Origin of the sequence: Sinorhizobium psoraleae (genome assembly GCF_013283645.1) — a bacterium.
GTDB lineage: Bacteria > Pseudomonadota > Alphaproteobacteria > Rhizobiales > Rhizobiaceae > Sinorhizobium > Sinorhizobium psoraleae.
On record NZ_JABEKV010000003.1, the window covers coordinates 55,951 to 111,535 of the forward strand.

49 protein-coding genes and 2 pseudogenes (2 of these 51 running past the window's edge) are annotated in these 55,585 nt (G+C 62.0%); 24 read left to right on the forward strand and 27 right to left on the reverse strand.

Annotation, left to right across the window (positions count from 1 at the left end):
- From ILFOPFJJ_RS16130 to ILFOPFJJ_RS16145, 4 genes are all read left to right on the forward strand, one after another.
- Positions 1–383, forward strand: partial view of a Bug family tripartite tricarboxylate transporter substrate binding protein gene (locus tag ILFOPFJJ_RS16130; RefSeq protein ID WP_173511589.1) — the 3' portion only. 562 nt of this gene lie to the left of the window's left edge; only the last 383 of its 945 coding nucleotides appear in the window; the start codon falls outside the window, past its left edge; the stop codon is at positions 381–383.
- On the forward strand, positions 380–874 hold the full coding sequence (locus ILFOPFJJ_RS16135; RefSeq protein WP_173511590.1) for a tripartite tricarboxylate transporter TctB family protein: 495 nt from the start codon (positions 380–382) through the stop codon (positions 872–874). Before ILFOPFJJ_RS16130 ends, ILFOPFJJ_RS16135 begins: the two co-directional genes overlap by 4 nt.
- 14 nt (positions 875–888) lie before the next feature.
- On the forward strand, positions 889–2,406 hold the full coding sequence (locus tag ILFOPFJJ_RS16140) for a tripartite tricarboxylate transporter permease (RefSeq protein ID WP_173511591.1): 1,518 nt from the start codon (positions 889–891) through the stop codon (positions 2,404–2,406).
- A gap of 317 nt (positions 2,407–2,723) precedes the next feature.
- Positions 2,724–2,894, forward strand: a complete 171-nt coding sequence (locus ILFOPFJJ_RS16145; RefSeq protein ID WP_173511592.1) for a hypothetical protein — start codon at positions 2,724–2,726, stop codon at positions 2,892–2,894.
- 183 nt (positions 2,895–3,077) lie between these two features.
- Here the strand turns inward: ILFOPFJJ_RS16145 and ILFOPFJJ_RS16150 are convergent, their stop codons facing one another.
- Positions 3,078–6,701, reverse strand: coding sequence for a FecR domain-containing protein (locus ILFOPFJJ_RS16150; protein WP_173511593.1), 3,624 nt, complete (start codon positions 6,699–6,701; stop codon positions 3,078–3,080).
- Positions 6,702–6,936: 235 nt separating this feature from the next.
- Here ILFOPFJJ_RS16150 and ILFOPFJJ_RS16155 point away from each other — a divergent pair, with 235 nt between their 5' ends.
- Complete coding sequence (locus ILFOPFJJ_RS16155; RefSeq protein ID WP_173511594.1) at positions 6,937–7,710, forward strand: TIGR01458 family HAD-type hydrolase; 774 nt, start codon at positions 6,937–6,939, stop codon at positions 7,708–7,710.
- Positions 7,711–7,873: 163 nt separating this feature from the next.
- Here ILFOPFJJ_RS16155 and ILFOPFJJ_RS16160 read toward each other — a convergent pair whose 3' ends face one another.
- Positions 7,874–8,914 (reverse strand): glutamine synthetase beta-grasp domain-containing protein, encoded by a 1,041-nt coding sequence (locus ILFOPFJJ_RS16160; protein WP_173511595.1) that lies wholly within the window; start codon positions 8,912–8,914, stop codon positions 7,874–7,876.
- A gap of 310 nt (positions 8,915–9,224) precedes the next feature.
- Between ILFOPFJJ_RS16160 and ILFOPFJJ_RS36480 the strand changes: the two genes are divergently transcribed.
- Positions 9,225–9,632 (forward strand): DUF2735 domain-containing protein, encoded by a 408-nt coding sequence (locus ILFOPFJJ_RS36480; protein ID WP_246299669.1) that lies wholly within the window; start codon positions 9,225–9,227, stop codon positions 9,630–9,632.
- A 136-nt stretch (positions 9,633–9,768) separates the two neighbouring features.
- Here the strand turns inward: ILFOPFJJ_RS36480 and ILFOPFJJ_RS16170 are convergent, their stop codons facing one another.
- From ILFOPFJJ_RS16170 to ILFOPFJJ_RS16200, 7 genes are all read right to left on the reverse strand, one after another.
- Positions 9,769–10,647, reverse strand: coding sequence for a carbohydrate ABC transporter permease (locus ILFOPFJJ_RS16170; RefSeq protein WP_376741425.1), 879 nt, complete (start codon positions 10,645–10,647; stop codon positions 9,769–9,771).
- Positions 10,648–10,652: 5 nt separating this feature from the next.
- A complete protein-coding gene (locus tag ILFOPFJJ_RS16175; protein ID WP_173511597.1) occupies positions 10,653–11,546 on the reverse strand; it encodes an ABC transporter permease subunit in 894 nt (297 codons plus the stop codon).
- Positions 11,543–12,652, reverse strand: coding sequence for an ABC transporter ATP-binding protein (locus ILFOPFJJ_RS16180; RefSeq protein ID WP_173511598.1), 1,110 nt, complete (start codon positions 12,650–12,652; stop codon positions 11,543–11,545). Before ILFOPFJJ_RS16180 ends, ILFOPFJJ_RS16175 begins: the two co-directional genes overlap by 4 nt.
- Positions 12,653–12,663: 11 nt before the next feature.
- Positions 12,664–13,449 carry a 6-phosphogluconolactonase gene (locus ILFOPFJJ_RS16185; RefSeq protein ID WP_173511599.1) on the reverse strand — a complete coding sequence of 262 codons (786 nt, stop codon included), beginning with the start codon at positions 13,447–13,449 and terminating at the stop codon, positions 12,664–12,666.
- Positions 13,450–13,519: 70 nt separating this feature from the next.
- The gene (locus ILFOPFJJ_RS16190) at positions 13,520–14,785 is read right to left on the reverse strand and encodes an ABC transporter substrate-binding protein (RefSeq protein ID WP_173511600.1); all 1,266 of its coding nucleotides are present in this window, start codon (positions 14,783–14,785) and stop codon (positions 13,520–13,522) included.
- A gap of 33 nt (positions 14,786–14,818) precedes the next feature.
- Positions 14,819–15,751, reverse strand: a complete 933-nt coding sequence (locus ILFOPFJJ_RS16195; protein WP_173512465.1) for a carbohydrate kinase family protein — start codon at positions 15,749–15,751, stop codon at positions 14,819–14,821.
- Positions 15,742–17,127 carry a family 4 glycosyl hydrolase gene (locus ILFOPFJJ_RS16200; protein WP_173511601.1) on the reverse strand — a complete coding sequence of 462 codons (1,386 nt, stop codon included), beginning with the start codon at positions 17,125–17,127 and terminating at the stop codon, positions 15,742–15,744. The genes ILFOPFJJ_RS16195 and ILFOPFJJ_RS16200 overlap by 10 nt, the downstream gene beginning before the upstream one ends.
- Positions 17,128–17,347: 220 nt before the next feature.
- Here ILFOPFJJ_RS16200 and ILFOPFJJ_RS16205 point away from each other — a divergent pair, with 220 nt between their 5' ends.
- Together ILFOPFJJ_RS16205 and ILFOPFJJ_RS16210 are read left to right on the forward strand one after the other, a co-directional pair.
- Positions 17,348–18,121 carry a GntR family transcriptional regulator gene (locus ILFOPFJJ_RS16205; RefSeq protein WP_173511602.1) on the forward strand — a complete coding sequence of 258 codons (774 nt, stop codon included), beginning with the start codon at positions 17,348–17,350 and terminating at the stop codon, positions 18,119–18,121.
- 380 nt (positions 18,122–18,501) lie between these two features.
- Complete coding sequence (locus ILFOPFJJ_RS16210; RefSeq protein WP_173511603.1) at positions 18,502–21,528, forward strand: calcium-binding protein; 3,027 nt, start codon at positions 18,502–18,504, stop codon at positions 21,526–21,528.
- Positions 21,529–21,645: 117 nt separating this feature from the next.
- On the opposite strand, the gene ILFOPFJJ_RS16215 is transcribed toward ILFOPFJJ_RS16210, so the two are convergent.
- Positions 21,646–22,620 carry a LysR family transcriptional regulator gene (locus ILFOPFJJ_RS16215; protein ID WP_173511604.1) on the reverse strand — a complete coding sequence of 325 codons (975 nt, stop codon included), beginning with the start codon at positions 22,618–22,620 and terminating at the stop codon, positions 21,646–21,648.
- 93 nt (positions 22,621–22,713) lie between these two features.
- Here ILFOPFJJ_RS16215 and ILFOPFJJ_RS16220 point away from each other — a divergent pair, with 93 nt between their 5' ends.
- The gene (locus tag ILFOPFJJ_RS16220; RefSeq protein WP_173511605.1) at positions 22,714–23,595 is read left to right on the forward strand and encodes an NAD(P)H-dependent oxidoreductase; all 882 of its coding nucleotides are present in this window, start codon (positions 22,714–22,716) and stop codon (positions 23,593–23,595) included.
- Here ILFOPFJJ_RS16220 and ILFOPFJJ_RS16225 read toward each other — a convergent pair.
- Both ILFOPFJJ_RS16225 and ILFOPFJJ_RS16230 read right to left on the reverse strand, forming a co-directional pair.
- Positions 23,513–24,829: an HlyD family type I secretion periplasmic adaptor subunit gene (locus tag ILFOPFJJ_RS16225; protein ID WP_173511606.1), complete on the reverse strand. Its 1,317-nt coding sequence runs from the start codon at positions 24,827–24,829 to the stop codon at positions 23,513–23,515. The two genes, ILFOPFJJ_RS16220 and ILFOPFJJ_RS16225, sit on opposite strands and share 83 nt — an antisense overlap.
- Complete coding sequence (locus ILFOPFJJ_RS16230; RefSeq protein ID WP_173511607.1) at positions 24,826–26,613, reverse strand: type I secretion system permease/ATPase; 1,788 nt, start codon at positions 26,611–26,613, stop codon at positions 24,826–24,828. The genes ILFOPFJJ_RS16225 and ILFOPFJJ_RS16230 overlap by 4 nt, the downstream gene beginning before the upstream one ends.
- Before the next feature lie 442 nt (positions 26,614–27,055).
- Between ILFOPFJJ_RS16230 and ILFOPFJJ_RS16235 the strand changes: the two are divergent.
- A pseudogene (locus ILFOPFJJ_RS16235) lies at positions 27,056–27,787 on the forward strand (YoaK family protein); the annotation flags it as partial.
- A gap of 35 nt (positions 27,788–27,822) precedes the next feature.
- Here ILFOPFJJ_RS16235 and ILFOPFJJ_RS16240 read toward each other — a convergent pair.
- The 3 genes from ILFOPFJJ_RS16240 to ILFOPFJJ_RS16250 form a co-directional block, all read right to left on the reverse strand.
- A complete protein-coding gene (locus ILFOPFJJ_RS16240; RefSeq protein ID WP_173512466.1) occupies positions 27,823–28,158 on the reverse strand; it encodes a hypothetical protein in 336 nt (111 codons plus the stop codon).
- Between the two features lie 291 nt (positions 28,159–28,449).
- Positions 28,450–28,893 carry a universal stress protein gene (locus tag ILFOPFJJ_RS16245; RefSeq protein WP_173511609.1) on the reverse strand — a complete coding sequence of 148 codons (444 nt, stop codon included), beginning with the start codon at positions 28,891–28,893 and terminating at the stop codon, positions 28,450–28,452.
- 175 nt (positions 28,894–29,068) lie between these two features.
- Entirely contained in the window at positions 29,069–30,160 is a 1,092-nt protein-coding gene (locus tag ILFOPFJJ_RS16250; RefSeq protein WP_173511610.1) for a DUF475 domain-containing protein, read from the reverse strand.
- Between the two features lie 423 nt (positions 30,161–30,583).
- On the opposite strand from ILFOPFJJ_RS16250, the gene ILFOPFJJ_RS16255 reads away from it, so the two are divergent.
- The 3 genes from ILFOPFJJ_RS16255 to ILFOPFJJ_RS16265 all read left to right on the forward strand — a co-directional run bounded on the left by ILFOPFJJ_RS16255 (position 30,584) and on the right by ILFOPFJJ_RS16265 (position 31,593).
- On the forward strand, positions 30,584–30,835 hold the full coding sequence (locus tag ILFOPFJJ_RS16255) for a DUF982 domain-containing protein (protein ID WP_173511611.1): 252 nt from the start codon (positions 30,584–30,586) through the stop codon (positions 30,833–30,835).
- Between the two features lie 241 nt (positions 30,836–31,076).
- Entirely contained in the window at positions 31,077–31,367 is a 291-nt protein-coding gene (locus ILFOPFJJ_RS16260) for a DUF982 domain-containing protein (protein ID WP_173511612.1), read from the forward strand.
- Positions 31,345–31,593: a DUF982 domain-containing protein gene (locus ILFOPFJJ_RS16265; RefSeq protein ID WP_173511613.1), complete on the forward strand. Its 249-nt coding sequence runs from the start codon at positions 31,345–31,347 to the stop codon at positions 31,591–31,593. Before ILFOPFJJ_RS16260 ends, ILFOPFJJ_RS16265 begins: the two co-directional genes overlap by 23 nt.
- Positions 31,594–31,624: 31 nt before the next feature.
- Here ILFOPFJJ_RS16265 and ILFOPFJJ_RS16270 read toward each other — a convergent pair whose 3' ends face one another.
- From ILFOPFJJ_RS16270 to ILFOPFJJ_RS16280, 3 genes are read right to left on the reverse strand one after another with little or no spacing between them, the layout of a single operon-like run.
- Positions 31,625–32,404 (reverse strand): SDR family oxidoreductase, encoded by a 780-nt coding sequence (locus ILFOPFJJ_RS16270; RefSeq protein ID WP_173511614.1) that lies wholly within the window; start codon positions 32,402–32,404, stop codon positions 31,625–31,627.
- A 23-nt stretch (positions 32,405–32,427) separates the two neighbouring features.
- The gene (gene dgoD / locus ILFOPFJJ_RS16275; RefSeq protein WP_173511615.1) at positions 32,428–33,576 is read right to left on the reverse strand and encodes a galactonate dehydratase; all 1,149 of its coding nucleotides are present in this window, start codon (positions 33,574–33,576) and stop codon (positions 32,428–32,430) included.
- A gap of 45 nt (positions 33,577–33,621) precedes the next feature.
- Positions 33,622–34,407, reverse strand: coding sequence for a FadR/GntR family transcriptional regulator (locus ILFOPFJJ_RS16280; RefSeq protein WP_173512467.1), 786 nt, complete (start codon positions 34,405–34,407; stop codon positions 33,622–33,624).
- 184 nt (positions 34,408–34,591) lie between these two features.
- Here ILFOPFJJ_RS16280 and ILFOPFJJ_RS16285 point away from each other — a divergent pair, with 184 nt between their 5' ends.
- The 4 genes from ILFOPFJJ_RS16285 (at position 34,592) to ILFOPFJJ_RS16300 (ending at position 39,017) form a co-directional block, all read left to right on the forward strand.
- Positions 34,592–35,575, forward strand: a complete 984-nt coding sequence (locus ILFOPFJJ_RS16285) for an arabinose ABC transporter substrate-binding protein (protein ID WP_173511616.1) — start codon at positions 34,592–34,594, stop codon at positions 35,573–35,575.
- Positions 35,576–35,645: 70 nt separating this feature from the next.
- The gene (gene araG, locus ILFOPFJJ_RS16290) at positions 35,646–37,172 is read left to right on the forward strand and encodes an L-arabinose ABC transporter ATP-binding protein AraG (protein ID WP_173511617.1); all 1,527 of its coding nucleotides are present in this window, start codon (positions 35,646–35,648) and stop codon (positions 37,170–37,172) included.
- Between the two features lie 2 nt (positions 37,173–37,174).
- Entirely contained in the window at positions 37,175–38,125 is a 951-nt protein-coding gene (gene araH / locus ILFOPFJJ_RS16295; RefSeq protein WP_173511618.1) for an L-arabinose ABC transporter permease AraH, read from the forward strand.
- A gap of 7 nt (positions 38,126–38,132) precedes the next feature.
- Positions 38,133–39,017, forward strand: coding sequence for an aldose 1-epimerase (locus tag ILFOPFJJ_RS16300; protein WP_173511619.1), 885 nt, complete (start codon positions 38,133–38,135; stop codon positions 39,015–39,017).
- A 91-nt stretch (positions 39,018–39,108) separates the two neighbouring features.
- Here ILFOPFJJ_RS16300 and ILFOPFJJ_RS16305 read toward each other — a convergent pair whose 3' ends face one another.
- The 7 genes from ILFOPFJJ_RS16305 to ILFOPFJJ_RS16335 all read right to left on the reverse strand — a co-directional run bounded on the left by ILFOPFJJ_RS16305 (position 39,109) and on the right by ILFOPFJJ_RS16335 (position 46,368).
- Complete coding sequence (locus ILFOPFJJ_RS16305; protein ID WP_173511620.1) at positions 39,109–39,255, reverse strand: DUF1127 domain-containing protein; 147 nt, start codon at positions 39,253–39,255, stop codon at positions 39,109–39,111.
- Between the two features lie 227 nt (positions 39,256–39,482).
- Complete coding sequence (locus ILFOPFJJ_RS16310; protein ID WP_173511621.1) at positions 39,483–40,790, reverse strand: Gfo/Idh/MocA family protein; 1,308 nt, start codon at positions 40,788–40,790, stop codon at positions 39,483–39,485.
- Positions 40,791–40,957: 167 nt separating this feature from the next.
- Positions 40,958–41,782, reverse strand: coding sequence for a sugar phosphate isomerase/epimerase family protein (locus ILFOPFJJ_RS16315; protein WP_173511622.1), 825 nt, complete (start codon positions 41,780–41,782; stop codon positions 40,958–40,960).
- A gap of 44 nt (positions 41,783–41,826) precedes the next feature.
- Positions 41,827–43,245 (reverse strand): enolase C-terminal domain-like protein, encoded by a 1,419-nt coding sequence (locus ILFOPFJJ_RS16320; protein ID WP_173511623.1) that lies wholly within the window; start codon positions 43,243–43,245, stop codon positions 41,827–41,829.
- 7 nt (positions 43,246–43,252) lie between these two features.
- Positions 43,253–44,416 (reverse strand): dihydrodipicolinate synthase family protein, encoded by a 1,164-nt coding sequence (locus ILFOPFJJ_RS16325; protein ID WP_173511624.1) that lies wholly within the window; start codon positions 44,414–44,416, stop codon positions 43,253–43,255.
- Positions 44,417–44,419: 3 nt separating this feature from the next.
- Positions 44,420–45,568 (reverse strand): Gfo/Idh/MocA family protein, encoded by a 1,149-nt coding sequence (locus tag ILFOPFJJ_RS16330; RefSeq protein WP_173511625.1) that lies wholly within the window; start codon positions 45,566–45,568, stop codon positions 44,420–44,422.
- Between the two features lie 122 nt (positions 45,569–45,690).
- Positions 45,691–46,368, reverse strand: a complete 678-nt coding sequence (locus ILFOPFJJ_RS16335) for a TetR/AcrR family transcriptional regulator (RefSeq protein WP_173511626.1) — start codon at positions 46,366–46,368, stop codon at positions 45,691–45,693.
- Positions 46,369–46,580: 212 nt separating this feature from the next.
- Between ILFOPFJJ_RS16335 and ILFOPFJJ_RS16340 the strand changes: the two genes are divergently transcribed.
- The 6 genes from ILFOPFJJ_RS16340 to ILFOPFJJ_RS16365 are packed head-to-tail and all read left to right on the forward strand — an operon-like array spanning position 46,581 to position 52,929.
- Complete coding sequence (locus tag ILFOPFJJ_RS16340; protein ID WP_173511627.1) at positions 46,581–47,867, forward strand: ABC transporter substrate-binding protein; 1,287 nt, start codon at positions 46,581–46,583, stop codon at positions 47,865–47,867.
- A gap of 4 nt (positions 47,868–47,871) precedes the next feature.
- Positions 47,872–48,828, forward strand: a complete 957-nt coding sequence (locus ILFOPFJJ_RS16345) for a carbohydrate ABC transporter permease (RefSeq protein WP_173511628.1) — start codon at positions 47,872–47,874, stop codon at positions 48,826–48,828.
- Positions 48,821–49,708 carry a carbohydrate ABC transporter permease gene (locus ILFOPFJJ_RS16350; protein WP_173511629.1) on the forward strand — a complete coding sequence of 296 codons (888 nt, stop codon included), beginning with the start codon at positions 48,821–48,823 and terminating at the stop codon, positions 49,706–49,708. Before ILFOPFJJ_RS16345 ends, ILFOPFJJ_RS16350 begins: the two co-directional genes overlap by 8 nt.
- 22 nt (positions 49,709–49,730) lie before the next feature.
- Positions 49,731–50,747 (forward strand): Gfo/Idh/MocA family protein, encoded by a 1,017-nt coding sequence (locus ILFOPFJJ_RS16355; RefSeq protein WP_173511630.1) that lies wholly within the window; start codon positions 49,731–49,733, stop codon positions 50,745–50,747.
- 1 nt (position 50,748) lies between these two features.
- Positions 50,749–51,822: a Gfo/Idh/MocA family protein gene (locus tag ILFOPFJJ_RS16360; RefSeq protein WP_173511631.1), complete on the forward strand. Its 1,074-nt coding sequence runs from the start codon at positions 50,749–50,751 to the stop codon at positions 51,820–51,822.
- A gap of 27 nt (positions 51,823–51,849) precedes the next feature.
- Positions 51,850–52,929 carry an ABC transporter ATP-binding protein gene (locus ILFOPFJJ_RS16365; protein ID WP_173511632.1) on the forward strand — a complete coding sequence of 360 codons (1,080 nt, stop codon included), beginning with the start codon at positions 51,850–51,852 and terminating at the stop codon, positions 52,927–52,929.
- Between the two features lie 65 nt (positions 52,930–52,994).
- On the opposite strand, the gene ILFOPFJJ_RS16370 is transcribed toward ILFOPFJJ_RS16365, so the two are convergent.
- Entirely contained in the window at positions 52,995–54,245 is a 1,251-nt protein-coding gene (locus ILFOPFJJ_RS16370; RefSeq protein ID WP_173511633.1) for a cation:proton antiporter, read from the reverse strand.
- Positions 54,246–54,460: 215 nt separating this feature from the next.
- Positions 54,461–55,343: pseudogene (locus ILFOPFJJ_RS16375) on the reverse strand (SMP-30/gluconolactonase/LRE family protein).
- A gap of 153 nt (positions 55,344–55,496) precedes the next feature.
- On the opposite strand from ILFOPFJJ_RS16375, the gene ILFOPFJJ_RS16380 reads away from it, so the two are divergent.
- A protein-coding gene (locus ILFOPFJJ_RS16380; RefSeq protein ID WP_173511634.1) for a dihydrodipicolinate synthase family protein crosses the window boundary here: on the forward strand, positions 55,497–55,585 show its 5' end (the start). The gene runs 868 nt beyond the window's last position; the window shows 89 of its 957 coding nt (coding positions 1–89); the start codon lies at positions 55,497–55,499; the stop codon falls past the right edge of the window.

A 55,585-nucleotide genomic window follows, 5' to 3' on the forward strand; every position in this document is an offset into this window, starting at 1 on the left:
TTCTCGGCAGCCAGGTGACGGCTGGCATTTCCGGCTACGGCGAATTCGAATCGCAAGTGAAAGCCGGCACACTCCGACTGATCGCCGTTTCGAGTGCCGAGCGTCTCCCAGGCATTGATGCGCCGACTCTGAAGGAGTCGGGCGTCGACGTCGTGGTCGAAAACTGGCGCATGGTCGCGGCTGCCCCTGGCCTTACCGACGAGCAGAAGGCAGCCGTTTCCGCCGACATCGAAAAGCTCGCCAAGTCCCCGGGCTGGCAGGAAGTGTTGAAGACGAAGGGCTGGCAGGACACCTATCTCGCCGGCGACGCCTTCAACGAGCAGCTCGCGAAGGACATTTCCGCAACCGAAACCGTCCTCAAGGACATCGGGCTGGTCAAATGAACAAGGGGAATCACCCTTCCGTCGAAACGCGCCGCCCCGACAGGGCGGCGCTCATTATCGCCGCGGTTCTGGCTGCCATCGGCGGCCTGATCTTCTGGGATGTTTCGCGCCTTAGCGGGCTTGCCGGCTATTCGCAGGTCGGCCCCACCACGGTTCCCTATGCGATCGCCTGCTGTCTCGTCGGGCTCGCCGTCTGGACCGCTGTCGAAGCTGTGAGAGGCGACTTCGGTCATGAGCGGGAGAAACAGGAGTTCGGCCCGGTTTTCTGGATCGTCGGCGGCCTTGCCGCCCAGATGCTGCTGCTCAACACGCTCGGCTTTTCGATCGCAACCGGCATTCTCTTTGCGATGACGGCGCGCGGTTTCGGCAAGCGCATGCTCTGGCTGACCGTGCCGGTCGGCATCGTCTTCAGCTTCATCGTCTGGGTGATCTTCGCCAAGCTCCTGCAATTGTCGCTGCCCGCAGGGCCGCTTGAACGCCTGTTCTTCTGAGGGGGCCGCCGACCATGGGTACTTTTGACTTCCTGCTGCAGGGCCTGCTGGTTGCCGTCCAGCCGATGAACCTCGTCTATGCGCTGATCGGTGTGACGCTCGGCACCGCCGTCGGCGTCCTCCCCGGCATCGGTCCGGCCTTGACCGTGGCTCTGCTGCTGCCCGTCACCTACAAGCTCGATCCGGCCGGCTCGCTCATCATGTTTGCCGGCATCTACTACGGCGGCATGTATGGCGGATCGACCACTTCGATCCTGCTTAACACCCCCGGTGAAAGCTCGTCGATCGTCACTGCGCTCGAGGGCAACAAGATGGCGCGCGCCGGACGCGGCGGCCCGGCATTGGCGACCGCTGCGATCGGCTCCTTCGTCGCCGGCCTCATCGCGACGCTCGCGCTCGCCTTCATTGCGCCCTATATCGTCAAGCTCGCACTTGTCTTCGGCCCACGCGAATATTTCGCGCTGATGGTACTTGCCTTCGTCACGGTTTCCTCAGCCTTCGGAGACTCGACGCTTCGCGGCCTCACCTCCCTCTTCGTCGGCCTGACACTCGCCTGCATCGGCATCGACCAGTTGACCGGCCAGACGCGCCTTTCCTTTGGGGTACCCGACCTCCTCGACGGCATCGAGGTAACCACGCTCGCCGTCGCCATGTTCGCAATCGGCGAGACGCTTTATATCGCAGCGCAGGGCGATCGTGGCCCGGACAAGGTCGAGGCCGTCAAGGGCTCGGTCTGGATGAGCGCGATGGACTGGGCGCGCTCATGGAAGCCCTGGCTTCGCGGCACCGCAATCGGCTTTCCGATCGGCGCAATGCCGGCCGGCGGCGCCGAAATCGGCACCTTTCTCTCCTATGCCACCGAGAAACGCCTGACCAAGCATCCCGAAGAGTTCGGCAATGGCGCGATCGAAGGCGTCGCCGGACCGGAAGCGGCCAACAATGCTTCCGCCGCCGGTACCCTGGTGCCGTTGCTCACCCTCGGCCTGCCGACGACGGCGACGGCGGCGATCATGCTGGCGGGCTTCCAGCAATACGGCCTTCAGCCCGGACCGCTGCTGTTTGCCACCAACCCGCAACTCGTCTGGGGTCTGATCGCGAGCCTTCTCATTGCCAACTTCATGCTGCTCGTCCTGAACCTGCCGCTGATCGGCCTCTGGGTGAGACTCCTGACCATCCCAAAGCCGTGGCTTTATGCCGGCATCCTGCTGTTTGCGACGCTTGGCACGATCGGCGCCAACCCGTCGGTATTCGAACTCGGTATGCTGCTCGCCTTCGGCCTGCTCGGCTACGTTATGCGCGTCTTCGGCTATCCGATCGCCCCGGTCGTCGTCGGCCTCATCCTCGGGCCGCTCGCCGAGCAGCAACTGCGCCGGGCGCTTTCGATCAGCCAGGGCGACGTGACCGTGCTCTTCACCTCGCCGATCGCGGCAGTGCTTCTGGTCATCGCCGCCCTCGCCCTCATCGTCCCCCTCATTCTGAGGGCGCGCGGGCGCGGCCAGATGCTTGCGCAACTCGCCGCCAGCGAGGACTGACCCCATTCGCCTCCTACAGCGCCGTGCGCCTTTTCAGACGCACGGCGCTGTAGCACTTTGAACCACTGCATGTTTGTGTCCTTAAATGGCTCCGATTTAAGGACGCATGCAGTCGACGATTCATGGGGCGCGAAGAGGGAGGGCAGCCCCTTCCCGCTCCAATTTTCTTCCTGTTGCAATCCCTAAGTCCGGCTGGTCGGGGGAAGCCTGGGCTTGCTTGTGTTGCATGGCTGGGGTGAGGTTTTGTGCATTGCAAAAACACCCGCCCAAGCCCATCTTTTGCTTATCGAATAGAAAACGAAAAAGCGAGCAAAGAGATGATTGCCACCAGCAAGAACCGCATGGGTTTCATTGGCCGCGCCTTCGCCGTCCTGAGCGCTGCGAACGCTGCTGCCGCCGCCGTCGAAGGCCACCGCCGTCCGAATGCGCGCGACCTGCGCACCCTCGGCATCGATCCGGCAAACTTCCCGGACATCCGTCGCGGCTAACGACACTCGCCGGCAGACCGTGGTTATCCAGCCGAGCACTATCGCTGGATAGCCGGCCGAGGCGGCAGTCGGCCCGTTATTCTGCCTTGAGCGTCGCTTCGTCCCTGGCTCGGCCAAAGACCTTGAAGCGAGCTTCGCTTCTACACTTCTACTACGCCTCGATCCTATCAAATCCACCAGTTCTTAGAACCGAGCCCTTGCGGTAGCGCGGATGGTGCGGCCGGGGGCGGGCAGCCCGTCCGCCATATCAATCTCCGCATCGAAGATATCCAACAGTTGCAGCCCCAGTTCCAGGTGCCCGCCCTCCGATTTCCAGGTGACGGCGGCGTCTGTTGTCCTGTAGGGCTCAAGCTCAGGAGCGACGGGCTCCCCATTCTGATCGTAGTACTGTGAGCCCACCCGGTCGCCGACGAAGGATTGTGCGATCGTCGCCGTCACGCGCGACGGATGCACATATGTCAGACCAAGCTGAGCGACATAATCCGGGACGAGCGGCACGCGATAGTCAGGGTTCCAGAACAGGCTGGTGTCCTTGCTTTCGTTCCAAGTGAATGACGCAAAGGCACCGAGGCCCCCACCTATCCAATAATTGGCACTGAGATGCACGCGGTCGATCTCGCCGTCGCTTGTCAGGAACGTGGTCAGCAGGTCCTCGGGCGCCAGCGTGAGACCGTTGAACCGCTGATGCTGATATTCGATCGCGGTGAAGAGGCGTTCGCTCCACTCCGCGTCCCACCGCATTGCTGCTGTTCGCGTTTGCCCGCTCCAGTAGAGCGGCAGTTCAAGCGGGGCAAGACCGACGGTCGTGATTGGCGATAAAGTATGGTTTGTGACGAACTGCGTGTCCTGCCGGTAATAGGCCCGCAACCAGTGACCTGCGATCGGCGACCATGCCACACCGATACGCGGATCGACCGGTCCCCATAGTCCGGTATCGCCGTCGAACCTGGTGACGTATGCGCCACCCTGAAACTGGAGGTCTTGGGACACGTCCAGCACGGCGTCGATATAGGTGCGGGTAGCGGAGCTATCCCCGGAAAACGCACCGAGATCATCGACAATGCCGGTGCCCAAGTCAGTGGCCGTCTGCGAAATCCGGTATTGGTTCTCGGCAGCCTCGGCGCCATAGCGGACTGTCAGAGGACCGATCCCGAAAAGGTGACTCGCGCCAAAAGTGACGTAGTCATCCCTCGAACTCTCATCGATACGATAGATTATCGGCGGGTCAACGGTGAAATCCGTAGCGCGAAACCGTCGTCGCGTGTCGATATCGCTCGACACGACAAAGGCCTGGACGACATTGCGGTCAGAGATGGTATGACTCCAGGCACCACCGATCGTATTATCGCGCGTTTCGACAGCGGTAAACGGCGCCGGGTTCCAGATTTGTCCGGGATAGCCGATGTCCTGCTGCGCAGTATTGCCGAACAGCAACACGCTGTCGGCGAGGCTCGGGCGCAAGCCAAGCTGGAAACGCGCGCCCTCGAAATCGTTCGCATCGTTGTCCCGCTGGCTCTCCGGTCGCGATACCTCACCTTGGATGTAATAGCTGAGAGGAATTCCGGCGTAGCTGGTACCCTGCAAGAGTATATCGCTCGTCCAGCCGGCTCGCGCGCCTTCATCCAACAACCCCGCCCCAAGCGCCGCCTCGAAGAAACTGCGTCGTTCCAATGAATTGCGCTTGGCTTCCGATGCAACCGCTAAGGGATCGAAGAGAAGGCCCTGCATCTCCAAGGAGGGCGAGGAAGAGCCAAAGGGGAAGCGATCGAGGCCGGAGAGCGGCTCTCCGACAAAGGGACTGAATCGCCCGCTCGCGGCTTGGTCAATATAGCTCGTCGACTTAAACGGATCGTAGGCGCGATCCGCATAGTATTGACCCCACTCGTTCAATCCGAGGTTCTCGAGAGTGACCCCGAGGAAGGAGGAGGCCTGTCGGTTCGCGTCGTAGCCGGAATAAAATCCGCCTCTCGCCTGTCTGCGCCGCAACGCCTCCCGAGCCTCCAGGATCGCCTCGTCGGCCCGGAATTCATCCAGGGCTATACCGGAGCGGATCAGGGGAATCGAGGCATTGTCGGGATCGAACCTGTCCGCATTGTCGAGCGCCTGGGCTGCCTCCTCTTCCGCGCCTAGCTGGTAGCTGCCGATCGCCAGGCCTATGAGGCTGTCGCCGTAGGTCGGGTTGACAGCGGAGGCTTCCAGAAGCGTCTTCTCGCCTTCCTCGGTCTTGCCGATCCGCAAGAGATAACGGCCCTTGGCGGCCAGAACCGCATAGGAACGAGGATCCAGCGCTTCCGCCTTATCGATCTCGGCCTTGGCCGCCGCGATCTGGTCGTTATCCATCAGGAAGCGCGCGTAGTTTGCGTGGAGCGCCGCATTTTCCGGGTTCAGCTCGATCGCGCGGCGATGGGCGGCATCCGCCTCGACGACCGCGTTGCGGTCGCTTTGCACGATGCCAAGCTCGTTCCAGGCGGCATCGTCGCCGGGTGCAAGCTCTGTCGCGCGCTTCAGGTCCGCGAGGGCCCCATCGAGATCGCTGGAAACGGTCGCGCGGAAGCGTGCGTTTACAAGGAGATAGGCTGGCTCCTCCGGATCGATCGTTTTGGCGCGGGCAAGAGCCTCCCTCACCTCGTCGCGACGGTCGAGCTGAAAAGCAAGATCGGCCCGCATCGCCGGCAGCCGCGCATCGTTCGGGAAGCGCTCTTCGGCCGCCTTCAGGATGTTGATCGCTTCCGCCTGTCCAAGCACGTGGGCAGTGGCGGTGGCCCGTGCCATCGCCGCGACCGGATCATCGGCATAGGCGTTTTCTGCCGGTGGGGGCGGCGTCTCCCGATCCGGATGGGCCAAGGCGTTTGCGAACCATCGACCGAAAACGGCCGCCGCCCGGCGATCGCGCGGCAGATGCGGCAGAGCGGCAGCAAACAAGCGGCTTGCCTCGGTGTAACGCAGCTCCTGTCCCGCGATCATCGCTTCGACAAGCTTCGCCCGCGCCTCCAAGCCAGCCGGCAGTGGCCGGCGGAGATGCGCAAGCGCATCCTTTGCGGCCGCGCGCCCGTCGCTCGAAAGCGATGCTTCAGCAAGCGCAACCCAATCTTCGTTGCTTCGCCCTGCGGGTGCGATAGCCAGAATGGCATCACGCCTGGCGCGCGTCTCGCGACCCCCGATCCCGGTTACGGGCAAATTGGCAAAGGCTCCGCGCAGTTCGGTGTAGAGGAGAACCTGCTCGCGCTCCTCCAGATTGACGAGGATGTATTTGCGCGGCGCCTGCCCAATTGCCGCAAACGCGCCCTCGCCCTGATTGACCGTCACTGATCCTTGGGCGTTCTTGAGCTCCACGCTGCCTTCGAGCACGGAGAGAGTCGTGTCGCCATTGCCGGTTACCCGGAGCGTCCAGTCCGTGCCGCGAATGGCTGCCGCCGCTGCGGGCGTCTCGATGGTCAGACCGCTGCCACCGCGCTTGGCCCGGGCCCAGATGACGCCGGATTGAAGGCTGAGCTGGCTGTCGGAGTCCTGGCCTATCTTCTTGACGAGCAGCACTGTGTTGCGGCCCATGCGCATCTGCGTGTCATCGGCGAACAGAAGCGCAAGGCTACCGGTTGCATTGGTGCGCAGGACATCGCCGGCCAGCAGGTCCTGGCTGACCTCGACCGTGCGCCAGGCATCTATTTCGATGAAGCGGATCTCCTCGCCGGATTTGCGCGCAATGACCGAGCCTTCCGGTGACGATGCGCGCGGAAAGACCTCGGCTGCCGACGGCAGCACGCTTCCCAGCACCGCGAATGCGGCAACGGCGAATTTTAGCTTGCGCATGATGACTTTGTCTGCTGATCCCCGCGCGCAATATGCGTGCAAACAGCAACCGAAGTCAATTTCTGGTGGGCTGCAATGCCACAAGAAAATACCGATCGAGAAAACGGGCGGATAGCGGTCGTAATCTTCGAATTTTCCGCTGCTGCACGACAATGCGCAGGCCCGTCCCTGCCCGGCGGGCGACAGCGCAACTTGCAGAACTTGACCAGCAACGCCTCCGTGTCATGCTGCTGCGATGATCAGCGGTGTGCTCTTGGATCTTGCCGGCGTCATTTATGACGGCGAGAAGGCCGTGCCTGGCGCAACGGAGGCAGTTCTGCGTCTGCGCGATGTCGGCCTTCCCATCCGCTTCGTCAGCAACACCACCCGCTCGACCAAGCCAGCCGTCATTAAACGCCTTGCGGGGTTGGGACTTGTTGTGACGGCAGATGAAGTCTTCACGCCGGCTGAGGCGGCTCGTCGATGGCTTGCCCGCCACGGCCGATCGCCGCATCTACTGGTCCATCCCAATCTCGTGCCGGAATTCGACGATCTGGCAGACGATCTGCCCAAAGCCGTCGTCGTCGGCGATGCGGGCGAAGCTTTCGATTATCGAACACTGAACGCGGCGTTTCGACAGTTGGTCGCCGGCGCGGAATTGCTGGCGCTGGCGCCGAACCGGACGTTCAAAGATTCGGATGGAAAACTCAGCCTTGATGCTGGAGCATTCGTGACCGCGCTGGAATTCGCCAGCCAGAAAAGCGCAATTGTCCTCGGGAAGCCATCGCCGTCGTTCTTCCGCGCTGCGCTCGCGACAATCGATTGTCCGGATGCGCAAGCCGTAATGGTGGGCGATGACGCCGAAACAGATGTCGCTGGGGCGCTGCAGGCGGGCTTGGCGCACGCCTTGCTGGTGCGCACCGGCAAGTTCCGCGAAGGCGACGAGAAGCGGTTCGAGCCGGCGCCTACCGCGACGGTCCACGACATTTCAGCCGCCGTCGACTGGATCATTTCCGCAAGTGCGGGGTAAAAGCGCGCCGTCCCCGGTCCGCGCCGCGCGGTCAAGTTCCTGCTTTCAATCGGAAGGAGAAAGGCGGCAAGACTCGTGCACCCATTTGGTGCAGGGAAGTCGATCGACCGCGGATCAAGGTCACGGCGCCGACATTCGCGTCGGCGCCGCGGGGAGTATTTACTTACGCTACTTTCGCGACGCTGCCTTCGGTCGGAACGGTCGAGATCGTCTTCAGCACCTGCGAAGCGATCTGGTAGGGGCAGCCCTGGGAGTTCGGGCGGCGGTCTTCGAGATAGCCACGATAGCCGTTGTTGACGAAGCTGTGCGGCACGCGGATGGATGCACCGCGGTCGGCAACGCCGTAGCTGAACTTGTTCCACGGTGCCGTTTCATGCTTGCCGGTCAGGCGCATGTGGTTGTCGGGACCGTAAACAGCGATGTGCTCGTGCAGGTTCTTGTCGAAGGCAGCCATCAGCGCTTCGAAATAGTCCTTGCCGCCGACTTCGCGCATATAGGCGGTCGAGAAGTTGCAGTGCATGCCCGAGCCGTTCCAGTCGGTGTCGCCGAGCGGCTTGCAGTGCCACTCGATATCGATGCCGTATTTTTCCGTCAGGCGCTGCAGCAGGTAACGAGCCAGCCACACTTCGTCGGCAGCCTTCTTGGAGCCCTTGCCGAAGATCTGGAATTCCCACTGACCCTTGGCGACTTCGGCATTGATGCCTTCATGGTTGATGCCGGCAGCCAGGCAGATGTCGAGGTGCTCTTCGACGATCTGGCGTGCGATGTCGCCGACGTTCTTGTAGCCGACGCCGGTGTAGTACGGGCCCTGCGGCGCCGGATAACCGGACTCTGGGAAGCCGAGCGGGCGGCCGTTCTTGTAGAAGAAGTATTCCTGCTCGAAACCAAACCAGGCGCCCTCGTCGTCGAGGATCGTGGCGCGGCTGTTCGACGGATGCGGGGTCTTGCCGTCCGGCATCATGACTTCGCACATGACCAGTACGCCGTTGGTGCGAACCGGGTCGGGATAGACCGCAACCGGTTTCAGCACGCAGTCGGAGCTGCGGCCTTCGGCCTGCATCGTCGAGCTACCATCGAAACCCCAGAGCGGGAGTTGCTCAAGCGTCGGGAACGCATCGAATTCCTTGATCTGCGTTTTTCCGCGCAGGTTCGGTACCGGGGTGTAGCCGTCGAGCCAGATATACTCGAGCTTATACTTTGTCATTGCGAATCTCTCATAACGTGGTGTTGCGAGGTTTGAGCAAATCCTGAACGGAGTGGCACGCGGAGCGCCGACCGCCAAGGGATCCGGAACACCTCAAGCATTTTGCGTGCCAGTTCGACCCGCTGAGGCTTGCCGGAAGCGAAAGAAATGGTTAGCCGTCACATTCGTGGCCGTCCGCGAACCCATTCATTCGCCGCAAGTGTCGTTGGAACGCTGTAATGGACTCAATCGGTTAGTTGATGCCGGCCGGAGCGCTGCTCCCGCGCAAGGCCACTCTCCCCATGAGGCCAGAAAGGCGCCATCGAACGGTATGCATGCGAAGGAAAGCCGTTCCGCGAACGCGATGCCCAAGACCAAACTCCGGCGATCGCGATTAATTTTTCAGCGCGCAAAACCTCGTGCCCACAAATACGGCGCGCAATTGATCGAATTTTCAGCATTTCGCATAAACCATGTGCAATTCGGATATGATGCGCTATTCTCCCTCGCAGAACTCAAGGGAGACCAGAGGATGGCCGAGAGTTTAACCCGCAGGTCGGCGACGATTTATCCGTTCCCCGCGAAACCGCTCAGAAGGGTGGACAATCACCGGGACGAGAAGGCCGATCTGGACACGCAAGATGTTTGCGCTGCAGCCATAGACGGCTGCTGGTACCACGAAGAGGCCATTCGCGCGGAGACAAAAGGCAGTCCCGGCGTTCCAGGCAAGCTGAACTAATTCGGCCACACGCCTATTTTTTGATCATCTGCATGAATCGCAGGCGACGTCCGCTTGCGGAAGATACAGACGCCCGACGGCGAGAGCGCAGCGGCGTCGCCACCTGCCGATCCCGTCTGGAGGGGTTCCGTTCGCGCTATCCCTTCACCGCACCGGATGTCAGACCAGCAACGATCTTGCGCTGGAAAATCAGCACCAGCACCAACAGCGGCAATGTGACCGTCACCGACGCGGCCATGATCTGGCCGAAGGGATATTCGTAACGGCTGCTGCCGGTGAGCAGGCCGATCGCCACCGGCACGGTCCGGTTCTCGTCGGTCAGAATGAAGGTGAGTGCGAAGAGGAATTCGTTCCACGCCAGAATGAACGACAGCAGCCCGGTGCTGGCGATCGCCGGTCCCATCAGCGGCAGCAGCACATGGGTCAGCACCCTCAGCCGCGAACAGCCGTCGATGAGCGCCGCCTCCTCCAGCTCGGTCGGCAGATCGCGAATGAAGCTGGTCAGGATCCAGGTGGTAAACGGCAGCGTGAGGATGAGATAGGAGACGATGAGCGCCGACGGGCGGTTATAGAGCCCAAGCCAGCCGATCACTTCGAACATTCCCGACAGCACGACCACCTGCGGGAAAATCGAGATCATCAGGACGGCGATCAAGATGATCCGGCCCGGCGAAAATTGCAGCCGCCCGAGCGCGTAAGCCGCGAGAAGGCCGATCACGAGGGAAATCATCGTGCTGGCGAATGCGACCAGACCGGAATTCACGAGCGCTCCCATGAAGACCGGATTGTGAAACAGCTGCCAGTAATTGCTGAAGTCCAGCGACGGCACCAGACTGAACTGGTAAAGCGCTTGGCCGGATTTTGTCGACGAAACGATCGCCCAATAATACGGGAAAAGCATGTAGACGAGCACGGCCGCCACGCCCGCATAAAGGCCCACGGCCTTCATGCGCCTGATCGTACGATAGGTGCTGTTGGAATAGCGTTTTGCGGGAACAATCGTCGTCATCGCCATTTTCATCACCCCGTTGCACGGTCGAGGCGCAGGACGCCAACGATCAAGATCGCGATCAGCCCGATGATCATGAACACCCAGGTGGAAGCCGCGGAGCCGAGGCCAAGATCCTGAAAGCTGATGAGCTGGTCGCGGGCATAGATCGACATCGTCATGGTGTTTTCGTTGTTCGCCGCGAGCACATAGCTCAAATCGAACATTCTCAGCGCATCGAGCGTGCGAAACAGCATCGCGACGCCGATCGCGGGCGTGGCGAGCGGCAGCGTGATCGACCAGAAGCGCTTCCAGTGCGGCACGCCGGAAACCTCGGCAGCCTCGTAGATCTCTTCCGGGATCAACTGCAGCCCGGCCAGAATGAGGAGCACCATGAACGGTGTCGTGACCCAAACGTCGATGAAAATCACGGTATAGAGGATGAGCGAGGGCTCGGCGGTCCAGGCGATGCCCTTCTCAACAAGGCCCAGCGCCACGAAAAGCTTGTTGATAAGGCCGAACTGGTCGTTGAGCATCCATTCCCATATCCGGGTCGAGACGACCATCGGCATGGCCCAGGGAACAAGGATCGCGGCCCTGACGATACCCCGACCGACAAAGGCACGGTGGAGCAGCAGCGCGATCGCCAACCCCAGAAGCGTCTCCAGCCCGACCGATATCAGTGTGAAGAGAAGCGTGTTCCTGACCGCCCGCCAGAACACCGGGTCTTCGGCAACGGTTATGAAATTGTCGATTCCGACAAAGCCGTAGTTCGCCGGCGCGTCGAGGAAGGCATCGGTGAAGGAAAAGAAAATGCTGCGCGCAAGCGGCCAGATCGCGACGCCGACAAGCGCGATGATCAACGGCAGCAGAAACAGCCAGGCCGTGCGGTTCTGTTGCCGCTGCATCTTTTCGGCCGCGCTCACAGCGAAGCTCCCGATGCCAGTTGGACGGCGGCGCCATGATCAATCCGTCGTCCGTCCTCGTCGAAGAGATAGAGATTCTCGGGCTGCCAGGCGAGGCCGACCGGCTGGCCATCGGTGAATGCCGGCGGGCTTCCGGTAGAGCGCACCGTCCAGACCAGCGTTTCGCTTAGCCGCACATAACAGACATATTCGTAGCCGAGGTCCTCCATACGCTCGAAGGTTCCGCGGATCGCGCCCTTGGTCTCGGCGCCGACCAGCTTGAGGGCCTCCGGCCTGAGGCCGATCTCGACGGGGTTTTCGGCGCCGGCAAGCTCGGCGGCATGATAAAAGCCGCCGACGCCCCAAAGCACACCCGCAGACGAAGCATCCCGGTCGAGCGGTGCGAAGTTCATCCGCGGACTGCCGAGAAAGCCGGCGACAAACCGGTTCGCCGGCCGGTCATAAAGCTCCCTTGGCCGGCCGACCTGTTCTATGCGCCCCTGATTGAGGATGACGATCCGGTCGGCGAGCGTCATCGCCTCCGTCTGGTCATGCGTCACATAGATCATCGTCGTCTTCACGTCGGCATGCAGCTTTGCGATCTCGAAGCGCATTTCCATGCGCAGATCGGCGTCGAGATTGGAGAGCGGCTCGTCGAAAAGGAAAACCTCGGGCTCACCGACCAGAGCGCGGCCGATCGCCACGCGTTGCCGCTGTCCGCCGGAGAGCTGGCGCGGGCGCCGGTCAAGCAGATGGCTGATCTTCAGCATCTCCGCGACCTTGGTCACGCGGCGGCGGATTTCATTCTTGGCGAGACGTGCAGTTTCGAGCGCGAAGCTGATGTTGCGCGACACGTTCATGTGCGGATAGAGCGCATAGGACTGGAAGACGAAGGCGAGCCCGCGCTTCGATGCCGGCACGTCGGTCACCTGCTCGCCACCGATGAAGACGTCACCTTCGGAGACTGGGACAAGCCCGGCGATCAGGCGCAGAAGCGTCGACTTTCCGCAACCCGACGGGCCAACGAACACCATGAACTCGCCATCTTCGATTTCGAGATCGATCGACCGGATGACATCATAGGCGCCAAAGGTCTTGCTGACGTTTTTCAAGGTGACTGAAGCCATTACACTGTCCTTCAAAGGCCCGCCGCAGCGCGGTCGGCCAGGATTTCTCTGTCGCTGCATTCGAAGACGATGGTCGCCGGCCAGTCGGCGGTAAAGCTGCCGGCCGCCGCTATCCGCTTCAGCGCTTCCTTCTTGCCGCTGCCGCTCAAAAGCAGGCTGCATTTGCGCGCCTCGCTGATGGTCCTGAGCCCGACACTTAGCCCATGGGTCGGCACATCGTCGATGGAACCGAATGTCGGGAAGGTCTGAAGGTTGTCGCGCCGGGTCTGCTCCGCCAGCTCGATGACGCGCGTCCGGCTTTGCACCGAACTGCCCGGTGGATTGAACGCCACATGTCCGTCGCCGCCGCCGGAGGCGAGAATGAAGAAGTCGATGCCGCCCGCCTGCGCGATCCGCCTGTCGTATTCCTCCGGCTCATCGATCGCCGGAAACCAGATCTGATCGGCCCTTATCCTGTAGTCCGACGGCAGCGCTTCGTTGATCGGCGCCACGATTTCGCGCTCGGCAAAGCGCTTGCAGGAAAAATGGCGTTCGGGTGGCGCGAGTATCCATATCCCATCGTCGATAGCGGTCAGATATTCGTCCATCATCACGAGCACAAGCTGCGACAGGTCGATGGGGTTTTCCCGCAACTGCTGCGCCATCGCCCGATAGACGGGCCGTGGCGTGCGACCGGTCGGGCAGCCGAGAAGATAGCGCCGTCCACGGCGGGAAGCACCGAAAATTCCAGCCAGGATCTGCTTGGCAACATGAAAGCCCATCTCATCAGGGCCGTCGAAGACAATCGGCTTCGCCATCAGGAACTCGTCGTGTCGAAATGCATGTTTGCAAAAGGCACCTCCGGGGTTGCCGGAGGTGCCCCATCATTCATTCGCCGGCTTTCACATCGCGCTGCAGGCGCCGTTCCAGATCGGCGAGTTCCTTGGCGACATCATCCTTGCCGGAGATGATGTCGTGAACGGCCCGGTAGAACGTGCGGGAAATCCGGTTGTAATTCTTGCCGGTGGCGGCGGACGGACGAGCAACCGATTCCTCGAAGGCCGTCTTTGCCATGCCGAGGAAGGGAATTTTCGCCAGCACGTCGGCATCTTCGTAGAGCGCTCCGACGGTCGGATTGTAGCCGCCTTCAATCGCCCGCATCTTCTGGTCCTCGAAGCCGACCATGTAGCGCAGCAGGTCGGCCGCGAGCTCCTGCTTCTCAGAATATTTGGAGACGCCGAGATAGGCGGTGCCGAGCGTTCCGCTGGACTTCTGTCCCTCGGCGCCGAGCGGCAGCGCGGAGACGCCGACCTTGCCGACGAGCTTGCCGCCTTCCGCCTGCGAGGTGCCCCAGACATAGGGCCAGTTGCGATGGAACACGGCATTGCCGCTTTCGAACAGCGCACGTGAATTTTCCTCGTCGTAGTTGAGGACGCCCTCGGGCGAAATCGTGCCGATCCAGCCGCGCGCGCGGGTCAGCGCCGCTTCCGTCACGGGGCTGTTGATGGTGACCTCGCCGTCGTCGGAAATGATGGTTCCACCGCCGGCGGAAGCGATCCATTCGAGCGCATCGCAGGTCAGGCCCTCATAGCTGCGGCCCTGCCAGGCGTAGCCCCAGATGTCGGGATTGCCGGCCTTGCGCTCGGCATCCTGGATCTCCTTGGCGATCGCCGTCATTTCGTCCCAGGTCTTCGGCGGCTCTTTGCCGTATTTTTCCAGCAAGTCCTTACGATAGAACATCAGCCCGGTGTCGATGTAGAAGGGCATCGCCAGAAGCTTGCCGTCGAGGCGGGCGGCATCCGTTGCGGATGCGAAATGCGCCTTCACCTCGTCTTCGGGGATCATCGACGTGATATCAAGGAGATGATCCTTGAACATGCCGAGCCAGATGACGTCGATATAGAGCACGTCGATGTCCGACGATTGGGCCGCGAACAGCTGCTGGTAGATCGGGATGGCATCGTCGAGGTTCTGCGGCATCCGGTTGAGCTTCACCTCGTTACCGGTCTTTTCCGACCACTTCACCACGGCCTTTTCACACAATTCGTAATCGGTCGCGGAGCAGAACATCGAGACCGTTTCGGCTTTCGCCGGGAGCGCTGATGCGATGGCCACCACGGCCATGCCTGCGAGCATTTTCAGTTTGTGTTTCATGTCGTTCCCTCATTCGTTCTCTTGTGAACGTCGCTATATCGCGGCCTCCCGCCGCCGATATTTCGTAAGATTTTCTTGGAAAGGCAGATTGCGGCCGCCATATCCCGTCACCGCGAGCGATCCACAGATGACGGCAATTTCGATCGCGCCGCGAAGGTCCGGCTCGTTGAGCAGTCCGTGGACGAAGCCGGCGTTGAAGCAATCGCCGGCACCGGTCGTGTCGAATACATCGACGGCGAGCGCCGGCACGCGGCAGATCTCTCCCTTCGAAGAGGCGATTGCCCCCTCGGCACCGCATTTGACGACGACGGTCGGGCAGAAACGGGCGATCGAGGCGAGCGCGCGCTCAACGTCATCCTCGCCGGTCAACGCCTTCGACTCGGAGGAATTCGGCAGGAAGACGTCGATCAGCCTCAGCATTTCCTCCACACCGGGCGTCGAGAGTTTGTAATCGACGTGCTGCAGGTCGGAGCAGACGACGATGCCGAGGTCACGTGCCGCCTGAATCAAGGCGCGGCGCTCCTCGTCGAGCGAGAACCCCTGCAAGAGCAGGATGCGCGGCCTGATGCGCTCGAGATCCTCCGGCTTCGGCAGCGGGTCCGGTTGCTCGGCATAGCTGATGAAGCCCCGGTCATGCGCGAACGAAAATGCCGCGCTCACCCGGCGCAACGGTTTCTCCAAATGGATGAAGAGCCCGTCATCGATATTTTCCCGCCGCGCTTCGTCGACGATCATACGGCTGAAGATGTCGTTTCCGAAGGTGCACCACCAGCCCGCTTTGGTACCAAGTCGGGCAAGAGCGAGCGCCGTTGAATAGGCCGCACCCGGCACCCACTCGAATTCCTCGGCCCATAGATCGGCACTGATCTTCGGCACCTCCGGAAGTCCGCGGAAGATGAGATCGAAGTAGTATTCTCCGACCACCATCACATCATAGTGGGAACCAAGCGCCTCATTCACGACCAGTCACCTGCATATTGCGCATGCGCCGCGAGATATTCGTCGACCAGCGGCACCGCGCGCGAATAGGACAGCACCAGCGGATGCGCCATCAGCGCCTCGACGGCGAGCTCGCGGCTGCGTTCCTTGACTGCACGGACCGCCAGTCGCTCATAGCGCTTGACGTTTTGGACGAGCTGCGCCTGCGCCTCGGGCATGGCGCCCATCTTCAGCGGCCGGATGCCGCTCTTGTCTACCACGCAGCTTACTTCGACGACGTCATCGGCATGCAGTCCGTCGATCGCGCCCTCGTTGCGAACGTTGAGACCCGTGTAGCAGGGCTTTCCGGTCTGCAGCGCATCGACGAGGTTGAGCGCGACGCCGGCATAGCCCTCGCCCTCTTCACCCGTCTCGCCGGCGGCGATGCTGTCGACGAACTTGTCGGCCTCTTCCATGCTTGGCGCATCCGCCAGCGCATAATGCATATAGGTCGCGTTGCGCCGCCGCTCATAGGCGTAGTAGGCGGCCAATGCTTCCTTGGCATCGGTATCCAGATTGATTGTGCCGAGCTTGGCAATCAGCGCCGCGTTCAGGTCTTTTACCTCTTCGCCACGCGTCCGCTCGTCGGACTTGAGCGCTTCGACCGCCCTTTCCGCATAGTAGTAGTAATAGAGATATTCGTTGATCCAGTTGCGCTGATGGCGGATCAGCTTGCTGTCGAACATGCGCTGCGACGTCGCGCGGATGAAGGCGTCGTCGTCGAGCAGCGGCTGCAGCACTTCCTTGCCATCGATCCTGGCACCCCTCGTAAAGGAGAGGTGGTTGAGGCCATAGACCTCGGCGCGCACGTCGTTCTGCGGCACCTTGTACCAGCGCGCCAAAGCCTCCTGCGCACCGTTCGCACCGTCGCAAATGCCGACGGTGCGATGATAGCCTTCGTTCTGCAGGGCCTGGGCAACCAGGCCGGCAGGGTTGGTGAAGTTGAACAGCCAGGCGTCCGGACTGACCTTTTTCAGGATTTCCGCATATTTCAGGATGACGGGGATGCTGCGGAGCGCCATCGCAAAGCCGCCCGGACCGGTGGTCTCCTGCCCCAGAACGCCATGGGCAAGCGCGATGCGCTCGTCCTTGATCCGGCCCTCTTCGTTGCCGGGCCGGACGGTGGTCACGACATAGCTTGCTCCTTCCAACGCCCGCTCGGCATCGACCGACATGGTGACCTTGACCGGGGACTGCATGCGCCGTGCCAGTTCCTGGCTGATCCGCCCGAAAAGATCGAGTTTCCGCTCATTGATGTCCTGCAAGCAGATCTCGGTCAGACCGCTTCTCTCCGCGCGCCGCAGTGCAGATCCGACAAACAGGGGTGCCCGGACTCCGCCGCCGCCAATCAAGGTCAGTTTCATTCTTTACTCCGCCGTTCCGACTGTGATATCGCTACTGGATATAACCAGTCATGTCAACGCGGGCTCCAGGAAGCTTTCGCACGATCCACAGGATGGCTGAAAGATGCATGACGGTCGAAGCAAGGCGAAACGGAAAACGCCCGCCGGGCTCTTGTCTTGAACCTTGCCAGGTGTAATGCAGGAGAGCATCCGGCAACTGGCGGCTGAAACGAAAAGACGCATGGCGCGACACGCAAATCTCCCGGACGAGAGTTCCATCGATCGCAACCATCCGGATGCGCTCTACGTGCAATTGCGAAATCTGCTCAAGGGCATGATCGAAAGGCGGGAACTTGCGGTCAATGACAAGCTTCCATCCGAGCGGGAACTGGTCGCCGTTTATGGCGTCAGCCGCATTACCGTGCGCCAGGCAGTGAAGGAGCTCGAGAATCTCGGCTATCTGCAGACGCGGCCCGGCAAGGGCATCTATGTCACCGCACCGACACCGATCTATGAGCTCGAGGTCGTGCGCAGCTTCACCCAGACGGCCTACGCGAACAACCGCAAGCCCGGCATGCGCCTTCTCTCGGGCAAGATCATCCAGGCCGACGCGGAAGTCGCGCGGCCGCTATCGCTGCCGACAGGGGCCGATGTCGTTTTCCTCGAGAGATTGCGCCTCCTCGACGACGTGCCGGTGGTCATCCAGCGGGACTGGTTTTCCGCCTCGCTCGCGCCGGGCATTCTCGACATCGACTGGACGGTCGAGAACAGGTCGCTCTACGCGGAATTCGAGAATCGCTACGGAATCATTCCGTCGCGCGGCCAGTCGACCGTGAGCGCAAGACTCGCCTCCGACATCGAGGCGTCATTTTTGCAGCTCGAGGTTCCGGCCGCGGTTTTGACACTGGATCAGATCGCCTATGACAATCATAACCGCACGGTCAATGTGAGCGCCGCCGCCTACCATCCGACCCGCTATCCGCTGTCGTTGACCCAGTCGCATCGAAGGCTGTGAGCCCTCCTCTGCCGCGGCGCGGGTGATTTTCGCCCGCCAATTTTCCCGCAACCATAGATTTGTGTACCGATCCGGCGATCTACCCAAATCGTCTGTTCCCGCGGAAACACGAAATGCTTTCGGACTCGTCGATATATGGCGGCGAGAACGGCAGGGAACGTTCTTCAAGTCACGCAATACTGCATGACTTGCGAGGGGTTCGACTGGGGAGACACTCCGTGAAACGGCACCGCATCTAATCTATCGATGCCTTGTCGCTCGACGATGAGCGACCGCCCGCCATGGGCGCCTCTTCCGAAAAACCAGCAAACATCACGCCGAGGCAGCCGCCTCGGCCAACAGAGACGCATGTCCCGATGCATTGGAACAAGGAAACAGAAATGGCGAATATCTTCGGAACTGCCGGCAAGGACATTTTGACCGGCAGCGATCTTGAGAGTGATTTCATCATGGCGCTTGCCGGCGACGACATCGTCAACGGCGGCATGGGCAGCGATACGGTGAACGCCGACGAGGGCAACGACACCGTCAGCGGCTCGTTCCAGAACGACAGCCTCATGGGCGGCGACGGCAACGACACGCTAAACGGCAATAGCGGAAGCGACATGCTGAGCGGCGGCGCCGGACAGGACAAGCTCAACGGCGGCAGCGGTCGGGACATAATAACCGCTTTCGAACTCAGCGAAATTTCCGGCGACGTCGTCGATGGCGGCTCCGGCACCGACATGGTGATGATCGACTACTCGGAGCATGGAGCAAAGCTCAACATCGCGATCAAGGACTGGATCGCACCGCAAACGCTGACCGGAGGCATCCAGACGACGAATGTCGAGTCGTTCAGCATCACCGGAACGAATTTCGATGACGTCATTACCGGCGGCAACTATTCCGACATGCTGATGGGGGGACTCGGACACGACCGGCTCTCGGGCGGGCGCGGTCATGACATGCTCCAGGGAGGAGACGGCAACGATACGCTCATCGGCGGCTACGGCTTCGACTTCCTGAGCGGCGACGCCGGCAATGACAACATATACGGCGACGCCGGCACCGACTACCTGAGTGGCGGCGACGGCGACGACAAGGTCTACGGCGGCGACGGCGCGGACTCGCTCTCGGGAGATGCCGGCAACGACCTGCTTTCCGGCGGCAACGACAGTGACGCCATGACCGGCGGCGCGGGGGCCGATAGCCTGGCAGGCGACGTCGGCAATGACTCGCTCGATGGCGGCATCGGCGACGACAAGCTCGAAGGCGGCACCGGCGACGACACGCTCAGCTACACCTACGGTCAGGGCAAGGACACGATCACCGACGTGAGCGGCAGCGACCGGCTGGTCATTCGCAGCTTCAGCGGAAACTTCACCGCCAAGGCATCGACGGAGCTCAATACGCTTGCCGGCGGCACGACGTTCAAGGGCATCGAGCACTACTCGATCTACGCGACCGGTTCGACGGTCAACAAGGTCGTGACCGGGAGTGGCAATGATTATGTCGACGCCGCCGGCGGCGATGACTTCGTCGATGGTGGTGCCGGTAACGACACGCTTCTCGCCGGAATTGGCCGGGACACCGTCAATGGCGGCATCGGCAACGACGCCGTGACCCTGGGCGACGGTGGCGCAGACAAGGGCGACGGCGGCACCGGCACCGACACCGTCGCGGTCGACCGCCGCTCGCTGACAACCGCACAGACCTTTTCCGCGACCGGTGCCAGCGCAACGCTATCGGATGGAACAAGCCTCAACAACTTCGAGCGTTATCGCGTCGAATTCGGCTCCGGCAATGACGTGGTGAAGTCCGTCGGTTCCGCGCAGAGCGTTGCCTTCTACGGTTACGGCGGCAACGACACGCTGATCGGCACCAATGGCGGCGACACGCTCGATGGCGGAGAGGGAAGCGACACGCTCAACTCGGGCGCCGGCAACGACGTCATCCGCGATTTTGGCGGGAAAAACTCGATCAATGCCGGGGACGGCAACGACGTGGTCAGTGTCGGCGACAGCGCGACGGGTGCTGCCAGCTACAATACAGTCAACCTCGGAACCGGCGACGACAGCTTCACGCGGACGGCCTCGACCGGCACGCTGGTCGTCGATGGCGGGACGGGCACGGATTCCGTCTCCATCAATTTCAGCAAGTACACGCAGGGCATCACCTTCAAGCTTGCGCCATCGGTAACGGCGACAAATGCCCCGGTCACGGTGAAGAACGTCGAACGGGTTGCACTTGTCGGCGGAACGGGCAACGACATCTTTGGCGGCGGCAGCCTCAACGACGATCTGCGCGGCGGCGCTGGCCACGACAGTCTCAACGCCGGGGCGGGCAACGATTTCCTTTCCGGCGATGCCGGCAACGATACAATGCGCGGTGGAACGGGCAACGACACCATCTACGGTGACACGTCCACCACCACCGGCGGCAGGGATCTGATCTACGCCGAGGATGGCAACGACAAGGTCTATGCCGGTATCGGAGACCGCTCCGATGGTGGCACAGGAACGGACGTGCTCAACCTGAACGTCGCCGAGCAGACGAAGGACATCACCTTCAACTTCTCGACGGGCACGGTTAACGTCGATACCGCTACATCCTTCAATGCCTTCGAAGCGCTCGAATATGTCGGCAGTAAGGGCAAGGACACGGTTACGGGCGGCTTGCTCAATGACGTCCTCGACGGCATGGCGGGCAACGATGTCCTCAAGGGCGGCAATGGCAATGATCGTCTGCGCGACGGCGCCGGCGACGACCAACTCTTCGGCGACGCCGGAAATGACATCCTCACCCGCACCGCTCATTCCGGCAAGGATCTCTTCGACGGCGGTGCCGGTATCGATACGCTGAGCTTCGCGGAAGGCGAGACATCCGTCGTCCTCGACCTGCAAACCCAGACCAAGAACAAGGGACTGGCGCTCGGCCTCACCGTCAAGAATTTCGAGACGATCATCGGCAGCGCGGCGGATGACGAAATTCGCGGCGATGCGACGGGCAACACGCTCTATGGCAAGGGTGCCGACGACATCCTCGATGGCCGTGACGGCAACGATACGCTCATCGGTGGCGCAGGCGACGACTGGCTGACCGGCGGTACCGGCAACGACAGGTTCGTCTTCGATCGCGAAGGGCGCGACGGTGAAGGCGATGTCATCACCGACTTCGTCCGCGGCCAGGACAAGCTTGTCATCGATCGCGCCGCCTTCGGCATCGCCGCCGGGGACACGACCGTGACGCTCGTTACCGGCACGGACCCGGTCGCCACAAGCGGCAAGGGCACGTTCCTGTTCGAAAGCGACAACGGCCGCCTCTGGTACGATGCCGACGGCAACGCCGCGACGGCGGACCTGGAACTGGTCGCGATCCTGCAGAACGTCAAGTCACTCTCGACGAGCGACTTCTCCTTCCTCTAAAACGACCCTTCCGCCAGCAAGGAAGCACAGCGATGCGCCCGTCCCGCGAATGCGGGGCGGGCGCATCGCTGCCGCCGGTTAGAGCATTTCACCGTCTTGTCGAAACGGTGAAATGCTCTAATTCCGCCGAGCGATACCCGTCTCGGCTGGCTCTCCGGGGGCGGCTCTTTGGCTGGGTTTTTCAACTCCCGGGATAAGGCCTATTTGCTCCGCTAGAAAGTCGATCAGCAACCGCACCCGCGCAACGCTCGCGCGTTCCGGAACGATCAGCATGCTCAGTGGAACGGACGGAAGCGAATAATCGGGCAAGATCGCCGTGAGCCGTCCGGTCGCCAAGAGATCGTCGACCAGCCATCGATGCGCGGGCGCAATGCCTCGCCCAGCGGCAAGCGCCTCGCGTGCGGCAAGTCCGTGATCGACCCGAAAACGTCCCCCAAAAGGAACCGCATGGTGTTCACCGCCGGGCCCCTGCAAGATGAGGATGTCGCTTCCCGCCACATTCGACATCCGGATGCCCTCATGGCCTGTCAGGTCCCGGGGAACAACTGGCGCACCCCGCGCCGCCAGATAAGCCGGCGCTGCCACCAGCAGACGCCGGCACTCCCCGATCGCTCTGAGCTTCATGGAGCTGTCAGCAAGCGGACCCAGGCGAAGCGCGATATCGACACCTTCGTGCACAAGGTCGATTCGATCGTCGGTGAGACTGAGGTCGACCCCGATATCGGGATAGAGATCCTGGAAGGCGAAAATCAGTCGGCTGACGTGCATGACCCCAAGGGCCGCCGTGCAGGATATACGGATTGTACCGGCTGGCGCGCCACGCGTGCCGCGCGCCTCGTCCACGGCCTGCTCTACGAGACGAAGGACTTGAACGCTGCTGGCGTAATAGCGGCTGCCTTCATCGGTCAGGGTGACGCGTCGGGTGGTTCTGCTGAGCAGAGGCACGCCGACGGCATCTTCGAGTTCTTTGATATGCCGTGTAATCGTTGACTGCCCCACGCCGAGTTCTCGCGCAACGGCCGACAGGCTCCCGCGCTCGGCCACCCGGACGAAGGTGCGCATACGTTCCAATGTGACGTCCGATTTATCCATTATTCAGCAAATTCCTATCCATTATGCACATCTAGTGGATCATTACCGCATTGGCTACCTAAGGATCGATTTCCCCTATCGGAGGCCGACCTCATGAAAGTCCTACTCGTCTTCGCCCATCCCGAACCGCGCTCGCTCAACGGTGCGCTCCGCGACGTCGCCATCAAGGAACTGGAAGCCCAAGGCCACGAAGTGCGAATGTCGGATCTTTATGCTGCTCGCTGGAAATCCGAGATCGACCATGCCGATTTTCGATCGCTGGCTCCGGACGCCCGGTTGAAAGTGGCGAAGGCCTCGGGAGAAGCTTTCGCCACCAACGCTCTGACCGAAGACGTCAAGGCCGAGCACGAGAAGCTCCTATGGGCAGACGTCCTGATCCTGCAGTTTCCACTGTGGTGGTATGCAATGCCGGCGATCCTCAAAGGCTGGGTGGATCGGGTATACGCATATGGCTTCGCGTATGGCGTCGGCGAGCACAGCGACAAGTATCGGGGTAAGCGCTTCGGAGAGGGAACCCTTGCGGGTAAACGCGCGATGTTGCTCGTGACAACCGGTGGCTGGGAGGAGCATTACTCCGCGCGCGGGATCAACGGGCCGATCGACGACCTCTTATTCCCGATCAATCACGGGATTCTCTTTTATCCGGGCTACGATGTGCTCCCGCCGTTCGTCACTTACAGGGTCGATCGCCTCGACGAGACCGGCTTCCATGTCGTGGCCGAGCGCCTGCGCGAGAGGATGCGGACGCTTGGCTCGACTCCGCCCATTCCCTATCGGCGGCAGAACGGCGGAGATTATGTGATCCCGACCCTTCAGCTCCGCCCTGGTCTGGCCGATCCAGATGCAAACGGCTTTGCTCTTCACCTGGACGGCACAGACACGGTCGACGAGACTAGTCTTCGCGGAAGGCGTGCCGCATCTGGTCCGTTAGCGGCTTCGTCAGGTAAGAGATCACCGTGCGGTCGGCAATCTTGATGAAAACCTCCGCGGGCATACCGGGATAGAGTGACAGCCCCTTGAGCTTTGCGAGACTTTCCTGCTTTGGCCGGATGCGCAACGGGTAGTAGGTGGCGCCGGTGCGTTCGTCGGTCACGAGGTCCGGCGCGATTGTTGCCACCTCCGCCTCGACCTCGGGGGTCGTGCGTTGATTGAAGGCACTGAAGCGGATTTCAACCGGCTGGCCGACATGGATCTGGTCGATGTCGTGGGTGGCAACCCGGGCCTCCACCGTCAGGTCGTCGGCTTCGGGCACGACGAGCATCAGTGTCTCCCCGGCATTGATCACACCGTTTACGGTATGGATGGCGAGCTGATAGATGCGGCCCGAAAGCGGTGCCGTGATATCAAGCCGCCGCAACTGGTCGGAGGCGGCGGTGCGGCGTTCCTCGTATTCGGCGATTTTCGCCTCCACATCCGTCAGCTCCTTGGAAATTTCCGTCCGCCGGTCCTCGTCGAGCTGGAGGATCTGCAGGTCGATCTCGCTCGACTTGCCGCGCGCCTGGGCACGGGCGGCGATGCGCTGTCCGCGGTCGCCCTCGAGCTCGGCACGCTGGCGCTTCAGCGTCGTCACACGCTGCATCGGCACGAGCCCCTGGCCGTAGAGCGAGTCGACGCCGGTCAGTTCCTCGGCGATCAGCTTGAGCGCATCTTCGATCGCCTTCAATTGCACCGTCAGCCCTTCGATCTCGTCGGCCAACTGCGCCTTTCGGGAAGCGAGCTGACCTTTCATACCGGTGAGAGCCGACCGGCGGCTGGCAAAGAGCTTTTGCTCGCTATCGACGAGCTTTGTCGCCGCCGCACCGGAGACCAGCTCGACGAGATCCTCATCGATCTCGAAGGAGGTCGCCCCGATCCGCTCCGCCTGAAGTCGGGCGCTACGGGCATAGAGTTGCGCCAGCGTGCTTTCGACAATCGCCAGATTGGCGCGAACCGTGGTGCCGTCGAGACGGATCAGCACCTGCCCCGCCTCCACCCGGTCACCCTCGCGGACCAGCAGTTCGCCGACGATACCGCCGGTGAGGTGCTGGACCTTCTTGACGTTGTCGTCGACCACGACGACGCCGCCGGCAACGACTGCACTCGACAATTCCGTCGTCGCCGCCCAACCGCCAACACCGACAACAAGGGCGACAGCCAGCGTGGAGACGGCAACCATATGGCGTCCGAGCGAGCGGCGGGCGCTCGGCATCTGTTTGTTGCTATCGCTCATTGCGCCGCCTCCTGGCCGTCACCGACAATCTTCAGCGGCGCCGGCCGCTCTGTCTGCTGCACGCGTTCCTTGCGCAGCACCTTGCCCAGCACCTCGTCCCTTGGACCGAAGGCCTGCATGCGTCCCTCCTGCATCATCAGGACGAGGTCGGCACTCGCAAGCGCGCTCGGCCGATGCGCGACGACGACGACGATGCCGCCGCGGGCGCGAACATTCATGATCGCTTCGCTCAGCGCCTGCTCGCCTTCAGCGTCGAGGTTGGAATTGGGCTCGTCGAGCACGACGAGGAAGGGGTCGCCGTAAAGCGCCCTGGCGAGCGCTATGCGTTGGCGCTGTCCGGCCGAAAGCGCCGTGCCGCCCTCCCCGATCTCGGTTTCGTAGCCGTTCGGAAGGCGAAGGATCAGGTCATTGACGCGCGCCGCCGTGGCGGCCGCGACGATCGCCTCGGGCGTGGCGTCTTCGGCGAAACGGCAGATATTCTGCGCAACCGTTCCCTCGAAAAGCTCCACGTCCTGCGGCAGATAGCCAATGTGCCTGCCGAGCGCATCGCTGTCCCATTGGTCGAGAGCTGCTCCGTCAAGACGCACGGAACCGCGATAGGCGGGCCAGAGGCCAAGGATGGCACGGGCGAGCGACGACTTGCCCGACGCGCTCGGGCCGATGACGCCGAGCGCGCTGCCGGCGCGGACCGTGAAACTGATGTCGGTGAAGATCAGACGCTGCGCCGCCGGCGGCCCGCTCGCCAGTCCCTCGACGCTCAGTCGGTCGCGCGGGGTCGGCAATGCCAGCGGCGCCTCGGCCTCCGGCAGCGCCCTGAGCAGTTCCTTCAGCCGCTGCCAGCTCTGCCGCGCGCCGACAAGGCCGCGCCAGTTGCCGATAGCGAGTTCCACGGGCGCAAGCGCGCGGGCGGTGAGGATGGAGCCGGCGATGATAATGCCCGGCGAGGCCTGACCCTTGATCACCAGAACCGCGCCCGCTGCCAGCACACCCGACTGCAGCGCCATGCGGAAAACCTTCGACACCGCGCCGTATCCATTGCCGATGTCGGACGTGCGGCGGTTCTCCAGCCGGAATTCCTCGTTGCGCCGTTCCCAGAGGTCGGTCAACCGCCCCGACATGCCCATCGCCTGAACGACCTCGGCATTGCGCTGCGACGCCTGGGCGAAGGCATTGCGCATGCCGCCCGCCTCCGACGCCTTCTTCGCCGGCGCCTGCGTCCCACGATTGGTGAGATAGGTCAGTAGCGTCAGGATCAGCCCGCCGCCGATCGCGATCAGCCCGATGACGGGATGGAAGAGAAAGCAGATGGCAATGTAGAAAGGCAGCCAGGGCAGGTCGAAAAGAGCGGCCGGACCGGCACCCGACAGGAACGACCGCACCTGATCGAAATCACGCAGCGCCTGCAGGCCATCTCCGTGAACCCTCAGCTTCAAGGGCGCCTTGACGAGCGCCCGGTAGATGCGTCCGCTCATCGTCTCGTCGAGCGCGCCGGCGATGCGCACCAGCATGCGCCCGCGGATCAGCTCGAATGCACCCTGGAAGCTGTAGAGAAGCAGCGCCAGGAAAGAGAGTGCGATCAGCGAAGGAATGCTCCGGCTCGGCAGCACCCGGTCATAGACTTCGAGCATGAAGAACGAGCCGGTGAGATAGAGAATATTGACGAGCGCGCTGGCGACCCCGACGACGATGAAGGCTGCACGACAGTCGCGCAGCGCCTGCGCAGGATCGACATTCTTGCGATTTGATATTGCTTTTGATTTAGGCACTGACTGAAATCTCCGCATCGGCTCGTCGGGCCGTTTGAACTCTGCTAACCGATGTTTTCAGAGGCAGCAATGTAGAGTTGTTCCCCGGGAAACAATGATCCCTTCGAAAGCTTAAATATTGACTTTTGTCGGACCGGAGCGCTTGACCGCGCCACTGCGTCCCAACCATAAGCATGTCATTCAAGCCGCCTGGCGGCCGTTCTTTGGTTTTGGCGGGTACAAGCTGGCGTCGCCAGCGGCGCGCCGCGTGCATTTTGCCCCACGCCCTCCATAGAGACGCTTCCGGCCTCTTCAATCTCTCGACGGCTAACCACCGGGCCACCGCGGCACATCCTTGCCGCGCAAGAGCGCCCGTGACCACAACATAGCAAATGCAAGATCGAACGGACAGCGGCAGCGATCCTGTGCTATCGGATGAATCGCACTTTTCGTCCGCCAATCCGATACTTTGCGGCCCGTCATGAAGCACTATCTCCGGAATCTGACTGCGAAAGAACGCAATGAGGCGACCGATCGCCATCTGGCCTTCTATCTGACATTCGTCGCCGGCGCTGCCAATGCCGGTGGCTTCATGGCGGTGCATCAATATACGTCGCATATGTCGGGCATCGTTTCCGCGATCGCCGACAACATCGTCCTCGGGAATATCGCACTGGTTCTGGCCGGCCTTGCCGCGCTCTTCTCGTTCGTTGCCGGCGCCGCCACGTCCGCCATCCTCATCAACTGGGGCCGACGCCTGGAACTGCAGGCGGAATATGCGCTTCCGCTGCTGTTCGAGGCGCTTCTGCTCATCTGCTTCGCTGCGAGCGGGGTATTTTTCCACCTGCGCGAAAGTCTCGCCGTATCGACCACGGTCATGCTTCTCTGCTTCATCATGGGGCTGCAGAACGCCATCATCACGAAGCTCTCCGGCGCCAGAATCCGCACCACGCACGTGACCGGCCTGGTGACCGACGCGGGCATCGAGCTTGGAAAGCTGATCTACTGGAACCGCGACAGCGCCAGGAGCTCCCGGCTGCATGTCCGCGCCGATCGCCGGAAGTTGCGCCTTCTCACATCCTTGATCGGGCTTTTCCTGGTTGGCGGGGTCTGCGGTGCCCTTCTCTTCAACAATCTGGGCGTTTCTGCGGCGCTGTTCCTCGCCGCGCCCTTGATGCTGATTGCGGCGCTCCCCGTGATCGAGGACGTCCGGTCTGCCTTGAACCGATAGAATAATTGCCCGCGACCTCAGTCCAATGACGGCCGGGAGTCCGGAAAACGGGCAGTCTCGACCGCGGCCGCTTCCAATGCCAGCTGATGGGCCTCGATGTTGCCGCCCCTGCCCCAGTTCGCGGCAACGCTCATCAATTCATCCATCTCCCTTCTGAGATGATGCCACGCCAGAATGTCTTCGGCATGGGCGACATTCACGCGCGGGTCGTAGAACCGGCTGATTTCTTCGGCGACCTCCCTGCGCGCGGCCTCCAGGCGGCCCTTCAGGTCGTTGACTTCATCTTTCACCAGGAAATAGCGCCGCATCACCGCAACAAGCGCAAGATCGTTCGGACTGACGTTCAAGGACATCCCCCGTCGTTTCATGACTGCCGACCTACAGCGCCGCATGTCTTCTCATGCAAAGGACGCTGTAACACTTTGAATTGCTGCATGTTTTCACCCTTAAATCCGCTACGATAAGGAAACATGCAGTAGGTCGAACGGATGCATGCTGCGCAGCCGCCCCACCTGGCACCCACGCCATCACGCGAAACTTTGACGCTTTTCCGGCAACGGCCAAAGAAAAGCCCGGCGTCGGGAGACGCCGGGCCAAAACCGCCGGAGCTGTGGAGAAATCGTATCGCCTTAAGGCTCTGCTCGCTATTTCTTCCTGTAGATCAGCACGGGGATCGTCGAATGCGTCAGCACCTTCGCGGCGACGCTACCGATGATCAGGGCGCCGACACCGCCGCGGCCGTGCGATGCCATGATGATGAGATCGGCGCCGATATCCTCCGATTTCTTGATGATCGCGCGATAGACCTCGTGGCTACGGGCCTGATCCGTCCCGCACGGCACGCCGGCACGCTCGGACCTGGCTGCGGCGTCGGCAAGTATTTCCCCGGCATGCTGACGGGAGAATGCCTCATATTCCTCCTTCGTGCTGGCGAGCTGGTCGGCGTCGGTCGAAAAGAGGTGGAATGGCTCCATCACGGTCAACACCGTGATCCTTGCGCCGGCTTCCTTTGCAAAGGCAATGCCGGCGTTCAAGGCCACTGTGGCGAGCGGCGAACCGTCCGTGGGGATGAGAATGTTGCGGAACATGAGAACCTCCCGTTGACTTCGGAGTTCAAGCTAGCCGCATCGCTGTAAGTCACATTGACCCAGATCAATGCTTTAGATATCGCTTATTCACATTATATCACGCCAAAGCAAAATGGCCCGGCAGGATCCCGCCGGGCCATCTCTCGACAATGATTCCGTCTCTCGGGCCCCGCTCTTAGGCTTCGACCCGAAACCGTGCGTTCGGCTCCTCTTCATGCTCCTCCCGCCGATTGTGACGGATCGATGACCAGAGCGAGAGACCGATGAGGCCCGCACCCCCAAGACCTGTGACGACTTCGGGAATGTGGATCAGCGTCTGGAAGTACATCACCACCGAAAGGATCAGGATCGCATAGAAGGCGCCGTGCTCGAGGTAGCGATATTCGTTGAGCGTGCCCTTCTCGACCAGCATGACCGTCATCGAGCGGACATACATGGCGCCAATGCCCAGGCCGATCGCGATGATGAACAGGTTCTGCGTCAAGGCGAAGGCGCCGATGACGCCGTCGAACGAAAAGCTGGCATCAAGCACTTCCAGGTAGAGGAACGCACCGAAACCGCCCTTCGCCGCCGCGCTCATCGTCTGTTGCGAAGCATCAAGCAAGCCGCCCACGACCTCGACGACCAGGAAGGTGAGCAGCCCATAAATGCTGGCGTAGACGAAAGTGTGCACGTACTGGGCTTCGAGCAGGGTCGAGAAAGCGAGGATGACGCTCAGGACCAGGGCGATCTCGATGCCCTTGATGGTCGCGAATCGCGCCATCTTGCGTTCCAGCCAGGCGATCCAGTGCACATCCTTCTCCTGATCGAAGAAGTAGTTGAGGCCAACCATCATCAGGAAGGTTCCGCCGAAAGCGGCGATCGGCAGATGCGCGTCGTTCATGATGCGGGCGTATTCTTCGGGGCGAACCGCCGCGAGGATCACCGCGTCGATCGGCCCGATATTGGCCGCGATGACGACGATCAGCAGCGGAAAGACGATGCGCATGCCAAAAACGGCGATGATGATGCCCCAGGTCAGAAACCGGTGCTGCCAGACCGGTGTCATATCCTTGAGCTTGTTGGCGTTGACGATGGCGTTGTCGAAGGACAGCGAGATTTCGAGGACAGCGAGCACCGCACAGATGAAGAAGACGGTCATCGTGCCGCTGAACGTACCAGTCGACTGCCAGCCGAGCCAAACGCCAAGCAGCAGACCGAGGGCCGTAACGATGAAGGCCCATTTGAAATAACCGAGGGCGCTCGTTTGCGAACGGGGCTGGATCATCGACGACCCTCCCCGGCACGACGTGCCTCGGCGATTGCGGACGAGAGATTTCCTGTAAGGAAAAAGCGCACAGCCGAATAGGCACATGCGTTGGGCATGAGATCAGTTTTCATGGTAGCTAATCCGCCGGCGTGATTTGCTGGCGGTACCGACATCACGAGAGCGCCGTAAAACTCTCGCCAGAGGGGCCCGGCACCAATGTTCATCCCGCGGTTCGATGTCTAAAAGGCGGGACCGCTTTTTTACTTAGCAGCGCGACGCGCCTCGTCAAGGGGTGAGCGGCAGCCGAGACGCCACCTTGCGGTCGGAACCGCGCGTATACAGACGCGACAATATTCGCGCGGCGCCGGCGTTTCGCATGGAACCAAAGTTGGTTCCGGCGGGTTTAATTTCCAGCAAAGACAACCTGTGAGGCAACGCGCCATGCACAGTTTCTGGTGGGACAAGAGTGTCCAGGTGGAACTCGACGACGCAGGCAAATATCGCGACGTGAAGAGCACGCGCGAGGCGGTCGAATGCCTCATGCTGCGTTGGCCCCATCAGGACGGGCGCGCCCTTGCCGCTGCAAAACGCGTCTGCTTGCAGGTGCTTGAGGGCAAGGTCAAGACCGAGAAGGCTCGCAGGGCGTTTATCAAGGCTGCCGAAGAGGCGCACATTTCCATCCGGAGCCAGTAACAGCATTCGCATGTCCGGAAGCCTGTCGCTCCGAGGCACAAGAGCATCGGCCCGCGAAAATCGGAATCGATCTCTGGAAAGCATGATGCCGCAAAGGCAAAGTCGTTAGGCATGCCTCGGCGCCCCCAGCCGGTCCGAAGGCATTCAACCTGATATAGGACGCAGGATGTGCGGATATCCCTTTCGCTCGTTCCCCCTATCCCGCGCCGATGACCCCGCTCGGGGACAGGAAAGGAAAGCGATGTACGAGATTCCCTGGAGCGCGCCGGTCAGTCTGACCATGCTGGACGGCCGGTGCCGCACGGTCATCGGTCCGCTCGACGCGATGAAGTGTCTGCAGAGCGAATGGCCTGTTCGAGGCGGCGCCTATTACAGCTATGCGATGCGCGCCTGCGAGGCGGCGGTCAAGCGCCGGAAAAGCCCGAGCGAAGCACGCGCCGCCTTCGTCTGTGCCTCGCGAGAGGCTTTTCTGACGATCCTGGCCGGTCAAGGGCGGGAGGAAGGCAGTGATGGATACCGGCCCCTGGAGTGAATGCGTACCGATCCGCATGCCCAACGAGACGGCCGTGCACATGGTCTCCAACACCCGCCAGGCCGCGGAACTGCTGTCGAAGCACTGGCCGGTCAACCACGGCCAGGCCTATGAACACGCACTCGATATCTGCCAGGCAGTGCTCGAACGCGATTGGCCGTCCTACGTCGCCCGCGCTGCATTTGTCGCGGCAGCAAGGGAGGCGGGCGTAAATCTGCTGGACTGAGATCGGTAGCGGCAACGCAGTGAAAGCCCAATCAGGCGGGGTGATGCAGCACGCTGAGGCCGCCGTCCACCGTCAGGCAGGCAGCATTCATAAAAGTACATTCGTCGGAAATCATGAACAGGGCGGCGCGGGCAATCTCATCAGCCGTTGCGATACGCCCGCCCGGATGCAGCTTCATCGTTTCCGCTTCGGCCGCTTTCGGGTCGGGGAAGCTGTTCCAGTATTCGATCACCTTCTGGGTCAGCACGTAGCCCGGAGCGAGCGCGTTCACGCGGATTCCCTTCGATGCATATTCGATCCCGAGCGACTTCGTCATGCCGATGAGCGCATGCTTGGCAACGGGATAGGGGAAGGTGTGAGGAATGATGGTGAAAGCATGCGTCGAGGCGATGTTGAGGATGACCCCGCCGCCCGCCTCGATCATGCCCGGAAGTGCCGCCTTGCAACAGTTCCAGGCGCCCTTGAGGTTCACGTCGAAGCAACGCTGCCATTCCGCATCGCTCGTCGCCAACGGCTCCCCGAACACGTTGAGACCAGCATTGTTGACCAGCGCGTTCGGGCGCCCGATGGTTTCCTCCGCCCTGGCAAAGGCCGCAGCGATTGCCCCGGCATCGGTGATATCGGCGACCGCCGAGGAAACCCGGCCGCCTGCTTCCTGAAGCCGCCTTGCTTCCCTTTCAAGCAGCGGCCCATCGCGGTCGATCAGAAAGAGGCTGGCCCCTTCGCCCTGGAATAGCTCGGCCATGGCAAGGCCGATACCCTGGGCCGCGCCCGTTATGACGATGCGCTTGCCGTTGAGCCTGTTTCCCATGATCCTCCTCCTCTATTCCCGCGTCACCATTCGGCGACGCTGCCATCCTCGTGGCGCCAGATCGGGTTACGCCAGCGATGGCCTTCTCGCGCGCGCTCGATGACATAGGCCTCGTCGACTTCGACGCCCAGGCCAGGCCCGTGCGGGATCGATACGAACCCATCCTCGTAGCGGAACACCTCCTTGTTGGAGATGTAATCGAGAATGTCGTTGGCCGCATTGTAGTGGATGCCGAGGCTCTGCTCCTGGATGAAGGCGTTATAGCTGACGGCATCGACCTGAAGGCAGGCCGCGAGCGCGATCGGACCGAGCGGGCAATGCGGCGCGAGCGCCACGTCATAGGCCTCCGCCATCGCCGCGATCTTGCGGCACTCCGTAATGCCGCCCGCATGCGAAAGGTCCGGCTGGATGATGTCGACATAGCCGTCTGAAAGAACCGACTTGAAGTCCCAGCGGGAATAGAGGCGCTCGCCGAGTGCGATCGGCGTCGAGCAATGGTTGGCGATCTCCTTCAGCGCCTCCCGGTTTTCCGACAGTACCGGCTCCTCGATGAACATCAGCTTGAATTGCTCGAGTTCCTTGGCGAGCACCTTGGCCATCGGCCGATGCACACGGCCATGGAAGTCGACGCCGATGCCGACATGCGGGCCGATCGCGTCGCGGATGGTGCCGATGGTCGAGACGGCCTTGTCGATCTTCTCGTTGCTGTCGACGATCTGCAGTTCTTCGCAGCCGTTGAGCTTGATCGCCTTGAAGCCGCGGGCGACGACGTCCTTGGCATTGCGCGCAACGTCGCTCGGCCGGTCACCGCCAATCCAGGAATAGACCTTGATCTTGTCGCGGCATTGGCCGCCGAGCAACTGATGGACCGGCTGGCCGAGAGCTTTGCCCTTGATGTCCCAGAGCGCCTGGTCGATGCCGGCAAGAGCACTCATGTGCAAGGCGCCGCCGCGATAGAAGCCGCCGCGATACATGACGTTCCAGTGGTCTTCGATCAGGAACGGATCCTTGCCGACGAGGTAATCAGCGAGCTCGTGCACGGCCGCCTCGACCGTCAGTGCACGGCCTTCGACCACTGGCTCGCCCCAGCCGACAACGCCCTCGTCGGTTTCGATCTTGAGAAACAGCCAGCGCGGCGGAACGATATAGGTGGTCAGCTTGGTAATCTTCATGACGTGATGTCCATTGAGGGAAGAGCAAACGGGCGGGCGCCCGTTTCACGGGTTGTTCAGGAGACCGGCGCCTACAGGCCGGTGCCGTTTGACGGCCGCCGCGAGGTCGCGCGCCGCAAGATCCAGCATGCGCATCGAACAGTCGCGCGCCGCCGCCTTGTCGCGCATGCGCAATGCCTCCACCAGTTCGCCATGGATGTCGATGGCCTCATCGCGGCGTTCGGCGGCTTCGTTCGAAGCGTGCAGAGAGAACTTGAGCGCCGTCTGGATGATGCCGACCAGTTGCAGGAAAACCTGGTTGTGGCTTGCCTTCAGAAGGCAGGTGTGGAAGGCGACGTCGGCATCGGTGAAGCCCGCGAGGTCGCGCTCGCCGTCGCGCATGCCCTGCCAGGCGCGTTCGAGATCGGCGATTTCCTGAACGGTCGCGCGCTCGGCGGCGAATTCCGCCGCCGCCGGCTCGATCGCCCGGCGCGCTTCCAGAATGCAGTTCAGCAGATCGAATTCGAAGATGCGCTCGCCGATCCATTCCAGAACCTGCGAATCGAGAATGTTCCACTCTTCCTTGCTGCAGACGACCGTACCAACGCGGGAGCGGCCGCGCACCATGCCCTTGGATTCGAGAATCTTCAGCGATTCCCGGATCACAGTGCGGCTGACGCCATAACGCTCGCAGAGATCGTTTTCGCGAGGCAGGAACGTGGCGACCGGAAAAACCTCGGCGCAGATATCGGAGGCAATGGCCCGCGTGATGTTCTTCTGGACGCGCGGGCGGCGCTGCAGCCGTTCTGCCGCAATACCCTGGTGCCCTTGCCCTTCCGCTGCCATCGCCATCCCCATGCTGATCAAATCGATGCTCCATAGCGCAGATCACCCAGGCTGGCGACAGCGCGCCGAAGCGCACGCTTCATTGTTATACATCACTATCGCATTCATCATACAATGGCAATTGACGAATATGATGATTCATCATACACAAATGCCAACTGCAGGAGGCAGTTCATCAGGGAGACACATCATGCGCTTCATCAAGGCAGCCATTCTGGCTGGTACCATTGCCGTACTCACGGCCACTTCGGCATTCGCCGCCGACGTCAAGATCGGCTTCATCGTCAAGCAGCCTGAAGAGCCGTGGTTCCAGGACGAATGGAAATTCGCGGACGCCGCCGCCAAAGAAAAAGGCTTCACGCTGGTCAAAATCGGCGCCGAAGACGGCGAGAAGGTCCAGTCGGCCATCGACAATCTCGGGGCTCAGGGCGCACAGGGCTTCATCGTTTGCACGCCCGACGTCAAGCTCGGTCCGGGCATCGTAGCCAAGGCTGCCGCCAACGATCTCAAGCTAATGACCGTCGACGACCGCCTGGTCAACGCCGACGGCAGCCCGATCGATGACGTTCCGCACATGGGGATCTCGGCCACGAAGATCGGCGAGGCCGTCGGCCAGGCAATCGTCGACGAGATCAAGAAGCGCGGCTGGGACATGAAGGAGGTCGGCGCGATCCGCGTCTCCTATGACCAGTTGCCGACCGCCGTCGATCGCGTCGAAGGCGCGCTTTCCGTTCTCAAGGCCAACGGCTTCCCGGAAGCCAACATCTTCGACGCACCGCAGGCCAAGACCGATACGGAAGCTGCCCTCAACGCCTCGACGATCGTGCTCAACAAGAACGCGGGCATCAAGAAATGGGTCGCCGTCGGCCTCAATGACGAAGCAGTTCTCGGCGCCGTGCGCGCAACGGAATCCGTGGGGATTCCGGCCGAAAGCATGATCGGTGTGGGCATCGGCGGCGCGGAGTCGGCGATCAACGAGTTCAAGAAGCCCGCCGCCACCGGCTTCTTCGGCACCGTCATCATCTCGCCGAAGCGTCACGGCTACGAAACCGCGCTCAACATGTACGAGTGGATTGCCAACAACAAGGAACCTGAAAAGCTGATCCTGACCGCCGGCCAACTGGCGCTTCGCGACAACTACGAAGCCGTCCGCAAGGAACTCGGCATCGAGTAATCGTCCCTTTCGACGCCATCGAGCCCGGCGGTACACTCGTACCGTCGGGCACCTCGCTTCGGAGCAGCGCATGCAGGACTTCCTCGAATTCCGATCCATTTTCAAAGGTTACCCCGGCGTCCAGGCGCTGTCGGATGTCTCCTTTGCCGTCCGTAAAGGCGCCGTCCACGGGCTCATGGGCGAGAACGGCGCTGGCAAGTCGACGCTGATCCGCGTTCTGTCCGGCGACCAGTCCGCCGATGAGGGCGATATCCGCATCGACGGCGAAGTGCAGCGCTACCGCTCCGTGCGTGACGCCTTCCATGCGGGCGTCATCGTCATCCACCAGGAACTGCAGCTCGTGCCGGAGCTGACAGTCGCCGAAAACCTTTGGCTCGGCCACTTCCCCGGCAAGGGCGGCGTAATCGACCGGCGGAAACTCATCGGCGTCGTCTCCCAAAAACTGGCCGAAATCGGCATCGATGTCGACCCAACCGCCAAGGTCGCTTCGCTTTCGATCGGCGAGCGCCAGATGGTCGAGATCGCCAAGGCGGTGATGCTCGAAGCGCGCGTCATCGCTCTCGACGAGCCGACCTCGTCGCTCTCGTCACGCGAGAGCGAAATCCTCTTTGCCCTCATCGATCGCCTGCGCGCGAACGGCACCGTCATTCTCTACGTCTCGCATCGCCTCGACGAGATCTTCCGGCTTTGCGACAGCCTCACGGTGCTGCGCGACGGCAAGCTCGCCGCACATCATCCGGAGATTTCCAAGGTGACGCGCGACCAGATCATTTCAGAGATGGTCGGCCGCGAAATCGCAAACATCTGGGGCTGGCGCGGGCGCAGCTTCGGCGCCGAGCGGCTGCGGGTCGAAAGCATCGCGGGACCAAAGCTGAAGGTCCCGTTGAGCTTCTCCGTCAGGCGCGGCGAGATCGTCGGCTTCTTCGGCCTGATCGGTGCCGGACGAAGCGAGATGGCGCGGCTCGTCTATGGAGCCGATGCACGTTCCCAGGGCACCGTATCGGTCGACGGTGCGACGGTGCCGGCAGACAGCCCGCCCAAGTCGATCCGCGCCGGTATCGTTCTCTGCCCGGAGGACCGCAAGTTCGATGGCATCGTCCAAGGCCGGTCGATCGAGGAGAACATGACGATCTCCGCGCGCCGCCACTTTTCTCGCCTCGGCATCATCAACCCGAAGAGGGAAAGCGAGCTCGCTGACAAGTTCATCGCCAAGCTTCGCGTACGAACACCGTCCCGCCGCCAGGACGTCGTCAATCTCTCCGGCGGCAACCAGCAGAAGGTCATTCTCGGTCGCTGGCTGTCGGAAGAAGGCATCAAGGTTCTCATCGTCGACGAGCCGACCCGCGGCATCGACGTCGGCGCGAAATCCGAGATCTACGAAATCCTCTACGGGCTTGCCGAACAAGGCATGGCGATCGTCGTCATCTCCAGCGAACTGCCGGAGGTGATGGGCATCGCGGATCGCATCATCGTGATGTGCGAGGGACGTCTCGCGGCCGACATGCCGCGCGCAGAATTCGATGAGCGGCGGATCCTCGCGGCGGCCCTTCCCGACATCAAGAACAGCAAAGACCTTGCCCTCACACAGGTACAGTGACGATGACCCATTTGAAAAGAATCCTTCTCGGCGAACAGGGCCTCGTCGTCATTTTCGCGGTCGCCTTCGTCATCGTGTCGTTGACGGTTCCGAATTTCCTCAGCGAACGCAACATGCTCGGCCTGCTGCAGTCCGTCGTTACCATCGGCATCATTGCCTGCACAATGATGTTCTGCCTCGCCTCACGCGATTTCGACCTTTCCGTCGGCTCGACGGTGGCGTTTTCCGGCATGGTCGCGGTGATGGCCTCGAACGCCACGGGCTCCATCCTGCTTGGGCTGCTGGCGGCCGTCCTGTGCGGCGGCTTTGTCGGCACGGTCAACGGCGTCGTCATCGCCCGCTTCCGCATCAATGCGCTGATCACCACGCTTGCCACCATGCAGATCGTCCGCGGCTTCGCGCTGATCGCTTCGGACGGCCGCGCCGTCGGCATCAACGATCCGTCCTTCTACCAGCTCGCGCTGTCGCGTTTCCTCGGCATCCCTACACCGATCTGGGTGATGGGCCTGTTCTTCATCGTCTTCGGCTTCGTGCTGAACCGGACCGTTTTCGGGAAGAACACGCTGGCGATCGGCGGCAACCCAGAGGCCTCGCGCCTCGCCGGCGTCGACGTCGCCCGCATGCGCATCTGGATCTTCGCGCTGCAAGGCATCGTCTGCGCCGTCGCAGGCGTGCTGCTCGCCTCGCGCATCACCTCCGGCCAGCCCAATGCCGCGACGGGACTTGAGCTTTCGGTCATCTCGGCCTGCGTGCTCGGCGGCGTATCGCTTGCCGGTGGCCGCGCGGCGATGACCGGCGTCATCGTCGGCGTTCTGATCATGGGCATCGCCGAGAACGTGATGAACCTGCTCAACATCCAGGCATTCTATCAGTACGTGGTGCGCGGCCTGATCCTGCTGCTGGCGGTCCTCCTCGACAATCTGCGCTCGGCCGCGGGCAGACAGCGCGTCTGACCGGGCAATGCCAGACGATGTCCTGCATCTCAGGAACGACGAGCTCTCGGTCGAGCTGAGCCGTTTCGGCGGCTCGCTCATGTCTGCCACCTGGCGCGGCATCCCGTTCCTGAAGCCGACCGCGACCGCCGGGATCGCGACGCAAACGTTCGGCGCCGAGGCGAGCTTCCCGCTCGTACCCTTCGGCAACAGGATCGAAGGCAACAGCTTCACCTTCGATGGGGAGCGCTTCTTCCTCGAGCCGAATACATCCGGCGATCCATTCTGCCTGCATGGGGATGGATGGCTCAGCGAATGGGAGCTGAAGTCGCACAGCGGAGAACAAGCGACACTTTCCTATGTGCACACCGAGCGGGCGGGAAGCCCCTATGTCTATGAGGCCGTGCAGGAAGTGCGGGTGGATGGCAGCACGCTGGTTCTCTCTCTGACGGTCAAGAACATGTCGGCTCGCCCGTTACCCTTTGGATTGGGGCATCACCCCTACTTTCCCCGTGCGGCGGATACACGGCTCAGGGCGAGTGCAAAACGCTTCTGGGGCGAAAGGGCCGGACACCTGCCGGACGCTCCCGGCCCAATTCCCCGCACTCACGATTTCACCGAGGGCCATACGCTCCCCGTTTGCTGGATGAACAATGCCTATGACGGCTGGGACGGAGAGGCTGTAATCGAATGGCCCGAACGCCAGCTTGCGCTAAGGCTTGAAACCGAGGGGGCGTTCGAGTGCTTTATGATCTATTCGCCGGGTGCGGATGCGGACTTCTTCTGTTTCGAGCCGATGACGCATCTGCCGAACGCTCACAACATGCCGAACGAAGCCGGCGGCCTCGTTACGCTAAAGCGGGGACAAAGCCTCGCTGGCACCGTCACGTTTCATCTGCTGCCCATAGGCTGAGAGCGGAGCAAAACAAAAGCGCCCGCTGGGAGGTGCAGGCGCTTGAACAAATCTAAATCAGTTCTGAAGTGGGCGTACCCGTCTACGGGCCTTAGCGGCCGACAGCGGCGCGGGCGACGCGATGGATATCGGCGCGATCAATGCCGAGGTCGCTGAGTTCGCGGGTCGACATGCGGCCCAGTTCGGCGACCGTCTGACGATACTTGCGCCAGTTGTTAAAAGAGCGTGCTACGTTCATTTTTTGATCCCCCTTTCATGGGCTTTCGAAGCCTGGCAGCCAGTCCGTGGCGCCTCGTTTGCTTCGATGCGCAAGATATAGTGACTGACCTCGGGGGATTGCAGCGCTTATATGTCAGCGCACCCATGCGTCAAATGCATGGATGCGGCCGTGGATGGAGGGTACTGCAGAGCGCGAGGGCGGGAGTTCGGGCTGGCCTTGCGGCTACGAGAGAGGCCGACCGAAACTCATTGCCGACCGGCCGAGGCGGAGATTTGCATCGCGGATCGCGGAACGGAGCCGAACTCGTCCTCGAAGAGCTCCGGCATCAGATCGGCAAGCCGGACCAGCTTGCCCGTGCGCGAGCTTTGAAGTGCGGCGATACCGCACAGGACCGACATCGCACCGGCGCGTGCGCCTGCCCGCTGCCCCAACGGGTCGCTCGCGTTAGGCTTGAAAAGCATGTTCCGCAGCCGATCATCGCCGCCGTAATGTCCGCCGGAGGAATGTGGCACGACGATGCGCTCAACTCCGGGGCGGCCTTTCGGGAAGTTGCGGACAAGCAGGATCACGTCTTCCGCTGGCGTTTCCCATGGCTGGTCCTCGTACTGACGAAGCTCGATTCTGCCCTTCGTACCGTTGAAGGCGATGTGGTGGCCCTCGATCGGCTGGAATGTGTTCAGTGAATAGGAGACCTGTACATTGTTCCGGTAGCGTATGTTCGCGACCATCGTATCGGGAATATCGATATCCTCGCGGAAGACACAGCCGTCGCGGAAGTAGCCGTCGATCTCGGAGGGGTCCTCATAGAGCGCGTCGAGGAACGGGTCGGCTTCGAGATTCAGATAGAAATCGCAGTCATCCTTATGGGGACAGAGCTTGCAGCGTGGTCCCCGGAAGGGCCCTTTGCGCCCGTACATCTGCAGGTCGGCGAACGCCGTGACGGCAGCGGGATCACTGTCGAGATACCAGTTCAACAGGTCGAAGTGGTGGGTCGCCTTGTGCACGAAGAGGCTGCCCGACCGTTCCGTGTAGGCGTGCCAGCGACGGAAATAGTCGGCGCCGTGTTCGGTATCGAGATACCAATGAAAGTCGACGGAGGTGACACGGCCGATCTCGCCGGAATTCAACAACTCCTTGATGCGCGCGGCGGTCGGCGCGAAGCGGTAGTTGAACGACACATCCACCCGCCGGCCCGTGCGCTTCTCGGCGTCCAGAATGCGGCGGATCTTTTCGACCGTCGTCGACATCGGCTTTTCGGTGATGACGTCGGCACCGGCTTCCAGCGCGCGAACGACGATGTCGTCATGCGTGTCGTCGGGGGTGCAGACGATCACCAGATCGGGCCGCGCTTCGGCAAGCATCGCATCGACATTGCCGTAGATCGGCGCATTGGTGGCAATCATCGTGCGGGCGCGTTCGGCTCTGAGCGCATTCGTGTCGGCTATGGCGACGAGATCCACCTGGCCGCGCCAACCGGCGAGCAGATCCTTGCCCCACATCGTGGTGCCGCGGTTGCCGGTGCCGACCAGCGCAAAACGACGTTTGTTATCCATCTTCCTCACGCAATCCTGTCTGGAGTGACGCCGCACGACCGGCGGCAGTGGTTAGCACAACATGTAAATTCAATATACATGCTAGTGGCTGAATTCCGCGGACGTCAAGGTATTTTCCCGCCGGTTTTGCTGTAAACTTGTAAAGAAGCATGATCGAGAAACTCACCTCAGCAGCAGCTCCGATAGCGTTCAACGCAGGTGGCGATGACCTCCTCGGCCGGCCGCTTCCACCAGTTCTCGGCCGAGAAGATCTCGACCTCCTGCGCCCCATGAAAGCCGGCTGCCTCGATCCGGCGCCGGATCCCCTTCAAATCGATAACGCCGTCGCCCATCATGCCGCGATCCGTCAGCATGTCCCTGGTCGGGATCAGCCAGTCGCAGATGTGATGTGCGAGGATCGCCTTCATTTGGCCCGCCCGCGCGATCTGGTTGGCGAGATCGGGGTCCCACCAGACGTGGTAGACGTCGATCGCAACGCCGACGCCGGCGCCGAGCGCCTCGCACATGTCGAGCGCCTGACCGAGCGTGTTCACGCAGGCCCGTTCGGCGGCGTACATCGGATGCAGGGGCTCGATCGCAAGCGGCACGCCGGCGGCGCGCGCATGCCGGAGCACTGTGGCGATGCCGTCCTCGACCATCCGGCGGGCACCGTCGATGTTCTTCGAGCCTCCGGGCAGACCGCCGACGACCAGCACCAGGCAATCGGCGCCAAGCGCGGCCGCCTCGTCGATCGCGCGTCTGTTGTCGTCGATGGCCTTCTCGCGGCCCGCCGCGTCCGCTGCCGGGAAGAAGCCGCCGCGGCAGAGGCCGGTGAGCTTCAGCCCGTTGGATTTGACGATGCGGACCGCCTCATCGAGCCCGACCGCCGCCACCTGATCTCGCCAGGGAGCGATCGCCGTGATCCCGTGCTTCAGGCAGATGTCTACGGCTTCGGCAAAACCGCACTGTTCGCGGATCGTCGCCAGATTGATGGAAAGGCCCTCGACCTGCATGATGTTCTCCTCCCAGATTTCGTTTCGCACATCGGCGACATGCACTAGCTCGCCGTCATCGACGCCCAGTCCGGCTCGACGGACGTGCCAAGGCCGATCGCACTCAAGGCCGTTCCAAAAGCGAGTTCGCCGCCCTTGATGGCGAGCCGCGCCCGCCCGGATGCCCCTTCGTAAAGATCGCCATGGGCGGCCAAATAGGACGCCTGCTCGCTCGCCGGCGCTTGCGCCATACCGTCGACGTAATGGTGGCCGTTGCGCTCCACATGGCCGGCGCCGACGAGCGCCGCCAGAACGAGATCCTGCTGGAGTGCCAAGCCTGATTGCGTCGTCAGATCCTCGGCGGACATGAAATACCGGGAAGTGTCTGCCTCGCGGTTCCATTTCTCGACGCGCGCGCGGTTGATCAGAGCCCGATAGAAGCCCTTGCAGGATTTCGAGGAGATGCCGGCATAACCAAGGTCGCGGGCGCGCGGAAACGCGCCGATGTCGCCGTCGGACTCGTCGATTTCGAGCGGCATGCGTTGCGCGAGCCCCGCGACCGACTTCGAGAGCGCCTCGGCGCGCGCGATCGGCTGCTCGAAGAAGAGAAGGGATCGGCGCAGCCTGGAAAGGCGCGGCTCCTTCTGGAGGCGATCGAGGAGGTCGGCCGCCGCGTCGGCGCTTTCGAACTGTTCGTTGCCGTCGAGCGTCGCGCGATAGCCGTCAACCATGCGATCGAGCACCGCGGCGATGGCTATCAGGCGCTCAAGGTCTTCGGTAGGGCGTCCGGAAACCTTGATCTTGAAATAGCGGTGGCCGTAGGCGGCAATCACCTGTTCGAGCGTCTGCGGTAAGCCGTCATTGAGCCGCTGCTCCGGCGCGAGATCGGCGGCCGTCAGCGCATCGGCGAGCCCGATCGTATGGCGCACGGCAAGCTGTGGCGAAGGCTCCAGCCGTGAGAAAAAGCCTGTGAGATCGAAGCCCGCAAGATCCGGTGCCGTGGCATTGGTGATGCCGAGCAGATCGTGCCGGACGGCGTCGACCGCACTTGCGCCCTTCATCCGGCACGCGGCATCGATGATAGCACGATCGACGAGCGCCAGGCCGTATGACCCCACCAGCGGCGGTAGCCCCTCGCCCGCAGCCGCCCGATGATGATCGGCCTCGACGGCGGCATGCAGCCCGAAGGGCGTCTCTGACCCCGCTGACTGCAGCCCTTCGATCGCCAGATGCAGCGACGCGCGAAGCTGCGCAACGTTGTCATTCGGCGAAAGGGTCGGATTCTTGTCGAACCATTTCGGCATCATCATCTCGGCCGACCAGCCGGCGGCCCCATGGCCGCTGTCATCCACGATCCTCACCCGAACGAAGGCCTGCGGCGCGCTCTCGACGCGCGCCGCCCCGAATCGGAAGGGGAAGCGGAAACCAACCTGCCGTTCAAAAATATCCGCCTCGACGAGCCTGATGACGGGGGTTTCAGCCATGGCCGCCTCAATCGATGCCGTGGAGAGCGAGGACCCGGCGCATCCGCGCCGTCGCCAGCTCCGGATCGGCAAGAGTGCCGGCCCTGTCCGCCAGACGGAAGAGTTCGGCGAAATGGGCAAGCGAGCGGGCGCTCTGTTGCCCACCGATCATTACGAAATGATCCTGCAGGCCATTCAGATAGGCGAGGAAGACGACGCCGGTCTTGTAGAAGCGCGTCGGCGCCTTGAAGATATGGCGCGACAGCGGCACGGTTGGCTCCAGCAATTCGAAGAATTCGCCATTCCGCCCTTCGCCGAGCGCCTGAAGCGCGGCAGAAGCTACCGGCGCGATCGCATCGAAGATGCCGAGCAGCGCGTCCGAGTGCCCTTCCTCGTCGCCGGCGATCAGCTCGGCGTAGTTGAAGTCGTCGCCTGTATACATGCGCACGCCCGTCGGCAGCCGGCGCCGCATCGCGATTTCTTTTTCCTTCGACAGCAGCGATATCTTGATGCCGTCGACCTTGGAGGCGTGCGCTTCGATGATCTCAAGGCATGTTTTCATCGCGGCCAGATGGTCGGCATCGCCCCAATAACCTTCGAGCGCCGGGTCGAACATTTCGCCCAGCCAATGGATGATCACCGGCTGCTTCACCTGCGAAAGGATGCGGTCGTAGACGCGGATATAGTCTTCTGGTCCTTTCGCCCCTGCCGCGAGCGCCCGGCTCGCCATCAGGATGATCCGCCCACCTTCCGCTTCGATCGTCTCGATCTGGCTCTCATAGGCTCTGAGAATATCGTCGATCGAGACACCCGGGCCAGGCGCCAGATGGTCGGTGCCGGCGCCGCAGGCGATCAGCGCGCCGGAGCGCCCGCGCGCTTCGGCAAGCGCACGGCGGATGAGTTCGCGTGCTTCGGGCCAGCCGAGGCCCATGCCGCGCTGGGCCGTATCCATTGCTTCGGCGACACCGAGCCCGAGATCCCAAAGGCGGTGGCGGAAGGCGAGCGTCCGCTCCCAATCGATCGCCGGCGTCAGCCATGGATCATTGTCGGCAAGCGGGTCGGCGACGACATGCGCCGCGGCAAAGGCAACTCTCGGGAAATCGGCCGGCGCACGCTTTTGCAAAGGAACCGGCCGGCCGACCAACTCATAACGCGCAAGCCTGCCTTCAAGGGGAAGATCGATGGTGGTCATCGCTCAAAACTCCAGTGCCGGTACATCGAGCCAGCGGCGCTCGGCCCAGGATTTCAGCCCCAGTTCTGCAAGCTGCACGCCCTTGGCGCCGGCCTCCAGTCCGTAGGGCCAGGGACCGTCCTCGGCGACGTGGCGAAGGAACATTTCCCATTGCGCCTTGAAGCCATTATCGAACACCTGCGTGTCCGGCACCTCGTCCCAGGTCTTGTAGAAATCGATGGTCTGCGGCTGATCCGGGTTCCAGACCGGCTTCGGCGTGTTGACCCGGTGCTGTGTCCAGCATTTCGTCAGTCCGGCGACGGCCGAGCCGTGCGTGCCGTCTACCTGGAAGGTCACGAGATCGTCGCGGCGTACCCGCACGGTCCAGGAGGAATTGATCTGCGCGATGATGCCGCCGTCGAGCTCGAAGGTCGCATAGGCCGCGTCGTCCGTATCGCAGTCATAGGTTTGGCCCTGCTCGTCGACACGGCTTGGAATATGGGTGGCGCCGAGGCAGGAGACAGCGCGGACCTCGCCAAAGAGGTTGTCCAGCACGTAACGCCAGTGGCAGAGCATATCGAGAATGATGCCGCCGCCGTCGCCCTTGCGGTAATTCCACGAGGGGCGCTGGGCAGGCACGCCCCAATCGCCTTCAAAGACCCAGTAACCGAATTCGCCGCGCACCGAGAGGATCTTTCCGAAGAAGCCCGAGTCCCTGAGCAGCGCCAGCTTGCGCAGCCCGGGCAGGAACAGCTTATCCTGCACGACGCCGTGCTTGAGGCCGGAGGCGCGCGCCTTGCGGGCAAGCTTGACGGCTATGCTGAGATCATCGGAAATCGGCTTCTCACAATAGACATGCTTGCCGGCATCGATCGCCCTGCCGATGAGCTCGGCGCGCATCAGCGTCGTGCCGGCGTCGAAGAAGATCTGGTCTTTCGGATCGGCAAGTGCCGCATCGAGGTCGGTCGACCAGCGAGCGATGTTATGGCGCTTGGCCAGTTGCTCGATCTTGTCGCGGTTGCGGCCGACGATGATCGGATCGATCTCCAGTCGTTCGCCGGACTTGAGCGTGACCCCGTCCTGATCTCGAATGGCCAGTATCGAGCGCACCAGATGCTGGTTGTAGCCCATCCGGCCGGTGACGCCGTGTAAAATAATCCCCAAACGTGGCATGCGGTCTCCTCCCTGCCAGGCCTCGTGGGAGCGGACCAGCCCTCCCAAGCCAGTAACTAATCAGTTACTTTGTGGCAGAGATAAAGCACGCCTGTCAACAAAAAAAACGACATGTTAGAGATTCAGCGTCGGATTGAAGCCAAAGTCACGTGAACGATGTGGCGCTCCCAGCCCTCGAGACTGGCCCGTTCCGCGAGATCGCGGCCGAAGATCGTCGACAGCGTGTACTGGTTCGAGAGGTAGAAATAACCGAGCGCGGCCATCGTCAGATAGAGGTGCAACGGGTCGACATCCTCCCGGAAAATGCCCTTTGCCCTGCCCCGGTCGAGCAGCTCGGAGAGCTTCCCCATGAGTTGCGAATGCAGCTCCTTGAGCCGCGTCGATTGACGCAGCCAGCGGGCGCGATGAAGGTTCTCAGTACCGAGCAGACTGAGGAACTCCGGATGCTCAAGGAAGTACCTCCATGTGAACATCGCCAGCTCGGCGATGCCCTCCTCCGGCTCCAAGTCGCTGAGATTGATGGATTTTTCAGCCGTCCTAATACCGATATAAGCCTCTTCCAGGACCGCGAGGTAGAGCTGCTCCTTGTCGCCAAAATAATGATAGAGCATGCGCTTGTTGATACCGGCTCGCTCGGCTATGGCATCGACTCGCGCCCCGCCCATGCCGTTTTCCGCGAATTCCTTGGTGGCGGCCGCAAGGATAGATGCGCGCGTCCGCTCGGGATCGCGCTGCGCGGAGCGCTCAGCGCGCTCGCCGTTTGCGTTTCTGCCTCTCGCGCCCGCTTGCGCCTTCTCCATTCCATCACCTCCAGCACCTCTTGCCTTCGGCGGCAGTCGATGCGACGTCGTAAAGATAATTTACAAGATAATGACAGCATTTCACACAACTGCTTGACACGATTTTTTCTTGCCCCTAGTTTGTAACCAATTAGTTATTTATTGCAAGAGGTCTGGACAAGACGACTGTGAGACGGAGCGTTGTGGAGGCGCTCCCGAGGGAGGAGGAACAAATGACGCATCGCATCAGCAGACGCAGTGTGCTTGCAGGAGGAGCGGCACTTCTTTCATATTCCGCGCTGGCACCCCGCGCGTTCTCGCAGGAGGCGCGGCTGCGCCTCCTCTGGTGGGGATCGCAGACCCGCGCCGACCGCACCAACAAGGTCAGCGAGCTTTTCAAGGCAGCCAATCCGGGGGTCTCGATCAACGGCGAATTCCTCGGCTGGAGCGACTACTGGCCGCGCCTGGCGACGCAAGTGGCGGGGGGCAACGCGCCCGACGTCATCCAGATGGATTACCGATACATCGTCGAATATGCCCGGCGCGGCGCGCTTGCACCGCTCGACAGCTATCTCGGCTCGGTGCTGAAGGTCGAGGATTTCGACCAGGTGCAGATCAAGGGGGGCAGTGTCGACGGCAAGCTCTACGGTATCAGCCTCGGCGCCAATTCGACGGCGATGATGGTCAACACGGTCGCCTTCGAGGAAGCCGGCGTCGACTTGCCGACGCCGTCGACCACCTGGGACGACCTCGCCCGCATGGGTATCGAGATCACCAAGGCCGGCAAGCGCAAGGGCTATCACGGCCTCTCCGACGGCAGCGGCGTCGAGCCGCTCCTCGAGAACTGGCTTCGCCAGCGCGGCAAGGCTCTCTTCACCGCGGATGGCAAGATCGCCTATGACGCGAACGACGGGGCCGAATGGTTTGCCATGTGGCAGAAGATGCGCGAGGACAAGGCGTGCGTGCCGGCGGATATTCAGGCACTCGACCAGTTCAATATCGAGACGAGTCCCTTGTCGCTCGGAAAGGCGGCGACCTCCTACGCCCATTCCAACCAGCTCGTCGGCTATCAGGCGATCAACAAAGACAAGATCGTGCTGAGGAGCCATGCGCTGATCAGCAAGGATGCCAAGGGCGGCCATTACCGCAAGCCATCGATGTTCTTCTCGGTATCGGCCAAGAGCAGCGATCCGGAACTCGGCGCCAAATATGTAAACTTCTTCGTCAAGGATCCGGAAGCCGCCAAGATCCTCGGCGTCGAACGCGGCGTGCCGGAATCGGCCTCCGTGCGCGAGGCGCTCGCGCCGTCGCTCGATGATCTCGGGCGCGCAGCACTCGACTATGTCTCGGGGCTCGGCGCGCTCGCCGGCGATCTGCCACCACCGCCGCCGTCGGGTGCCGGCGAGGCGGAGCTGGCTCTGCGCAGCGTCGCCGAGCAGGTGGCCTTCGGCCAACTGGACGCGAAGCAGGGCGGCGAGACGCTGGTGAACGAGGTCACACAGATCCTGTCGCGAGGTTGAGGAGATGGCGGCCGTGCAGGATTCCGCTGTCGCGATCGGTGGGGGCGCTCAGGCGCGCCCCGCCGCACAGGGCCGCTGGGCCAGCCTTTGGACGAAGCACGGGGCCGGCTACATGTTCCTGTTGCCGTGGCTCATCGGCTTCTTCGGCCTGACGCTCGGGCCTGCCGTTGCCTCGCTCTATCTCTCCTTCACCAGCTTCGACCTGATCCGCGCGCCGGAATGGGTCGGAACCGCCAATTACGTCCGTATCGCGACGGCCGATCCGAAATTCGCCGCCGCGATGCAGGTGACTTTCCTCTATGTCGTGCTTTCGGTTCCCTTCAAGCTCGCCTTCGCGCTGCTCGTCGCCATCCTTCTCGATCGCGGCGTCCGCGGACTGACCGTCTATCGCGCGATCTTCTATTTGCCTTCGCTGCTCGGCGGCAGCGTCGCGATCGCCGTGCTCTGGCGGCAACTCTTTGCCGGCGACGGCCTCATCAACAGCCTGCTTGCCCAGTTCGGCATCGAGGGCCCGAGCTGGATCTCGCATCCGAATTATTCGATCTGGACGTTGGTCGTCTTGAGCGTCTGGCAATTCGGCTCGCCAATGATCATCTTCCTTGCCGGTCTTCGCCAGATCCCGACCGATATGTATGAGGCCGCAAGCCTCGACGGCGCGTCGAAGTTCCGGCAGTTCTACAAGATCACTCTGCCGCTGCTCACCCCGGTCATCTTCTTCAATGCGGTCGTTCAAACGATCGATGCCTTCAAGGCCTTCACCCCGGCCTTCATTATTTCCGGCGGCACCGGCGGACCGATCAACTCGACGCTCTTCTATACGCTCTATCTCTACCAGGAAGCCTTCGGCAATTTCCGCATGGGCTATGCCTCGGCCTTGGCCTGGATCCTGGTGCTGATCATCGCGCTCTTCACCGCCTTTTCCTTCCTGACCTCTCGCTACTGGGTGCACTACGATGACTGACGCGATCATGAGCTCCGTAACCGCTCCGTCATCGGCACCGCTCGGCCGCCGCGGCCCACTGGGGTCGGTCCTTGTCCACGCCGGCCTGATCGCCGCGTCGATCGCGATGCTCTATCCGCTCCTGTGGATGATGTCCGCGTCGGTGCGGCCGGAGGACGAGATCTTCGCCTCGACCTCGCTCTGGCCGTCCTCGATCGATTTCGCTTCCTATCTGCGCGGCTGGTTCGGCCTCGACATCAGCTTTGGCCGCTTCTTCTGGAATTCACTCGTCGTGTCCGTGCTGACGGTGATCGGCAACGTCGTCGCCTGTTCGCTCGCTGCCTACGCCTTCGCGCGGCTTCGCTTCGCCGGCCGGAATTTCTGGTTCGCGATCATGCTGGGGACGCTGATGATCCCCTATCACGTGACGCTCATTCCTCAATACGTGCTCTTCCTCAATCTCGGCTGGGTAAACACCTTCCTGCCGCTCGTGGTGCCGAAATTTCTGGCCAGCGACGCCTTCTTCATCTTCCTGATGGTCCAGTTCTTCCGCGGAATCCCGCGCGAACTCGACGAGGCGGCTATGATGGACGGCTGCGGTCCCTGGCGCATCTACTGGAAGATCATGCTGCCGCTCTCGCTTCCCGTGCTGGCGACGGCTGCGATCTTCTCCTTCATCTGGACCTGGGACGATTTCTTCGGGCCGCTGATCTACCTGAACGACATGAACACCTACACGATCCAGCTGGGCCTCCGGACCTTCGTCGACTCGAGCAGCACTTCGGACTGGGGCGGACTCTTTGCCATGTCGACGCTGTCGCTCGTGCCCGTGTTCTTCTTCTTCCTGTTCTTCCAGCGCCTTCTGATCGAAGGCATCGCAACCACCGGCATGAAACGCTGATCGAGGGAGTTGGAGTTTACCCATGGACGAATTGCGTTTCGCCGCCGTCGGGCTCAACCACAACCACATCTACGGCCAGGTCAATTGCCTCGTCAGAGCCGGCGCCCGCCTCGTCGGTTTCCATGAAAAAGACGATGCGCTGGCCGCGGAATTCTCAGGCATCTACAAGGACGTGCCGCGCATCGCGACGCTCGAGCAGATCCTCGAAGACGAGAACATGGGTCTCATCACATCCGCCGCGATCTCGGCCGAGCGGGCGGAGCTGGCGATCCGCGCCATGCGCCACGGCAAGGACGTGCTCGTCGACAAGCCGGGCATGACGAGCCTGGACCAACTCGCCAAGGTGCGCCGGGTCCAGGCCGAAACGGGGCGGATCTTTTCGATCCTCTATTCCGAGCATTTCGAGAGCCCGGCAACGGTGAAGGCAGGAGAACTGGTCGCCGCGGGCGCCATAGGCGAGGTCGTGCACCTAGTGGGCCTCGGCCCGCATCGGCTACGCAGGGAAAGCCGCCCGGACTGGTTTTTCCGCCGCGCGGACTACGGCGGCATCTTGACCGACATCGCCTCGCACCAGTGCGAGCAGTTCCTGTTCTTCACCGGCGCCAGCGATGCCACCATTTTCTCGGCAAGCGTCGACAACAGGAGCGTTCCCGACGAGCCGGAACTGCAGGATACCGGCAGCATCCATCTTGCGACGGAGCGAGCCACCGGCATGATCCATGTTAACTGGCTGACGCCCGACGGCATGCCGACCTGGGGCGACGGTCGGCTCTTCATCGTCGGTACGACCGGCACGATCGAGGTGCGCAAGACGGTCGATCTCGCCGGTCGCGAGGGGGGCCATCACCTGTTCCTGGCTGACCGCGACGGCGTCGAGCACATCGATTGCTCGGCTGTCGAACTGCCGTTCGGTCGCCAATTCCTCGCCGATATTCGTGACAGAACCGAAACCGCGATGCCGCAGGAGCGCTGTTTCAAGGCCATGGAGCTTGCCCTTTCGGCGCAAGCGATCGCCGAACGCAATTGGGAAAACAATTGAGATGAGCATCAAGACAGTCGCCATCATCGGCTGCGGCATCGGGCGATCGCACATCGTCGAAGGTTACCTGCCGCACCCGGACAAGTTTCGGGTTGCGGCGCTCTGCGATCTCAACGTGGAACGGTTGAACGAGGTTGGCAACGAGTTCGGCATTGAAAAGCGAACGACCTCGTTCAAGGATTTGCTTGCCGACGACAGCATCGACATCATCGATATCTGCACCCCACCGGGCATCCACCTCGAACAGGTGCTCGACGCCCTCGCCTCGGGCAAGCACGTCGTCTGCGAGAAGCCTCTGACGGGTTCGCTCAAGGGTGTCGACCGGATCATGGAAGCGGAGAAGCGGGCCAAGGGCGTGCTGATGCCAATCTTCCAGTATCGCTACGGCGATGGCATCGAGAAGGCGAAGCGCATCATCGACGCCGGCATCGCCGGCAGGCCCTATGTGGGTTCGGTCGAAACCTTCTGGCTGCGCACGCCGGAATATTACTCCGTTCCCTGGCGCGGCAAATGGGAGACGGAACTCGGCGGGGTGCTGGTGACCCATGCTCTGCATCTGCATGACATGATGCTTCACCTCCTTGGTCCGGTCGCAGGCGTGTTCGGGCGCGTCGCAACGCGCGTCAACGATATCGAGGTCGAGGACTGCGCCTCGGCGAGCCTGCTCATGCGCAACGGCGCCTTCGTGTCGCTCTCCTGTACGCTCGGCTCGCAGGAGCAGATCAGCCGCCTCCGCCTGCATTTCGAGAACGTCACTTTCGAAAGCAGCCATGAACCCTATGCGCCGGGCAAGGATCCCTGGAAAATCATCGCCGCCAACGAGACTGTTCAGGCTGAGATCGACGAGGTGATCGGCAACTGGCAGCCGGTTTCGCCGCGCTTCACGACGCAGATGGCCCATTTCCACGCCTATCTCAGCGGCAACGGACCGCTTCCAGTCACCACCGCGGATGCACGGCAGGCGTTGGAACTGGTGACGGCGATCTATCAGTCCGCCGATACGGGCCGCGAGATAACGCTTCCGGTCGGACCGGAGAGTCCGAAATATGCCAACTGGCGCGCGAACACGAGGTAACGGCAAAGGCCGCAGGAGGAATTCGAAATGGCAACCAGCGTCGTTCTTCAGAAGGTCGAGAAGCGCTATGGCGCGCTCGATGTGATCCACGGCATCGACCTGACCATCGATCCCGGCGAGTTCGCCGTCTTCGTCGGCCCGTCCGGCTGCGGCAAGTCGACCCTGCTGCGTATGATCGCCGGGCTGGAGGAGATCACCGGCGGCACTCTGATGCTCGATAGCGACCGGATGAACGAAGTAGCACCGGCCAAGCGCGGCATCGCCATGGTGTTCCAGTCCTATGCGCTTTATCCGCACATGTCCGTCTATAAGAATCTCGCCTTCGGCCTCGAAACGGCAGGCTACAAGAAGGCGGAAATCGAGCCGAAGGTGCGCCGCGCGGCAGAAATCCTGCAGATCGAAAAACTGCTCGATCGCAAGCCGAAGGCGCTTTCCGGCGGTCAGCGTCAGCGCGTGGCGATCGGCCGGGCGATCGTGCGGGAGCCGCGCATCTTCCTGTTCGACGAACCACTTTCGAACCTCGATGCGGAACTCCGGGTGCAGATGCGCGTCGAAATCTCCCGACTTCATCGCGACCTCGGCAATACGATGATCTATGTGACCCACGATCAGGTGGAGGCCATGACCATGGCCGACAAGATCGTCGTCCTGAACGCGGGCCGCATCGAGCAGGTGGGCGCGCCGCTCGATCTCTACAACAATCCCGTCAACCGCTTCGTCGCCGGCTTCATCGGCAGCCCGAAAATGAACTTTCTCAAGGCGCGCATCGCTGCGGTCGGCGAAGCGGAAACGGCAATCGAGGTATGCGGCGGCACGATCCGGCTGCCCCGACGTTTGGACGGCGCTACAGCGGGACAGGACGTCACCTTCGGCATTCGACCGGAACATCTTTCCGCGCGCGAGGACGGCATCACCCTCGCTCCAATCAACGTCGAACTCGTGGAGAACCTCGGCGGCGAAACCATGCTTTACGGTATCACCCCGGACCAGCAGCAGCTCACTGTCGCCCTGGATGGCCAGCAGAAAGTGGAGCGCGGCACCAATCTGGCCGTCCACTTCGATCCTTCGCGCTGTCACGTCTTCGGCACCGACGGCCGGGCAATGTAGAAACCATCATTGACGATCGCGACCGTGATTGCAGCATCGTTGCCCCATCCGGGACACGGGTCGGTTTAATCCGCCTGGGCGTCTCCTATAATTCTGCGCCGCCTGTCGAGCCAGCGCATCGCTGGCGTGACAGTCAGCCCATGCATGACAATGGAAGCAAGGACGATCAGGGCGACGGCAGACCAGAGGCGGCCCACGTCTTCGAAGGTCGCCATCCCCGTTGCAAATGCAAGATAATAGATTGAACCGACACCACGGATTCCAAACACGGCGACTGCGGCTCTCTCTCCCTTCGGCAGAACCGAGGGAAGGCTTAGCCACCCGGAAGCCGGCCGAACAATCAATATCACGAACAGCGCGAATGCGACCAGGCGCCAATCAACGTTGCCAATGAGCTGCCCGACACTGACGGCCGCTCCGAAGCACACGAGAAGCACCATCATCAGCAGCCGTTCGATCTGCTCCGAGAAATCGTGAAGCTCCTTATGAAATTCGTGGTGCCGCTCGACGGTGCGGAAGGAAAGCGCCGCGACGAAGACGGCCACGAATCCATAGCCATGCATGAGCTCTGTGAGGCTGTAGGCGAGACAAGTGATCCCCAGGGCGACAAAGCCGTCGCCGGTGCGCACGAGCGCGGCCTGTTTCGGGAAGCGGAACGTGGCATAGCCGAGCACCTTGCCGACGAGCCAGCCCACGGCAATACCGGCGAAGGGTCGCCACAGCACATCGAAGAGAAGCCAGCGGGAGAACCAGTCCGGTTCCTCGGCCGAGAGTGCAATTGCGATCGCCAAATAGACGAAAGGGAAGCTGAACCCATCGTTCAAGCCAGCTTCGGATGTGAGTGCAAAGCGGACCTCGTCCTCCTTGCCAGTCTGAGGCGGCCCGACTTGAACGTCGCTGGCGAGCACCGGATCAGTCGGGGCAAGAGTAGCCGCAAGCAGAATGGCCGAAGCAGCCCCGAGCCCGAGTATCCAAGACGCGCCGACAGCCATCATGGCGATCCCCAACGGCATTGCGATTCCGAGAAGTCGCCATGTGAGGGCCCAGCTGCGGAGGCCGACCCGGCGGTCAATCTTCAGGCCCGCGCCCATCAGCGCGACGATGACGGTGAACTCGGTGACACGCTCTATGACAAGCCGGCTGTCGAAGGAGGCCAGCTGGGCGATCGGGTTGAAGATGGTCTGTCCGACCAGCATACCGATAGCGATGCAAAAGATGGGGAGCGACAGCGGCAGCCGACGAAAGGCCATGGGAATCCAGGCCGTCAGCAACACTACCAGCCCGAATAGTCCGAGAGCTATATGGTAACGCTCCATTCTCCAGGGCCTCGCGAACTGCCCTCGTGCGTTCAAGACTACGATGAAAGAAGGAGTTGCGAGCACGATGGTTCCGGAAACTGGCCGCAAATCTTCAACCAAACTTTTCGCACGCTCGAAGCGGCCATGAATCAACATGGCCAAGGTTGCCGCGATCAGACGAATACTTAGGTCGGACAGACCCTAGGCGAACCGGGTGCCAACGGAGACGGGCCTCAGAAAGCGCGGTCGTCGAAACGGTGCACCGCCGCGCCGGCTACCGGACTTCGGGCGGCGAAAATCCCGCCGGCCCGACCTTGCTCGCCGGTCCCAGCCGGACGCAGCGACGCGACGAAGATTGTCTTCAAGTCCGGCCCGGCAAAGCAGGGCATGGTTGGCGCCGGCACCGGGAAAGGATGGGCCTGGATGAGCCGACCTTCGGGCGAGAAGCGATTGAGGACGCCCGCCGAGACGCCGGCGCTCCAGTAATTTCCCGCCACATCGGTTGCAGCTCCGTCTGGACGGCCGCTCGCTTCGTCGAGGACGGCCAGCCGCCGACGCCCCGAGATCGTCCCCGTTTTGGAATCGAACTGCCAGCGGTCGATCCAGGGCCCGCGCGAGTCCGAATGAAAAAGGACGGAGCCATCCGCGTTCCAGGCGAGACCATTGGAACAGATGACGTCACCGACCTTTCGCTCCACCGCACCCTTCGACGAAACGCGATAGAGGGAAGCAACCGGCTGCCGGCGGCGGCCTCATGCATCGTGCCTACCCAGAACGCGCGGTCCGGACCGACCTTGCCGTCGTTCAGGCGTGTGTCCGGCCTTGCGGCCTCGATCGAGGCGATCTCCTTCGCGATCGTGCCGCTCTCCGGATCGAACAGCACCACGCGGTCCCGTTGCGCGAGCACGAGGCGCCCGGAATCCGCAAGCCCGATGCTCCAGGCTCCGTGATCGAGGGTCCACACCTTATGGCCCGACCCGGAAGATCGGCACGATGAATGCAGCTTTTGCCTATATCGGCGAAAAACAGGCAGTTTCGACGGTCGTCGTAAACCGGGCTCTCGGCCACCGAGCAGCGCAAATCGAGCACACACTCGAATGTCAGGTCGAAAGACATGTTTAGCACCATCGTTTGAAAGCCTCGACTGGAAGTGTATCCGTCGCAATCGCGCGTTTTCAGCCACTTATGCCTGGCGTTTTTTCTAACATTGCTATTGCCCTTGCTCAACTTGTAAATTAAAAATACAAGAGACTTGGCAAGGAGATTTCCATGAAAACGACTCCCGTAGATGTGGCCGACCTCAGATCTTCGGTCCTTTCCGTGCCGCCGCTGGCGCGTCAGGCGAATGGCGAACCGAG

What these genes read in the sequence shown, in the direction of transcription:
- ILFOPFJJ_RS16135 (WP_173511590.1), top strand. Translation starts at nt 380, where the DNA reads ATGAACAAGGGGAATCACCCTTCCGTCGAAACGCGCCGCCCCGACAGG.
- ILFOPFJJ_RS16140 (WP_173511591.1), top strand. Translation starts at nt 889, where the DNA reads ATGGGTACTTTTGACTTCCTGCTGCAGGGCCTGCTGGTTGCCGTCCAG.
- ILFOPFJJ_RS16145 (WP_173511592.1), top strand. Translation starts at nt 2,724, where the DNA reads ATGATTGCCACCAGCAAGAACCGCATGGGTTTCATTGGCCGCGCCTTC.
- ILFOPFJJ_RS16150 (WP_173511593.1), bottom strand. Translation starts at nt 6,701, where the DNA reads ATGCGCAAGCTAAAATTCGCCGTTGCCGCATTCGCGGTGCTGGGAAGC.
- ILFOPFJJ_RS16155 (WP_173511594.1), top strand. Translation starts at nt 6,937, where the DNA reads ATGATCAGCGGTGTGCTCTTGGATCTTGCCGGCGTCATTTATGACGGC.
- ILFOPFJJ_RS16160 (WP_173511595.1), bottom strand. Translation starts at nt 8,914, where the DNA reads ATGACAAAGTATAAGCTCGAGTATATCTGGCTCGACGGCTACACCCCG.
- ILFOPFJJ_RS36480 (WP_246299669.1), top strand. Translation starts at nt 9,225, where the DNA reads ATGCATGCGAAGGAAAGCCGTTCCGCGAACGCGATGCCCAAGACCAAA.
- ILFOPFJJ_RS16170 (WP_376741425.1), bottom strand. Translation starts at nt 10,647, where the DNA reads ATGGCGATGACGACGATTGTTCCCGCAAAACGCTATTCCAACAGCACC.
- ILFOPFJJ_RS16180 (WP_173511598.1), bottom strand. Translation starts at nt 12,652, where the DNA reads ATGGCTTCAGTCACCTTGAAAAACGTCAGCAAGACCTTTGGCGCCTAT.
- ILFOPFJJ_RS16185 (WP_173511599.1), bottom strand. Translation starts at nt 13,449, where the DNA reads ATGGCGAAGCCGATTGTCTTCGACGGCCCTGATGAGATGGGCTTTCAT.
- ILFOPFJJ_RS16190 (WP_173511600.1), bottom strand. Translation starts at nt 14,785, where the DNA reads ATGAAACACAAACTGAAAATGCTCGCAGGCATGGCCGTGGTGGCCATC.
- ILFOPFJJ_RS16200 (WP_173511601.1), bottom strand. Translation starts at nt 17,127, where the DNA reads ATGAAACTGACCTTGATTGGCGGCGGCGGAGTCCGGGCACCCCTGTTT.
- ILFOPFJJ_RS16205 (WP_173511602.1), top strand. Translation starts at nt 17,348, where the DNA reads ATGGCGCGACACGCAAATCTCCCGGACGAGAGTTCCATCGATCGCAAC.
- ILFOPFJJ_RS16210 (WP_173511603.1), top strand. Translation starts at nt 18,502, where the DNA reads ATGGCGAATATCTTCGGAACTGCCGGCAAGGACATTTTGACCGGCAGC.
- ILFOPFJJ_RS16215 (WP_173511604.1), bottom strand. Translation starts at nt 22,620, where the DNA reads ATGGATAAATCGGACGTCACATTGGAACGTATGCGCACCTTCGTCCGG.
- ILFOPFJJ_RS16220 (WP_173511605.1), top strand. Translation starts at nt 22,714, where the DNA reads ATGAAAGTCCTACTCGTCTTCGCCCATCCCGAACCGCGCTCGCTCAAC.
- ILFOPFJJ_RS16225 (WP_173511606.1), bottom strand. Translation starts at nt 24,829, where the DNA reads ATGAGCGATAGCAACAAACAGATGCCGAGCGCCCGCCGCTCGCTCGGA.
- ILFOPFJJ_RS16230 (WP_173511607.1), bottom strand. Translation starts at nt 26,613, where the DNA reads ATGCGGAGATTTCAGTCAGTGCCTAAATCAAAAGCAATATCAAATCGC.
- ILFOPFJJ_RS16240 (WP_173512466.1), bottom strand. Translation starts at nt 28,158, where the DNA reads ATGTCCTTGAACGTCAGTCCGAACGATCTTGCGCTTGTTGCGGTGATG.
- ILFOPFJJ_RS16245 (WP_173511609.1), bottom strand. Translation starts at nt 28,893, where the DNA reads ATGTTCCGCAACATTCTCATCCCCACGGACGGTTCGCCGCTCGCCACA.
- ILFOPFJJ_RS16250 (WP_173511610.1), bottom strand. Translation starts at nt 30,160, where the DNA reads ATGATCCAGCCCCGTTCGCAAACGAGCGCCCTCGGTTATTTCAAATGG.
- ILFOPFJJ_RS16255 (WP_173511611.1), top strand. Translation starts at nt 30,584, where the DNA reads ATGCACAGTTTCTGGTGGGACAAGAGTGTCCAGGTGGAACTCGACGAC.
- ILFOPFJJ_RS16260 (WP_173511612.1), top strand. Translation starts at nt 31,077, where the DNA reads ATGTACGAGATTCCCTGGAGCGCGCCGGTCAGTCTGACCATGCTGGAC.
- ILFOPFJJ_RS16265 (WP_173511613.1), top strand. Translation starts at nt 31,345, where the DNA reads ATGGATACCGGCCCCTGGAGTGAATGCGTACCGATCCGCATGCCCAAC.
- ILFOPFJJ_RS16270 (WP_173511614.1), bottom strand. Translation starts at nt 32,404, where the DNA reads ATGGGAAACAGGCTCAACGGCAAGCGCATCGTCATAACGGGCGCGGCC.
- dgoD (WP_173511615.1), bottom strand. Translation starts at nt 33,576, where the DNA reads ATGAAGATTACCAAGCTGACCACCTATATCGTTCCGCCGCGCTGGCTG.
- ILFOPFJJ_RS16280 (WP_173512467.1), bottom strand. Translation starts at nt 34,407, where the DNA reads ATGGCGATGGCAGCGGAAGGGCAAGGGCACCAGGGTATTGCGGCAGAA.
- ILFOPFJJ_RS16285 (WP_173511616.1), top strand. Translation starts at nt 34,592, where the DNA reads ATGCGCTTCATCAAGGCAGCCATTCTGGCTGGTACCATTGCCGTACTC.
- araG (WP_173511617.1), top strand. Translation starts at nt 35,646, where the DNA reads ATGCAGGACTTCCTCGAATTCCGATCCATTTTCAAAGGTTACCCCGGC.
- araH (WP_173511618.1), top strand. Translation starts at nt 37,175, where the DNA reads ATGACCCATTTGAAAAGAATCCTTCTCGGCGAACAGGGCCTCGTCGTC.
- ILFOPFJJ_RS16300 (WP_173511619.1), top strand. Translation starts at nt 38,133, where the DNA reads ATGCCAGACGATGTCCTGCATCTCAGGAACGACGAGCTCTCGGTCGAG.
- ILFOPFJJ_RS16305 (WP_173511620.1), bottom strand. Translation starts at nt 39,255, where the DNA reads ATGAACGTAGCACGCTCTTTTAACAACTGGCGCAAGTATCGTCAGACG.
- ILFOPFJJ_RS16310 (WP_173511621.1), bottom strand. Translation starts at nt 40,790, where the DNA reads ATGGATAACAAACGTCGTTTTGCGCTGGTCGGCACCGGCAACCGCGGC.
- ILFOPFJJ_RS16315 (WP_173511622.1), bottom strand. Translation starts at nt 41,782, where the DNA reads ATGCAGGTCGAGGGCCTTTCCATCAATCTGGCGACGATCCGCGAACAG.
- ILFOPFJJ_RS16320 (WP_173511623.1), bottom strand. Translation starts at nt 43,245, where the DNA reads ATGGCTGAAACCCCCGTCATCAGGCTCGTCGAGGCGGATATTTTTGAA.
- ILFOPFJJ_RS16325 (WP_173511624.1), bottom strand. Translation starts at nt 44,416, where the DNA reads ATGACCACCATCGATCTTCCCCTTGAAGGCAGGCTTGCGCGTTATGAG.
- ILFOPFJJ_RS16330 (WP_173511625.1), bottom strand. Translation starts at nt 45,568, where the DNA reads ATGCCACGTTTGGGGATTATTTTACACGGCGTCACCGGCCGGATGGGC.
- ILFOPFJJ_RS16335 (WP_173511626.1), bottom strand. Translation starts at nt 46,368, where the DNA reads ATGGAGAAGGCGCAAGCGGGCGCGAGAGGCAGAAACGCAAACGGCGAG.
- ILFOPFJJ_RS16340 (WP_173511627.1), top strand. Translation starts at nt 46,581, where the DNA reads ATGACGCATCGCATCAGCAGACGCAGTGTGCTTGCAGGAGGAGCGGCA.
- ILFOPFJJ_RS16345 (WP_173511628.1), top strand. Translation starts at nt 47,872, where the DNA reads ATGGCGGCCGTGCAGGATTCCGCTGTCGCGATCGGTGGGGGCGCTCAG.
- ILFOPFJJ_RS16350 (WP_173511629.1), top strand. Translation starts at nt 48,821, where the DNA reads ATGACTGACGCGATCATGAGCTCCGTAACCGCTCCGTCATCGGCACCG.
- ILFOPFJJ_RS16355 (WP_173511630.1), top strand. Translation starts at nt 49,731, where the DNA reads ATGGACGAATTGCGTTTCGCCGCCGTCGGGCTCAACCACAACCACATC.
- ILFOPFJJ_RS16360 (WP_173511631.1), top strand. Translation starts at nt 50,749, where the DNA reads ATGAGCATCAAGACAGTCGCCATCATCGGCTGCGGCATCGGGCGATCG.
- ILFOPFJJ_RS16365 (WP_173511632.1), top strand. Translation starts at nt 51,850, where the DNA reads ATGGCAACCAGCGTCGTTCTTCAGAAGGTCGAGAAGCGCTATGGCGCG.
- ILFOPFJJ_RS16370 (WP_173511633.1), bottom strand. Translation starts at nt 54,245, where the DNA reads ATGGAGCGTTACCATATAGCTCTCGGACTATTCGGGCTGGTAGTGTTG.